The 57,671-nt window shown below is 28.3% G+C and carries 54 protein-coding genes and 3 tRNA genes (1 of these 57 running past the window's edge); 31 read left to right on the forward strand and 26 right to left on the reverse strand.

All coding sequences use genetic code 4. The annotated features are described in order from the left end of the window. Positions 1–173 precede the first annotated feature (173 nt). From ACXYRQ_RS01310 to ACXYRQ_RS01330, 5 genes are read right to left on the reverse strand one after another with little or no spacing between them, the layout of a single operon-like run. Complete coding sequence (locus ACXYRQ_RS01310) at positions 174–3,119, reverse strand: AAA family ATPase (RefSeq protein WP_458614576.1); 2,946 nt, start codon at positions 3,117–3,119, stop codon at positions 174–176. Beyond that, positions 3,106–3,816, reverse strand: a complete 711-nt coding sequence (rnc, locus tag ACXYRQ_RS01315; RefSeq protein WP_458614577.1) for a ribonuclease III — start codon at positions 3,814–3,816, stop codon at positions 3,106–3,108. Before rnc ends, ACXYRQ_RS01310 begins: the two co-directional genes overlap by 14 nt. Continuing rightward, on the reverse strand, positions 3,809–4,777 hold the full coding sequence (plsX, locus tag ACXYRQ_RS01320; protein WP_458614086.1) for a phosphate acyltransferase PlsX: 969 nt from the start codon (positions 4,775–4,777) through the stop codon (positions 3,809–3,811). The genes rnc and plsX overlap by 8 nt, the downstream gene beginning before the upstream one ends. Then, a complete protein-coding gene (locus tag ACXYRQ_RS01325) occupies positions 4,777–6,402 on the reverse strand; it encodes a DAK2 domain-containing protein (protein WP_458614578.1) in 1,626 nt (541 codons plus the stop codon). Before ACXYRQ_RS01325 ends, plsX begins: the two co-directional genes overlap by 1 nt. Beyond that, complete coding sequence (locus ACXYRQ_RS01330) at positions 6,402–6,698, reverse strand: hypothetical protein (RefSeq protein ID WP_458614579.1); 297 nt, start codon at positions 6,696–6,698, stop codon at positions 6,402–6,404. The genes ACXYRQ_RS01325 and ACXYRQ_RS01330 overlap by 1 nt, the downstream gene beginning before the upstream one ends. A 96-nt stretch (positions 6,699–6,794) precedes the next feature. Here ACXYRQ_RS01330 and recO point away from each other — a divergent pair, with 96 nt between their 5' ends. The 9 genes from recO to ACXYRQ_RS01375 all read left to right on the forward strand — a co-directional run bounded on the left by recO (position 6,795) and on the right by ACXYRQ_RS01375 (position 20,206). Beyond that, positions 6,795–7,466: a DNA repair protein RecO gene (recO, locus tag ACXYRQ_RS01335; RefSeq protein ID WP_458614580.1), complete on the forward strand. Its 672-nt coding sequence runs from the start codon at positions 6,795–6,797 to the stop codon at positions 7,464–7,466. A 102-nt stretch (positions 7,467–7,568) separates the two neighbouring features. Next, positions 7,569–9,224 (forward strand): hypothetical protein, encoded by a 1,656-nt coding sequence (locus ACXYRQ_RS01340; protein WP_458614581.1) that lies wholly within the window; start codon positions 7,569–7,571, stop codon positions 9,222–9,224. A 1-nt stretch (position 9,225) separates the two neighbouring features. Continuing rightward, the gene (locus ACXYRQ_RS01345; protein WP_458614582.1) at positions 9,226–11,613 is read left to right on the forward strand and encodes a S8 family serine peptidase; all 2,388 of its coding nucleotides are present in this window, start codon (positions 9,226–9,228) and stop codon (positions 11,611–11,613) included. 18 nt (positions 11,614–11,631) lie between these two features. Continuing rightward, positions 11,632–12,924 carry a hypothetical protein gene (locus ACXYRQ_RS01350; RefSeq protein WP_458607317.1) on the forward strand — a complete coding sequence of 431 codons (1,293 nt, stop codon included), beginning with the start codon at positions 11,632–11,634 and terminating at the stop codon, positions 12,922–12,924. A 241-nt stretch (positions 12,925–13,165) separates the two neighbouring features. Then, the gene (rpsL, locus tag ACXYRQ_RS01355; protein ID WP_435129073.1) at positions 13,166–13,579 is read left to right on the forward strand and encodes a 30S ribosomal protein S12; all 414 of its coding nucleotides are present in this window, start codon (positions 13,166–13,168) and stop codon (positions 13,577–13,579) included. Positions 13,580–13,613: 34 nt separating this feature from the next. After that, on the forward strand, positions 13,614–14,084 hold the full coding sequence (gene rpsG, locus ACXYRQ_RS01360) for a 30S ribosomal protein S7 (RefSeq protein ID WP_435129070.1): 471 nt from the start codon (positions 13,614–13,616) through the stop codon (positions 14,082–14,084). Positions 14,085–14,102: 18 nt separating this feature from the next. Continuing rightward, the gene (gene fusA, locus ACXYRQ_RS01365) at positions 14,103–16,193 is read left to right on the forward strand and encodes an elongation factor G (protein WP_458614583.1); all 2,091 of its coding nucleotides are present in this window, start codon (positions 14,103–14,105) and stop codon (positions 16,191–16,193) included. Between the two features lie 289 nt (positions 16,194–16,482). Continuing rightward, positions 16,483–18,297 carry a translation elongation factor 4 gene (gene lepA, locus ACXYRQ_RS01370; RefSeq protein WP_458614584.1) on the forward strand — a complete coding sequence of 605 codons (1,815 nt, stop codon included), beginning with the start codon at positions 16,483–16,485 and terminating at the stop codon, positions 18,295–18,297. A 7-nt stretch (positions 18,298–18,304) separates the two neighbouring features. Beyond that, positions 18,305–20,206 carry a M13 family metallopeptidase gene (locus ACXYRQ_RS01375; protein ID WP_458614585.1) on the forward strand — a complete coding sequence of 634 codons (1,902 nt, stop codon included), beginning with the start codon at positions 18,305–18,307 and terminating at the stop codon, positions 20,204–20,206. Between the two features lie 93 nt (positions 20,207–20,299). Here the strand turns inward: ACXYRQ_RS01375 and rplQ are convergent, their stop codons facing one another. The 9 genes from rplQ to secY all read right to left on the reverse strand — a co-directional run bounded on the left by rplQ (position 20,300) and on the right by secY (position 25,712). Further along, complete coding sequence (gene rplQ, locus ACXYRQ_RS01380) at positions 20,300–20,662, reverse strand: 50S ribosomal protein L17 (protein WP_458597558.1); 363 nt, start codon at positions 20,660–20,662, stop codon at positions 20,300–20,302. A 1-nt stretch (position 20,663) separates the two neighbouring features. Then, positions 20,664–21,674 (reverse strand): DNA-directed RNA polymerase subunit alpha, encoded by a 1,011-nt coding sequence (locus tag ACXYRQ_RS01385; RefSeq protein ID WP_458607321.1) that lies wholly within the window; start codon positions 21,672–21,674, stop codon positions 20,664–20,666. A gap of 31 nt (positions 21,675–21,705) precedes the next feature. Continuing rightward, the gene (gene rpsK, locus ACXYRQ_RS01390; RefSeq protein ID WP_435129049.1) at positions 21,706–22,095 is read right to left on the reverse strand and encodes a 30S ribosomal protein S11; all 390 of its coding nucleotides are present in this window, start codon (positions 22,093–22,095) and stop codon (positions 21,706–21,708) included. Then, entirely contained in the window at positions 22,095–22,463 is a 369-nt protein-coding gene (gene rpsM / locus ACXYRQ_RS01395) for a 30S ribosomal protein S13 (RefSeq protein WP_435129046.1), read from the reverse strand. The genes rpsK and rpsM overlap by 1 nt, the downstream gene beginning before the upstream one ends. Before the next feature lie 17 nt (positions 22,464–22,480). Next, the gene (gene rpmJ, locus ACXYRQ_RS01400; protein ID WP_435129043.1) at positions 22,481–22,594 is read right to left on the reverse strand and encodes a 50S ribosomal protein L36; all 114 of its coding nucleotides are present in this window, start codon (positions 22,592–22,594) and stop codon (positions 22,481–22,483) included. An 11-nt stretch (positions 22,595–22,605) separates the two neighbouring features. After that, positions 22,606–22,824: a translation initiation factor IF-1 gene (gene infA / locus ACXYRQ_RS01405; RefSeq protein ID WP_435129040.1), complete on the reverse strand. Its 219-nt coding sequence runs from the start codon at positions 22,822–22,824 to the stop codon at positions 22,606–22,608. Between the two features lies 1 nt (position 22,825). Continuing rightward, on the reverse strand, positions 22,826–23,572 hold the full coding sequence (gene map / locus ACXYRQ_RS01410; protein ID WP_458614586.1) for a type I methionyl aminopeptidase: 747 nt from the start codon (positions 23,570–23,572) through the stop codon (positions 22,826–22,828). Between the two features lie 62 nt (positions 23,573–23,634). Then, complete coding sequence (locus tag ACXYRQ_RS01415; RefSeq protein ID WP_458597561.1) at positions 23,635–24,294, reverse strand: adenylate kinase family protein; 660 nt, start codon at positions 24,292–24,294, stop codon at positions 23,635–23,637. Continuing rightward, a complete protein-coding gene (gene secY, locus ACXYRQ_RS01420; protein ID WP_458614587.1) occupies positions 24,288–25,712 on the reverse strand; it encodes a preprotein translocase subunit SecY in 1,425 nt (474 codons plus the stop codon). Before secY ends, ACXYRQ_RS01415 begins: the two co-directional genes overlap by 7 nt. A gap of 268 nt (positions 25,713–25,980) precedes the next feature. Here secY and ACXYRQ_RS01425 point away from each other — a divergent pair, with 268 nt between their 5' ends. Next, positions 25,981–27,921 carry a DNA gyrase/topoisomerase IV subunit B gene (locus ACXYRQ_RS01425; protein ID WP_458614588.1) on the forward strand — a complete coding sequence of 647 codons (1,941 nt, stop codon included), beginning with the start codon at positions 25,981–25,983 and terminating at the stop codon, positions 27,919–27,921. A 427-nt stretch (positions 27,922–28,348) separates the two neighbouring features. Here the strand turns inward: ACXYRQ_RS01425 and rsmG are convergent, their stop codons facing one another. Continuing rightward, positions 28,349–29,041 (reverse strand): 16S rRNA (guanine(527)-N(7))-methyltransferase RsmG, encoded by a 693-nt coding sequence (rsmG, locus tag ACXYRQ_RS01430; protein ID WP_458614589.1) that lies wholly within the window; start codon positions 29,039–29,041, stop codon positions 28,349–28,351. 96 nt (positions 29,042–29,137) lie between these two features. Between rsmG and ACXYRQ_RS01435 the strand changes: the two genes are divergently transcribed. The 14 genes from ACXYRQ_RS01435 to ACXYRQ_RS01500 all read left to right on the forward strand — a co-directional run bounded on the left by ACXYRQ_RS01435 (position 29,138) and on the right by ACXYRQ_RS01500 (position 43,242). Next, the gene (locus ACXYRQ_RS01435; RefSeq protein WP_458614590.1) at positions 29,138–30,853 is read left to right on the forward strand and encodes a Na/Pi cotransporter family protein; all 1,716 of its coding nucleotides are present in this window, start codon (positions 29,138–29,140) and stop codon (positions 30,851–30,853) included. An 86-nt stretch (positions 30,854–30,939) separates the two neighbouring features. Continuing rightward, positions 30,940–32,364: a hypothetical protein gene (locus ACXYRQ_RS01440; RefSeq protein ID WP_458614591.1), complete on the forward strand. Its 1,425-nt coding sequence runs from the start codon at positions 30,940–30,942 to the stop codon at positions 32,362–32,364. Between the two features lie 136 nt (positions 32,365–32,500). Next, a complete protein-coding gene (locus ACXYRQ_RS01445) occupies positions 32,501–33,079 on the forward strand; it encodes a hypothetical protein (protein WP_458614592.1) in 579 nt (192 codons plus the stop codon). Further along, on the forward strand, positions 33,079–33,813 hold the full coding sequence (locus tag ACXYRQ_RS01450; RefSeq protein WP_458614593.1) for a hypothetical protein: 735 nt from the start codon (positions 33,079–33,081) through the stop codon (positions 33,811–33,813). The genes ACXYRQ_RS01445 and ACXYRQ_RS01450 overlap by 1 nt, the downstream gene beginning before the upstream one ends. Before the next feature lie 62 nt (positions 33,814–33,875). After that, a complete protein-coding gene (locus ACXYRQ_RS01455; RefSeq protein ID WP_458614594.1) occupies positions 33,876–34,850 on the forward strand; it encodes a hypothetical protein in 975 nt (324 codons plus the stop codon). Further along, positions 34,801–35,280 (forward strand): hypothetical protein, encoded by a 480-nt coding sequence (locus ACXYRQ_RS01460; RefSeq protein WP_458614595.1) that lies wholly within the window; start codon positions 34,801–34,803, stop codon positions 35,278–35,280. The genes ACXYRQ_RS01455 and ACXYRQ_RS01460 overlap by 50 nt, the downstream gene beginning before the upstream one ends. 290 nt (positions 35,281–35,570) lie before the next feature. Then, positions 35,571–35,987: a hypothetical protein gene (locus tag ACXYRQ_RS01465; RefSeq protein WP_458597571.1), complete on the forward strand. Its 417-nt coding sequence runs from the start codon at positions 35,571–35,573 to the stop codon at positions 35,985–35,987. A gap of 10 nt (positions 35,988–35,997) precedes the next feature. Continuing rightward, positions 35,998–36,798 carry a hypothetical protein gene (locus tag ACXYRQ_RS01470; RefSeq protein ID WP_458614596.1) on the forward strand — a complete coding sequence of 267 codons (801 nt, stop codon included), beginning with the start codon at positions 35,998–36,000 and terminating at the stop codon, positions 36,796–36,798. 43 nt (positions 36,799–36,841) lie between these two features. Further along, positions 36,842–37,840 carry a heat-inducible transcriptional repressor HrcA gene (locus ACXYRQ_RS01475; RefSeq protein WP_435128989.1) on the forward strand — a complete coding sequence of 333 codons (999 nt, stop codon included), beginning with the start codon at positions 36,842–36,844 and terminating at the stop codon, positions 37,838–37,840. Between the two features lies 1 nt (position 37,841). Next, positions 37,842–38,690, forward strand: coding sequence for a nucleotide exchange factor GrpE (locus ACXYRQ_RS01480; RefSeq protein ID WP_458614597.1), 849 nt, complete (start codon positions 37,842–37,844; stop codon positions 38,688–38,690). A gap of 76 nt (positions 38,691–38,766) precedes the next feature. Further along, positions 38,767–40,560 carry a molecular chaperone DnaK gene (gene dnaK, locus ACXYRQ_RS01485; RefSeq protein WP_435128983.1) on the forward strand — a complete coding sequence of 598 codons (1,794 nt, stop codon included), beginning with the start codon at positions 38,767–38,769 and terminating at the stop codon, positions 40,558–40,560. Between the two features lie 140 nt (positions 40,561–40,700). Further along, the gene (gene nadE, locus ACXYRQ_RS01490; protein WP_435128981.1) at positions 40,701–41,489 is read left to right on the forward strand and encodes an NAD(+) synthase; all 789 of its coding nucleotides are present in this window, start codon (positions 40,701–40,703) and stop codon (positions 41,487–41,489) included. An 8-nt stretch (positions 41,490–41,497) separates the two neighbouring features. After that, on the forward strand, positions 41,498–42,223 hold the full coding sequence (locus tag ACXYRQ_RS01495; protein WP_458614598.1) for a YebC/PmpR family DNA-binding transcriptional regulator: 726 nt from the start codon (positions 41,498–41,500) through the stop codon (positions 42,221–42,223). Further along, a complete protein-coding gene (locus ACXYRQ_RS01500) occupies positions 42,223–43,242 on the forward strand; it encodes a ZIP family metal transporter (RefSeq protein ID WP_458614599.1) in 1,020 nt (339 codons plus the stop codon). Before ACXYRQ_RS01495 ends, ACXYRQ_RS01500 begins: the two co-directional genes overlap by 1 nt. Before the next feature lie 31 nt (positions 43,243–43,273). Here ACXYRQ_RS01500 and hpt read toward each other — a convergent pair whose 3' ends face one another. The 9 genes from hpt to ACXYRQ_RS01545 form a co-directional block, all read right to left on the reverse strand. Next, on the reverse strand, positions 43,274–43,816 hold the full coding sequence (hpt, locus tag ACXYRQ_RS01505) for a hypoxanthine phosphoribosyltransferase (RefSeq protein WP_458614069.1): 543 nt from the start codon (positions 43,814–43,816) through the stop codon (positions 43,274–43,276). 51 nt (positions 43,817–43,867) lie between these two features. Beyond that, positions 43,868–44,350, reverse strand: coding sequence for a transcription elongation factor GreA (gene greA, locus ACXYRQ_RS01510; RefSeq protein ID WP_458614068.1), 483 nt, complete (start codon positions 44,348–44,350; stop codon positions 43,868–43,870). Then, the gene (locus tag ACXYRQ_RS01515) at positions 44,340–45,044 is read right to left on the reverse strand and encodes a BC85_0335 family putative methyltransferase (RefSeq protein WP_458614601.1); all 705 of its coding nucleotides are present in this window, start codon (positions 45,042–45,044) and stop codon (positions 44,340–44,342) included. The genes greA and ACXYRQ_RS01515 overlap by 11 nt, the downstream gene beginning before the upstream one ends. Further along, on the reverse strand, positions 45,020–45,475 hold the full coding sequence (ruvX, locus tag ACXYRQ_RS01520) for a Holliday junction resolvase RuvX (RefSeq protein WP_458607335.1): 456 nt from the start codon (positions 45,473–45,475) through the stop codon (positions 45,020–45,022). Before ruvX ends, ACXYRQ_RS01515 begins: the two co-directional genes overlap by 25 nt. Next, positions 45,457–48,084, reverse strand: coding sequence for an alanine--tRNA ligase (gene alaS, locus ACXYRQ_RS01525; protein WP_458614603.1), 2,628 nt, complete (start codon positions 48,082–48,084; stop codon positions 45,457–45,459). The genes ruvX and alaS overlap by 19 nt, the downstream gene beginning before the upstream one ends. Positions 48,085–48,092: 8 nt before the next feature. Next, positions 48,093–49,205, reverse strand: coding sequence for a tRNA 2-thiouridine(34) synthase MnmA (gene mnmA, locus ACXYRQ_RS01530; protein WP_458614604.1), 1,113 nt, complete (start codon positions 49,203–49,205; stop codon positions 48,093–48,095). Between the two features lie 69 nt (positions 49,206–49,274). Beyond that, positions 49,275–50,717, reverse strand: a complete 1,443-nt coding sequence (gene proS, locus ACXYRQ_RS01535) for a proline--tRNA ligase (protein ID WP_458597581.1) — start codon at positions 50,715–50,717, stop codon at positions 49,275–49,277. A 74-nt stretch (positions 50,718–50,791) separates the two neighbouring features. Beyond that, a tRNA-Gln gene (locus ACXYRQ_RS01540) sits at positions 50,792–50,866 on the reverse strand. A gap of 3 nt (positions 50,867–50,869) precedes the next feature. Next, positions 50,870–50,953, reverse strand: a tRNA-Tyr gene (locus ACXYRQ_RS01545). Positions 50,954–51,228: 275 nt separating this feature from the next. Between ACXYRQ_RS01545 and ACXYRQ_RS01550 the strand changes: the two genes are divergently transcribed. From ACXYRQ_RS01550 to ACXYRQ_RS01580, 7 genes are all read left to right on the forward strand, one after another. Next, complete coding sequence (locus ACXYRQ_RS01550) at positions 51,229–52,848, forward strand: ABC-F family ATP-binding cassette domain-containing protein (RefSeq protein WP_458614606.1); 1,620 nt, start codon at positions 51,229–51,231, stop codon at positions 52,846–52,848. Positions 52,849–52,853: 5 nt separating this feature from the next. Next, positions 52,854–53,525, forward strand: coding sequence for a hypothetical protein (locus ACXYRQ_RS01555; RefSeq protein WP_458614608.1), 672 nt, complete (start codon positions 52,854–52,856; stop codon positions 53,523–53,525). Then, positions 53,506–54,864: an HNH endonuclease family protein gene (locus ACXYRQ_RS01560; RefSeq protein WP_458614610.1), complete on the forward strand. Its 1,359-nt coding sequence runs from the start codon at positions 53,506–53,508 to the stop codon at positions 54,862–54,864. The genes ACXYRQ_RS01555 and ACXYRQ_RS01560 overlap by 20 nt, the downstream gene beginning before the upstream one ends. Continuing rightward, positions 54,857–55,537, forward strand: coding sequence for a 16S rRNA (uracil(1498)-N(3))-methyltransferase (locus tag ACXYRQ_RS01565; protein ID WP_458597585.1), 681 nt, complete (start codon positions 54,857–54,859; stop codon positions 55,535–55,537). The genes ACXYRQ_RS01560 and ACXYRQ_RS01565 overlap by 8 nt, the downstream gene beginning before the upstream one ends. 129 nt (positions 55,538–55,666) lie before the next feature. Beyond that, positions 55,667–56,101 (forward strand): 50S ribosomal protein L13, encoded by a 435-nt coding sequence (gene rplM / locus ACXYRQ_RS01570; RefSeq protein ID WP_435128939.1) that lies wholly within the window; start codon positions 55,667–55,669, stop codon positions 56,099–56,101. Then, on the forward strand, positions 56,101–56,496 hold the full coding sequence (gene rpsI / locus ACXYRQ_RS01575) for a 30S ribosomal protein S9 (RefSeq protein WP_435128936.1): 396 nt from the start codon (positions 56,101–56,103) through the stop codon (positions 56,494–56,496). Before rplM ends, rpsI begins: the two co-directional genes overlap by 1 nt. A gap of 53 nt (positions 56,497–56,549) precedes the next feature. Further along, positions 56,550–56,626: transfer RNA gene (locus ACXYRQ_RS01580), tRNA-Ile, on the forward strand. A gap of 62 nt (positions 56,627–56,688) precedes the next feature. Here the strand turns inward: ACXYRQ_RS01580 and ACXYRQ_RS01585 are convergent. Further along, positions 56,689–57,351: a hypothetical protein gene (locus ACXYRQ_RS01585; protein WP_458614611.1), complete on the reverse strand. Its 663-nt coding sequence runs from the start codon at positions 57,349–57,351 to the stop codon at positions 56,689–56,691. Between the two features lie 75 nt (positions 57,352–57,426). Continuing rightward, on the reverse strand, positions 57,427–57,671 hold the 3' portion of the coding sequence (locus ACXYRQ_RS01590) for a hypothetical protein (protein WP_458607341.1). It continues 7 nt past the right edge of the window; 245 of the gene's 252 nt are visible here — the last part of the coding sequence; its start codon lies beyond the right edge, outside the window — the gene reads right to left on this strand; the stop codon is at positions 57,427–57,429.

The following is a 57,671-nucleotide window of genomic DNA, read 5'->3' on the forward strand; positions in this document are numbered from 1 at the left end:
GCCTATGTTTAAGGCTTAAACGATTTTTTAATACATTAAAGTGGGAAATTCAGGATATTTTGATAAGAAAATATGAAATAATTAAAAATTTTGCAATAAAATATGTTGTTTTTGTTATAATTTTTCCTTCTTTTTCTTAAATAAAATCTAAGAAAAAGAAAGATTTTTACATACTATACACTTGGTGTATTTTCTTCTTGGGTTGCTAGTTTCTTAGCATCTTCTAATTTAACACTGAAAAAGCTAGTAACTCCGCGTTTTTGCATTGTTGCACCAAATAAAGCATCTACTCTTGACATTGTTCCTGGGCGGTGTGTGATAACTAAAAACTGGGTTTGTTTTTTAAGTTCTTGTAAGTATTCAGCATATCTAACCACATTTGCTTCATCTAAAGCTGCTTCTACTTCATCCAAGATACAAAGTGGTAATGGACGAGCTTTTAAAATTGCAAATAATAAAGAAATTGCAATTAATGATTTTTCTCCACCTGAAAATAATTTAAGATTTTTAACAGATTTGCCTGGTGGCTGAGCAAAAATACTAATTCCGCTTTCAAGAATGTTTTTCGGATCAATAAATTTAACTTCCGCACTTCCTCCACCAAACATTGATGAAAATACTTTATGCATCTCAATGTTAACATCATCTACTATGTTAGTTAAACGAGCAACAATTTTTTTATTCATTTCTGAAATCGCTTCATCACATAAACGTATTGCTTCGGTTACTTCATCACGGTTTTTGGTATTAAATTCATAACGTGATTCAACTTCTTGTAGTTGTTCAATGGCTTCTAAATTAACATTTCCAAGTTCTTGAATTTCATAACGCAGTTCCTTTACTAATTCTTCAGCAGCAACTGGGGACATATTTAATGGATAATGTTCAATTGCATATTCTAAAGTTAATGCATAATGTGAACTAAGACGTTCTTTATGTTTTTCTAGTAAGTTTTTAGATTTTTCAAATGCAGCAGTTTTTTCACGAAATGATTCGTTAAGGGTTTTTTGTAATTTTGAAATTCTTTTGTATTCTTCTTCTCAACTTAGTATTTTTGCATCGAGTGCTTCTTTGATTTGTGTATTTGAACTAATATCAAATTCAAGTAGTTGCAATTGCTGTTGTAGTTGTGCAATAGTTTGTTCAGAAACATCTAATTCGCTGATTTGCTCGTTATTAGCAGATGAAATTTGTGTTTGTAATTTATAATTTTCAATTTTACCGAAAGTATCTTTAACTTGGTATGATAAATTAAGATATTGTGAGTTATAAGAAGCTTGATAAGTTTTTTGTTGTTGTAAACTTTCGTTATCTTCTAAAATAGTTTTTGTTGTTTGTGCGATAACATTTTTAATTCCTGGAATCAAGTCTTTAAGTTCCTTAATTTTTTGATCAAGACCTAAAATATCTTCACTAGCTTCAACAGTTCCACCAACCATAACTCCACCAACGCGCACGATGTCACCATCTGTGGTAACTACCATATATTTTTTTTCAATAATTGTTGATATTTCATTGGCTGATTTAATATCAGAAACAACTAAAACATTACCTAATAAAAATTCATTTAGCACTTGATATTTGTTATCAATTTCTACCAAATCTTTAGCAACACCCACAAAACCAGGGTGATTTCGAACCACTAATAAATAATCATCTCGGATAAACTTACCTCTAATTGAAGCAAGAGGAATAAATGTTGCACGGCCCCCGTTATTTTTTTTAAGGAAATTAATTGCTTTAACAGCTGTATCAGAATGATCAACTACTATATGCTGTGCAGCATTTTTCAAAATTGCTTCTAGTGCAGGCAGAAATTCATTAGGAATCTTAATTAAATCTGCTACTAGTCCTATAAATCCCTTAAGTAATGTTTTATTTTCTAAAACTGTTTTTGTTCCTTTGTATAAGTTAGTAAAATTATTTTTCTTTTCTTCAAGAATTTCAAGTTTTGAGATTAATTTAGTATATTTGTTCTCTAAATCCTTGACTTTTATATTACCATCGTTAATTTTACTTTCTAATGTAGCAATATTTTCAGTTGCTTGATTTCGTTTAGTTTCCATTTCAGATAACGATTCACTTAAATAGCGATATTTTTCTTGCAAAGTACGTAATTCACTTAAAATCGCTAAAATACGTTCTTTTTCATCGAAATTTCCTTGTCCACTGGCAATCATTTCGCGACGAGCCCGGTCTGCAGAAATGGCTTTTTCGATATTATTAATGCGTTCTGACAAACCTTGTTTTTTACCTGAATCACTTGATAACTTTCGGTTTATTTCAATAACTTCATCGCGTTTATTTTTAATTTTGATATCTAATTCTTCAAGTTGACTGTTATATTGTTTATCAGTTTCATCAACACCTGAAAGATCTTCAGTTAATGTTTTAACTAATTCACTATGTTTTTTTATTTCGTGTGCTAAATAGCCTATTTCAACACTTTTTAACTCTTCGGCCATCTTTTTGTATTTTAGTGCTTTTTCAGCATGAATGCGTAGTGGAGCAAGTTGTTTTTCTAATTCTTTAATTGATACTTCAACCTTTCCTAAGGTTTCTTGGGCTCGTTCGAGTTTTTTTTCTGCTTCTGCTTTACGGAATTTATATTTAGAAACCCCTGCAGCTTCTTCAAAAATTAATCTGCGATCTTCATCAGATGAGTGTGCTATATCCGAAACGGTTCCTTGCGAAATAATCGCTAACGAACTTTTTCCTATTCCTGTTTCCATCGCAATCGCTTTAATATCTTTGTGACGGCATTTTTGGTTATTTATATAGTATTCATTTATCCCTTTACCACGCTCTAAAACACGAGTAATTGAAATAACATCTGAATCAACTGAACTAAGACGATCCTTGTTATCAAAAGTCAATGTTACTTGTGCTTTTTGCATCGGTTGCACAGTTTTTGAACCAGAAAAAATAACGTCTTCCATTGAATCACCACGTAATTCTTTTGAACTTTGTTCCCCTAAAACTCAGCGGATTGCATCGTTAATATTACTTTTACCAGAACCATTGGGTCCTACAATACCTGCAACTCCACCATCAAAGTGTAATACAATTGGATCTGCAAAAGATTTAAATCCTAATGCTTCTATTTTAATTAATTTCATCATTTCCCTTCATTTTCATTTTATTTAAGGCTGCTCTTGCTGCATTTGTCGTAGCTTCTTTTTTAGAAGCACCACTTCCTATTCCGTAAATCATATCTTCATGAACGGCTTTAGCTATAAAAAGCTTATCTTTTTCTTCAAAAATATAATGAATATTATTTTTACTAATGCTTTGAAAATATTCTTGAAGTTGTGTTTTAGGATCCTTGTTACTTTGAAACACATGATGTCCATCTACACTTATATTGCTTGCTAGTAGGTGTTTTTGCACAAATCATCAAGCCTTTGACATCCCTTGATCTAAATAAATTGCTCCTAGAAAAGCCTCAAAAATATCAGCTTGTACTTTTGGTGAATCTAAAACATCTGTATGCATTTGTCCATTTCCAGTTTTTAAAAATTTTAAAAGTCCAATGTTTTTAGAAACTGCTCCTAAGGTTTCGGTTTGCACCGCTGATGCTCTCCAGCGCGAAAGTTCACCTTGAGATTTATTGGGAAACTTTTTGTATGCATAAATTGCTATCATAAACGACAACAGCGAATCCCCTAGATATTCAAGCCTTTCATAATTTTCTAACTTAGTTTTATCATGTGTGTTATATGATTTATGAGTAGTTGCTAGTTCATAAAATTCTATATGGTTTGGTTGTATTCCGATATTAATCAAAAAATCAATGAGATGTTGTTGTTTAAACATTTAATGCTACCTTTAGTTTATTCAATAAATCCTTAGAAATTGCATTATGCATTTGTTTTAGTGCTATATAAATAGATAATTCATCTGCTGCACCATGGATTTTTAATGCAAGGGCATTGATACCTAAAACTCATGCATTAGCAACATTTCGAAAGTCAAGTTTTTGTGCTATTTTTTTAAAACTAGGTTTTAATAATAATGCCCCTAATTTAGCAAAAAAACTTTGTTTAACTCGCTGCTTAATTGCTTGTTTGAAACTTATAACAGCACCTTCATAACTTTTAATGACTAAATTTCCACCGTATCCATCAATTAATCCTACATTTATGTTTCCTGCAAGCAAGTTTCGTGTTTCAGAAAAACCGATATAGTTAAGTTTTTGATCCGATTCTATTAAACTTTGTGCTTCTCTAACAACTTGCAAGCCTTTGTATTCTTCAACCCCGACATTTAGCAGTGAAACAGTTGGATTTTGCTTATTAAACATTGTTGTATGAAATGCTGATGCTAATTTTGCTCACTCATATAAATATTCGGATTTTACTTCAAGGTTAGCTCCTACATCTAATAATAAAAGTTTTTCATCATTCAAACAAGTAATAATCGGCATAAAAGCAGGCCGAGAAACATTATCAATACGTTTTAGTTTAAAAGTCAGTGCTGCAATATAACTTCCTGAATCACCCCCTGAAATCACTCCATCAGCTTTATTTTCATTAATAATATTAATTGCTGCATTCATCGAATTATTTTCTTTTAAACTTGCTCGGATATTTCTTGGATCGCTTGGTTTATTTGGATTATAAATTATTTGGATATTCGGGTGTTTGTTTATAGATTTATCAAAGTTACCAACTAAAATAATTTGTACATCTTGATAATTATTAACAAATTTTGCTGCTGCATTATAAGCAACATTAACACCTAAATCTAATCCATTTGCATCTAAAACTATTTTCATTATTCAACTCCTATTAAGAATTGATAATTAGGTTGATTACCTTCAACTACTTCTATTTGTAAATCATAATTTGCTTCAAGGTAATTACTTAATTCTAAAAGTGTTGCTGTATCAACATCATCTCCGTAATATAATGTTATCATTTGAGATTGTTTTTTTACCATCTTAGAAATTAACTTTTTAAAAGTTATTGTTAAATCGCGTTCTGAAGCAACAATTTTGCCATCATGAATACCTAAATAATCACCTTTTTTTATCACAAGATTATTTATCTTTGTTTTACGAACTGATTTAGTTATTTCACCAGTTTGCACATCAGATAAACTATCTAACATTAATTCTTCATTTTCCTTTGCACTAAATTCTGAATTAAAATTTAAAACTGCTGTTAAACCTTGAATTTGGGACTTTGTCGGAATGACAATAATATTTTTATCTGTGACAACTTGCGCTGCTTGTTGTGCTACTAAAATAACATTAGAATTGTTAGGTAAAATAAAAACATTTTTTGCATTTACCTTAGCAACAGCATTAATTAAATCTTGAGCAGATGGATTTTGGATTTGTCCAGATTCAACTACAAAATCGGTTCCTAATTCCTGCATTCTTTTGATTATTCCGCTACCTAAATTACATGATACAAGTCCACATTCAGCCATTTCATCAGATGTTTTTGCATAAATTGATTTGGAATTGTTTGCTTGCAAAGTCATATTTTCAGATTTTATTTTAATAAATTCACCATATTTTTGTGCTAGAGTTAAAAATTCTCCAGGTTTAACTGTATGACCATGCACCTTTAACAATTTATCATCGTTAACTATTACTAGTGAGTTTGCTATTTCTCCCATTTGTTTTGAAAAAATATTTTTATCAAAAGTATGTGGATTATTTAAATCAACTAAAACCTCAGTGCAGTAACCAAATTCACCTGAATATATTTCACTATCTGAAACCAAAACCGATATATCATCTCCGTTTTCACTTTTTTCAACTGGGTTTCCTTTTAAATATTCAAAAAAACCTTTAAAAATGATATATAAACCTTCTCCACCACTATCAGTAACCCCTACTTCGCGTAAAGTTTTTAATTTATTTGGTGTTTCATCACAACTCTTTCGCGAAAAATCTAAAACCTTAGTTCAAAAATCAAGCAAGCTCACTTCCGTTGCTTTGAAAAATTCTTGATTTAAATTTTCTGATGTTTCTCTGATAACAGTGAGCATTGTCCCTTCAGTGGGATTAAAAACCGATTTATAAGCACGGTTTGTTGCTTCTTGAAAGGCGATTAATAACTGTTTTAAATCTAAGGATGCTAAACCAGCACAAGCAAGCGAAAATCCTTTAAAAACCTGTGATAAAATCACTCCAGAATTACCACGAGCTTCATACATCATATTTAAGGCAAGTTGCTTAGTAACTTCAGAAATAGGTAAATTAAAATAAGATTCATCTAATTTAGCTATTGCTGCAGAAATTGTCGATGACATATTAGTTCCTGTATCTCCATCTGGGACTGGAAAAACATTTAAAGCATCAATGCGATTCTTAGCATTAACTAATGCATTTGAACCCGAGAGCATCCCTTGCAAAAAGGTTTTACTATCCAGCAAAATTTTTGACATTATTTAATCCCTTCAATGAATATTGTTAACTTGTTAAATTTTAATTTATTTTTTTTCATTTCAAACGCTAACCTTTGATGAAATTCTGCTATGATGACTTTTGCAAAAACATCTGCTATTAAAGAAACTGCAATAAAAAAACTATATCCTTTCGGTGTTAGAATAATATTAACACGATCTATTAGTTCTGTTGTATCTGTAACTATATCATCATAAGAAAGTGGATTTATTTCCTTAATTCCAGGTATTGATTCAGCAATCTTTAAAAACATCTCTTTGATTTTTAACAATTCCATTATGCCTACTTTCGATATAATATGCAAATATATCTTAAAAATTATTGATTATATTTTATAATATTATTAATATTTTTTAAGAAATTAAGGAGCAGAATGGCACTTTTAGTTGCAAAGGCAATTGTATTAGAAATTATCGAAAAATCAGAAAATGAATTTTATGTGACCTTTTTTAACGATAAAGGTGTTTTAATTCTTTTTGCACAAGGGTTAAATAAACAGTTATCTAAAAATCGTAGCAACTTACAAATTGGTTCATTGGTTGAAATTGAATATTTTTCCGCAAGATTAAAAGGTAGAATAGGAAGATTAAAAAGAGTAAATTTATTGCATATTTTTAGTATTACTAGTCCTGATACAAACATCTTTCTGCTAAAACTTATCAAACTCTTTAAAAACTTGAAAATACCAAATCATATTTTTAATTTTTACACTTTAAATATGGATAAATTTAAAAAAGACAATTTAAAAAAATATTTATGTGTTTTTTATGCACAAAGTAGTGTATATTTTGGTGTAAAACCTAGTTTTAATAAATGTAGAATATGTCATCAAAGGAAGAACCTTATTGATTTTAGCATCCTTGAAGGCGGTTTTATTTGCTCAAATCATAATCTTAATGATACAAAAAACCAAGAACAATTACTTTTATATTGATACTTATATTATCAACCAGAAAAATATGTCAAATTAGTATCACAAACAGAAAATATATTGTTGCTTAATCAACTCAAACACATAATTTCCGAAGCAGGATACTATTTATAAGAAATAATTTGTTTTATGTAAATAGTTACATATATTTTTATTATTTATTTTCTATTTTAGTAAATAACTAGTCGTTTTGAATAAAATTTATATAATTTAATTATGATAAAATATAGCATTAAAAAAATAAAAAATTTGTTTATTTTACTTTTTTTACCAACTTTGTTAACTTTAATTTCTTGCTCGCATAATCAAAATAATGAAGCAAAACTAAGTCAAAACATACATAATGAAAAATCAAATATTTCATACAATATAAAGAAAGATATTTTAAGGAAACTTTTAATAAATTCTACAAAGAAAGCTATGGAATTAGATAATGATAGCAAATTTTACAACCTTATCGATTTATTATTTTCCAATGAAATTTATAACAATAAATATTCATTTTTACTTATGGATTATATCAATAAAATGAATGAATATCATAAAAATAGTTTTAATCAAAAACAAAATAAATATTATCAATTGAAGCTTTATAAACGTGACCATCTTTATTTTAATTATCTTTCTTTTGTATATTTGTTAATGAAATATGATAATGAAAATAATCAGATGATAGATATAAACAATATGAATTATTTACAAAGTAAAAATATCAAAATTAATATAAAAGGTATCCCAAAACTTGAAATTAACAAAGAAATCTATAATTTTGTTAATAATTCATATCACTTTTTAAATGATGAATCAAATAAAGAATATCAAGATAGCATAAGAAACTTAATAACTAAAAACTTTTTAAGCAATTCATTAAATTCTTATCAACTTTATAGTATTGACTATTTAGAAAAACCAATAACAAACTATATTCACAATGATGATTTATATAATAATGAATATCCACCTTTGTTAGAGATTTCAAGGACATATGGTTTAGATAAATATGACTTTGAAGATACGCCCGATATTGACTGAATCTACTATCAGCGATATCTAAAATATGACAAAAGTAATTTTCCGGCTCTAGATGTTTTTATTAAGAAAAATAATTTGGTTTATCCTGCTAAAAATGATACTGGCACTAATCTTTTTTTAACTGACAGTACAGATTTAACAAACATAAATAATAATTATGCTTTTTCAAGAAACATAATAAATAAAATAAAAAATGTTAATGTATATAAAGTTAACTATAATGAAGTAAAAAACATCATTAAATATAAAACAAATCATACTAAAAAAGAAAGACATATTTTATCATTTGATATTAATGATAATTTAGAAAATAGTGAATTGTTTCTTTCTTTCAAATCTTATCCTATTAACAATGACACTAACATAATAGTCATAAATGTAGATAAAATAGATAAAAAATGATTTTTAAATGATTTTGTTGATTTTTTCTTGCAAAATCACACTAAAAAATCTGAAAATATTAGTTACAACTCAAAATCATCATCTTTTGTTATAGATATTACAGATGAAATAGAAAACAAAACTAATAAAAAAAATATATTTTTTGTTAACTCTTATGATTTATACACACAGAATATGAAGAAAAATGAATATAAATTCTTTATAGAAAATAATTTTTGAAGAAATTACACAATAAATAACAATATAGAGAATTTACTTGCTACATCAGATAGTTTTGATATGAGATTATATGATAAAAAGGATAATTTTAATATTTATTATAAATGATATGCCGATTCAAAAACTTTATGAAAAAAAGAAACAAATAATAACCCAAATAATAAACCATGGACAAGTAATAAAAATATAGAAATTAAAGGATATTCAGAAGAGGATTAATATGAAAAAAAATATAAAGAAATTTCTTTGGTTTTTCGGTTTTGTAAGCACAACAACAATAACTGTTTCTGCTAATACATCAGCTCAAAAATATAACGAATCAATTTACATTAATAATAATTCTTATATTAATTTAAATGTAAATGACTATAATAAATTGATTAATATGTATGTACCATATTACAATAAACTCGGTTTACGCTATGAAAGAGGTAATAGCTATTTTACAAATGAATTTGATAAAGTAGGGATTATCGAGTTAGGAAATGTCGATCAAAATTTACTTTTCTCAAAAAATCCTGATTTCAAAATTAAAAAATTTGATATTGATAATTATCAATATTCAAATCATGCATGAAATGTTGTTTCTACTATTGGTACTGATTTTGGAATCAATAAAAATGCAGATATTTATTTTTCAAATAATTTTGATATACCAGATAGGAAATATTTTGATGTGGGAACAAAAGGAGATGAAGTTTGGAAACAAAAGGCATATGATAACATTCTAAAAAGAATGTATGATAGGTATGGTGTTAAAATTTTTAATATAAGCATTGGTCAATTAGATACACCATTAGATGGTTACTTTTTGAATTTTTCAGATAATATAAAAAAATTATTCATAAATGATGTTCAAAGTTTTGAAGATAATTATACAACAGAAGAAGATGAACAAAATTTTTATGCTTTATCAAGTGCGATAATTAATTTTTATTTTGATACAAATGAGAAATTTAACCACTCTATTACAAAGAACTGAGATAATTTATTAAATGCTATTAATGAACAAGCACTAATATTTGACTGAAAAGTTATCTTCTCTGCAGGAAATTCAAGTGATGAAACAGTTGATGCATGAGAAAATCTGGATTCATATTTCGATAAAAACAATTTCTTTATCAATGATAAAGATAATCATTTAATAGACATTAATTGAAATAATGTCTTTAAAAAATTTAAAATTGTAGCAAAAAATATTTATAAAAAACATTATAGTAGTTTTAAGTTATATCCTAATTCAAAAGACATAAAAGGTATTTATTTATTATATGACTTTTTGAAAAATAAAGTCGAAAAGAATAACTATATTTATCATAGCAATACCTATGATGATTTTAATAATTGAGAGTTCGGAAACCAGTTAATAAGTTCTCGCAATATTTTTAGTGGACTCTTAAAATGAGAGAGCATAAAGAACAAAGAAAATATAATTAATGTAGGATCTGTATCATATGATAATAAACCATCCGATTTTACATCGTTTGGTAATTCTAAATCTCCATATTTGCCTTTAATTTCTGCATATGGATCAAGTTTAGCCGAAGATGAAACAAAGATTAATAAAGATAATAAAAATCATTATTCAAGCGAGGAAATTAACTCTATAAACAAAAGATTACCTGAATATTTAAAAGAGAAAATTAATTATGCAATGAATTTTAATGGGACAAGTAAATCAGCACCAATGATTACTGGTTTAATTTCATTATTACAGCATAAATTACAAAGAGAATTATCATTGAATGAAACAAAATTACTTCTGATAAGTTCATCAAATTATGCATCAACAAATACAGCAAAATTAGGTAACTTAGATGTTGCACTTAATTATAGATCTAAAATTTTCCCAAGTGAAATTTGAAGAATAAATAGACAAAAAAACAAAACTGGGTTTGGAATACCAAAATTTTTCAAAATGTTTAAGATATACAATGAAAATAAAATAGAAAAACTAGATTTCAATCTCCTCAAAAAACAAATAGATGAGTATCCATGAAAAGACCCAGAAGCAAAAAGAGATAGCTTGCCTAATTTTCAAAATCTCAATCATACATTTGTCTCTTCATATAAAAGTTTTTTTTCAGATTATATCGAAAAACAATATTCAAATACAATAAAAAAAGAATATGATAATTACAATCCATGAGTTATTTTAAAAACATATATTTTTGAAAATGATAAGAAAAAAACAATAACATGAGATAATAGAAAATTCGATGATATAAACAAGGTTTATGAACTTACAGGTTATCTTAATTCTGTTTTAAAAAATGATAAAAATGAAATAATATATAAAAAACGTTGAATGAAATGATTAAGAACAGACTATTCAAACATCGATAGAATATATTTTGGTAATTATAAATTTCTTTTTAATCCTGAATATACTTTATATATTTACCTTATCGAACTAAAACACTATATGTTAGAATATACTAATGCTTTTTATGATAAAAAACAGAAAAACGATGCTAATTATCAGCAAAATAAGAAGAATAATATATACGAACAAGAATTAAATAAAAATCTTATGATTTTAATTGACGGATACTTTGAACACATAAAAGAGAATTTAGAAATTTTGTCTTATTATGAACATAATTAAAGGTTAATTTTATTAATTATGAAAAAAAATAAATATCTTTCTCTTTTTTTGTTGTTTTCAGTTTCTTCTATTACATTAACATCTTGTGGAATAAAAAATGAATTAAAATTTGATTTATCAAAAGAACTTATAAATAAGTCAATACATTACTTAAACCAAGATGGACAAAACTTAGTTAGAAAAATTAGTGAACATAAGAATTTAAATAATGAATTTAAAAAACATATAAATTCTTTTTTAAATTCATTATCAAACTATGACAACAATAAAGAATACTATAATCAATATCTAAGTTTTCTTAATCAAATTATAGAAATACAAAATGATACATCGTTAATAAAACTTTCCGATACAGATCACTATATCGGTGATAAAAACATCCAAGCATTTTATAATCGAAGTTATAGTTATAATATACAAAATGAATTAAATCATATAATTTCCGTTGAACACAGCGATAATCCAAATAAGAATAAAATTCCTGATATTTACATCAAAGAACTCTCAAATATTTATTCAACTATCTTTGATTATAACAATCCGTTTCTTCTTTCATATGATACAAAAAATCAAAATAATGTAGATTCTGCATTACAAAAATCTTTTTATGATGACAATTATTTGGATACAAAATGAAATTTTGAAAACAATTTTTCTCCGAGAATACTAAATCCTGAAATTTTTGATCTGAAGACAAATAAATCACAGGAAATAATAAATTATTTGGACCCGATTAATACATATTTTCCTTTTCGTAAAATTTTGCGTTTTCAAATAAATGATGATTTAAAACAAAATGATTACTATATAAAAATTCAAAAAGAGAAATTAACTAGTGGTTCTATTTTTATTAGTTTTAAATTTGTTAAACAAAATAAACCAATCAGTTTTAATAAATATATTCAGCAAAGGTATGCTAAAAAACCTTTATTTGAAGTCAATAAACCACAAAGTACCTTATTTATAGATATTTCTAGATATTTAGAAAAAAACATAAAAAATAAGATGTTATTTTATATTTTCGCTTACGATGCCGATTCAAAAAATACTGAGGAAAAAATTTATGATTCTTTCTTGAAGAATCAAAACATTTGAAAATATCAACAACCTCAAAAAGAATCCATAAGAATTTTCCATCTAGAAAACACAATAATTTCATCTGAAACCTTTGATTTTACATCTGCTTTGGTTTATAATAAAAATGATAAATTGAAACAAGAGTATTATCGATTATTATCATTATTATATAATGGAAAATCTGCGCTTTCTTTGTTTGAAAACTATAAAAAATACAACAAATCAAATCCTTAATTTGATAAATCTTTTAAAATTGGGATATATCAACCTTTTATGCATGATGCTTTATATAATAAAATCTGAATTTGAGTAATTTTGTAGTATAAAAATAATAAAATTTATATTTTGTAAATTTTTATCCCTTGTATATAGTAATAAAAAACTGTAAATATGATACACACGGAGCAGTTGTTAGTGTATAATTAAAAAGCAATTTTTATATCATTATTGTTAATATTAATTTAGAAAGGATAAAATGCCAACAACTAATCAGTTAGTTACAAATGGTCGTAGTTCAAAGGTTAAAAAGCAAAATGCGCCTGCTTTAAACCAAAGCTACAACTCATTAATTAAAAAATCAAAAAAAATGGCTTCTCCATTTAAGCGTGGTGTATGTACTCGTGTCGCAACAATGACACCTAAAAAACCTAATTCAGCATTACGTAAATATGCTCGTGTTAAGTTATCAAATACAATGGAAGTTACAGCGTACATTCCAGGAGAAGGACACAACTTACAAGAGCACTCAGTGGTATTAATACGTGGTGGTCGTGTTAAGGACTTACCTGGAGTAAGATACCATATTGTTCGTGGAACACAAGATGCTGCTGGGGTTTCAAAACGTAATCAAGGTCGTAGTTTATACGGAACTAAAAAAGAAAAGAAATAAGCATAATAATTAATTTTAAACATAAGGAGGACAAATGTCAAGAAAGAAAAGTGCACCTATCCGTGAAGTACTTGCAGATCCAGTTTTTAATTCAGTAGTTGTTACAAAATTAATTAACCAAATTATGCTTGACGGAAAGAAATCTATCGCACAAGATATTTTATATTCAGCTTTTGAATTAATCAAAAGTAAAACTAACAAAGAACCAATGGAAGTATTTTTAGCTGCTGTTGAAAATATTACACCACAACTTGAAATTAGAACAAGAAGAATCGGTGGAACTAACTACCAAGTACCTACCGAAGTTCCTACTCGCAGAAAACAAACATTAGCATTAAGATGACTTGTTCAATATGCTAGATTAAGAAACGAAAAAACTATGGATGTTCGTTTAGCAAACGAAATCATTGATGCATCAAATAAAACTGGTGGAGCAATTAAAAAACGCGAAGACACCCACAAAATGGCAGAAGCTAACAGAGCTTTTGCACACTTTAGATGATAATCAGAGTTATAAAATAATATGGCAAGAGATTATGATTTAAAAGACTACCGTAATATCGGTATTATGGCCCACATTGATGCAGGAAAAACTACAACAACCGAAAGAATTTTATTCCATACAGGTAAAATCCATAAAATCGGGGAAACCCATGATGGTGGTTCTCAAATGGACTGAATGGATCAAGAAAAAGAAAGAGGAATTACCATCACATCTGCTGCTACAACAGCTTTTTGAAAAGGTAAAAGAATCAATATTATTGATACCCCTGGACACGTTGACTTCACCGTTGAAGTTGAACGTTCATTGCGTGTTTTAGATGGTGCAGTCGCTGTCTTAGATGCACAATCTGGTGTTGAACCACAAACTGAAACAGTATGAAGACAAGCAACAAACTACAAAGTTCCTAGAATAGTTTATGTAAACAAAATGGATAAAGCTGGTGCTGATTTTGCTGCTTCAGTTGCTTCTGTTAAACAACGTTTAGGCGGAAACGCTGTTGCTATTCAGTGACCAATTGGTGCTGAATCTGAATTCAAAGGAATTATCGACCTTGTAACCCGTGAAGCATATACATATAATGGCGAACCACAAGAAGAAGAATTTGCAACAGCAATCCCAGAAGATCTTAAAGACATCGTTGAAATTAAACGTCAAGAGTTATTAGAAGCAGTTGCTGCTTTTGATGATGAATTAATGATGAGTGTTTTAGAAGGACATGAAGTTGAAATACCTGCTTTCAAAGAAGCAATTCGTAAAGCAACTTTATCTTCCGAATTCTTCCCGGTAGTGTGTGGAACATCATTTAAAAATAAAGGTGTAAAAAAGATGATTGATGCTGTTGTTGATTATCTACCATCACCTGTTGATATTCCAGCAATCAAAGCACACGATAACGAGTATGAAGTTAGTGTTGAAGCAACCGATGATGGTGAATTTGCCGCATTAGCTTTTAAAGTTATGAACGATCCTTTTGTTGGTTCTTTAACTTTCTTTCGTGTATACCGTGGAGTTTTAACAAAAGGGAGTTATGTATATAACTCTACTAAGGGAGAAAAAGAAAGAATCGGACGTGTATTGCAAATGCATGCCAACAGTCGTGTCGAAATTGATGAATGTCGTGCCGGAGATATTGCTGCAGCTGTAGGTTTAAAATATACTACAACTGGGGACACTTTAGTTAATGAAAAAGGTGCGAAAATCATCTTAGAAAAAATGGTGTTCCCCGAACCTGTTATTTCTCAAGCTCTCGAACCTGAATCAAAAGCAGCTACCGAAAAACTTTCAATCGGATTACAAAAATTAGCTGCTGAAGATCCAACCTTTAGAACATATACCGATGATGAAACAGGTCAAACAATTATCGCTGGTATGGGTGAATTGCACCTTGATATTATTGTAGATCGTTTAAAACGTGAATTCGGAGTTCAAGCAAAGGTTGGTGCTCCACAAGTTTCTTACCGTGAAACAATCACAAAAACAGCAGATGTCGAAGGAAAACATATTAAACAATCAGGTGGTAAAGGGCAATATGGTCATGTTTGATTAAAATTTGAACCAAATCCTGATGGTGGTTTTGAATTTGTTGATAAAATTGTTGGTGGAAAAATCCCTAAAGAATACATTAAATCAATTCAAAAAGGACTTGAAGAAAAAATGGCTGCAGGAATTTTAGCAGGATATCAAATGATTGACATTAGAGCAACATTATTTGATGGTTCATACCATGATGTCGATTCATCTGAATTAGCATACAAAATAGCAGCTTCTAAGGCCTTAACAAAAGCAAAAGATATGATTGGGACTGTTTTATTAGAACCTATTATGGATGTTGCGGTTGTTGTTCCATCAGATCATATGGGAGATGTTATCGGCGATTTATCACGTCGTAGAGGACTGGTGAATGATCAAGAACAAAGAAGCGATGGTGCAGTTGTTGTTAAAGCAATGGTTCCGCTTGCTGAAATGTTTGGTTATTCAACCGAACTTAGATCAATGACTAGTGGACGTGGTACATATCAAATGCAATTTGATCACTATGAAAAAGCACCAAAAAACATTGCTGATGAAATTATTAAACGTAGAAATATTCAATCTAAAGACGAAGATTAATATTAACAATTTCATAAAATAATAACAAAACACAAGAAATTTTCTTGTGTTTTGTTATCTTAGATATGGATTTTATGTTTACTTACAACTTATTTCCATATCATTATATCTACTTTATTTTTAGTAGAAGACTTATAAATACATACTAATAACAAATAAATAAAAATTACTTTTTTGCATTATAATTTAAATATAAAAAAGTAACAAAACAAATTTATAATGCAACGCAAATGATACATTATACAAAATTTAATACGCATAAAGAAAGAATTTAATATAATTTAATAATATGAAAATAGACAAATCAAAAATTAAAAATTTTTCAATCATCGCACATATTGATCATGGTAAAAGTACCCTCGCTGATCGCATTCTTGAAATAACTAACACTGTTGCAACAAGAGAATTAAAAGAGCAATTTCTTGATTCAATGGATTTAGAAAAAGAGCGTGGAATTACTATAAAACTTAATGCAGTGCAAATTAAATATAAAGATTATATTTTTCATCTTATTGATACCCCTGGTCATGTTGATTTTACTTATGAAGTTTCACGTTCCTTGGCAGCTTCTGAAGGTGCTTTGTTACTAGTTGATGCAACACAAGGCATTGAGGCACAAACTCTTGCAAATGTATATCTTGCTCTAGAAAACAACCTTGAAATAATTCCGGTAATTAATAAAATTGATTTGTCATCTGCAGATGTGGAAGGTGTTAAAAAAGAAATTGAAGATGTTATCGGGATACCAACCGAGAATGCTGTATTAGTATCAGCAAAAACAGGATTAGGGGTAGATAAGTTACTTGAAGCAATTATAAAATATATCCCGTCTGCAAAAGATGCTGATGATGATAAACCATTAAAAGCTTTAATTTTCGATAGTTATTTTGATCCATACCGTGGTGTTGTAATGTTAGTTCGGATTTTTGAAGGGATTTTAAAAGTAGGTGATAAATTTAAATTTATGTCTCGAAACGATGAGAACAATCGCTATCATGTAATCGAATTAGGGGTCAGAAATCCTTATGAAACTAAAAAAGAGGTGTTACAAGCAGGTGAAGTAGGTTGAGTTTCTGCAGCCATCAGAGATGCTAAGGAAGTTAATGTCGGTGATACCATTACACATTTAGAAGAACCAACTCAAAATGCTTTACCTGGTTATAAGAAAATGAAACCTGTTGTTTTTACTGGATTTTATCCAGTTGATACACGAGATTATTCACTACTTAAAGAGAGTTTAGAAAAAATTTCTTTAAGTGATTCATCAATAAGTTGAGAACAAGAAACATCCAAAGCATTAGGATTTGGATTTCGTGTTGGTTTTTTAGGACTTTTACATATGGAAATCCTACAAGAACGATTAGATCGTGAATATAAAGTTGGTATCATTGCAACTTCTCCAAGTGTAGAATATAAAGTTACCACCACCAAAGGTGAAATAGAAATGATCGCCAATCCTACCTTACTCCCTGATCGAACATTTATTGAAAAAATCGAAGAACCTTATGTGCAAGCACAAATTTTTATCCCTAACGAATATATAGGTAATGTAATGGAATTATGCCAAAACAAGCGTGGGATATATAAGTCGCTTGAAATGATAGATTCTAAGCGTTCTAATGTAATTTATGAACTACCATTGGCTGAAACTATTTTTGATTTCTTTGACCGTCTTAAATCAACTACCAAGGGCTATGCTTCATTTGAATATGAATGATTAGGATATCGTGAAAGTGATTTAGTAAAAGTAGATATTTTACTTAACGGGGATAAAGTTGATGCTTTTTCAATTATATGTCATCGTGATCGAGCTTATGAACAAGCTCGACAATTATGTGTTAAACTAAAGGATGCTATTCCTAGACAAAACTTTGAAGTCCCTGTGCAAGCAACAATCGGTGGAAAAATTATCGCTCGCGAAACTATTAAGGCTTATCGAAAAGATGTTACTGCTAAGTTATATGGTGGAGATGTAACTCGAAGACAAAAGTTACTCAAAAAGCAAAAGGAAGGTAAAAAACGTATGAAAAAACTTGGTAGCATCGAAGTTCCACAAGAAGCCTTCTTATCAATTTTAAAAACTAATATAGAAACAAAAAAATAGGAGAAATATGAATAAAAAAGATGATTTTTATGAATATGTTAATGCAGAATGATTAAAAACTGCTAAAATACCAGAAGATCGTTCATCAATCGGATCTTTTGTTGAGTTAGAGTTAAATTTAGAAAAATTACTTAAGAACTTAATTTCCCAATGATCATTAGGTAAACAAGAATTGCCAGAAGATCATCCGATGATGTCTGATTTAGTAAAATTTTATCAACTCATTATTAATTCAAAAAAAAGAAATGAATTAGGTTGACAACCTGTTCGTAATTTTTTAGATAGAATATATCAATTTAACTCTTTTAATGATATTTTCAATGCAAATCGTGATGTGTGATTAAATTACAATTTCTTACCATTAGAATTACAAATTTATGAAGATTTTGCAGATAATGATAAAAGAATTTTGTGACTTGATTCAGTTTCAGTAATCTTGCCATCTAAGGAAACTTATGAGCAACCAAAAGAAAAAGAAAAATTACTTAATGCATGAAAAAATATGGTAAATGATTTACTTTTAGATTACGGTTTTGCTCAGCAAAAAGTAAATATAATGATTGAAAATGCGATTGCTTTTGATGATATTTATAAAGACCACATTCTTTCATCAGTCGAACAAGCAGATTATGTTTCCTTATATAATCTGAAAACCAGAGAAGAACTAAGTTTATTTTCTAAAAAATATGACCTTTTAAGACTCTTAGACTTAATTATTGGACAAAAAGTATCAGAAGCATCAATTCCAAACCTAAGACTTTTTGCTAAGTTTGATGAAATTTTTAATGAAGTAAACTTTGAAAAATTCCGTGATTCAATGTTTATTAAAAATATGCTAGCAACTACAACTTATTTATCAGAAGAAATAAGAATTAAAGCAACCGAGTATGCTAATGCAGTAAATTCAGTGGCAAAAGTAAGAGAATTAAATGATTTTGCATATGATTTAACCAGCAAGTTCTTTGGAATGCCACTCGGAATGTTCTATGCTGATAAATATTTTGGATCAAAAGCTAAAGCAGATGTAGAAAATATGATTGCATCTATGATTGATGTATACAAAGATAGTTTATTACATAACAGTTGACTATCAAAAGAAACAATTCAAAAAGCAATCTTGAAACTTGAAAAATTTGAACCAATGGTAGGTTATCCAGAAAAAATTCGTCCATATTATGCTAAATTTAAGGTAAAAACATATCAAGATGGTTCTAATATTTTTGAAAACATTAAGGAATTTAACAAACATATCAGTGAATATCAATTATCCTTATATCATAAATCAGAAGATAAAAAACTTTGGGGTATGACACCCGCTACAATTAATGCTTACTATAATCCAATGCGAAATCAAATTGTTTTTCCTGCTGCGATATTAGCATCTCCTTTTTATGATATAAATCAGTCTAAATCAGCTAATTTCGGTGGAATCGGGGTTGTTATCGCACATGAAATTTCACATGGTTTTGATAACAATGGGGCACAATTTGACGAAAACGGTAAGTTAAACAACTGATGAACTGCAAATGACTTAAATGAATTTAAAAAACGCACACAAGCTGTTATTGATCTTTATGACGGAACAGAGACAGAATATGGTAAAGTGAATGGAAAATTAACAGTTTCTGAAAATATCGCAGATTTAGGTGGATTTGATTGTGCTTTAAAAGCAGCTCAAAAATATCCTGATTTTGATGCACATGCATTCTTTGAAAACTGAGCTACTGTTTGACGAGCAATTTATAAAGAAGGTAGAGCAAAAAGACTACTTGATTCAGATGTACATGCTCCAACCAAAGTACGTGCAAATAAAGTTTTATCTAATAACGAATTATTTTTAAAAACCTATGATATAAAAGATGGTGATCAAATGTATTTATCATCTGAAAAGCGCATTAAAATTTGATAAAAATATCCACTTATGTGGATATTTTTATACAAAAAACAACCCTAGGTGGGCTGTTTGCAATAAATTTTTAAAGCTCTAAAATAAGTAAGGAAATTAAACTAATTCAATTAAGGCCATTCGAGTATTATCACCCAATCGTTTTGGTAATTTAATAATTCTTGTGTATCCACCGTTTCTTTGTGCATATTTAGGTGCTACTGTGTCAAATAAATGTTTAAGAACATTTTTGTTACCTTCAACTTTAATGTCGCGAACATATGAAGCTACTGCACGTCTGTTTGCTAAGGTAGGGGTTTTTGCTTTTTGAATCATACGTTCAGCATGTCTGCGAACTTCTTTTGCACGGGTTAAGGTTGTTGTTAGATGTCCATGAGCTAGCAACTCACTAACTAATGAACGCATTACACCAGTTCTTCATTTTGTATCACGTGAATAGATTTGTTTTGGATTTGCCATATTATTCAACTCCTTCTTTTAAAATAATACCTTGTTCAGCGAGTTTTTTGACGATTTCTTCAATAGATTTTTTACCTAAGTTTTTAATGTTTTCAAGGTCTTCAAGTTTCATTGCAGCAAATTCACTAAGTTTGCGTTTATTAGCTTTTTTAAGTGCATTATATGAACGAACACTTAAACCAAGTTGTGAAATATCAATATCATCATCAGGTTTTTCTTCTTCAACTTGTTTTGGTTCTTCAAAGATTTTTACATCTTCCATACTATCAACATTACCGATAACAGCGAATAAACCGATTAAAATTTCTGATGCAGATTTAATCGCTTGTTTTGCTGAAACCGTTCCGTTTGTCTTAATATTTAATTCAAGTTCTTCTTCAATCTTGGGTGATGATGAGTTTAGTTCTCTTTGTGTATATCATACTTTTTCAATTGGAGAAAAATCAGAATCAACTGCGATATATTCGGCCTTTTTAATATCTGTATCTAACGAAACTTTGATTTGTGGATTTAGTAAAAGAACTTTATTCTCCTCAAATGAAACAAATCCACGTCCTGCACGTAAAAACATTTCTAATTTTAATGCATTTGGATTCACTACTTCTGCAATGTGTACTGATGGATCAATAACACGAACACCAGGGTTTGAAATCTGCATTTTTCCTGCTGTTAATACACCTGATTCATCTGCTACCAATTTAACCTTAACAATTTCATTATCTGAAACAATATTAGGATCATAAGTGAATTTAACCTTACGCAAATTCATAATCAAACTTGGAACATCTTCTACAACTTCTTTAATTGTAGAAAATTCATGCTCTACCCCTTCGATGCGAACACAAAATGGTGCAAGCGAAGTAGTAGATGAAAGCAATACACGTCTTAATGCAACTCCTAATGTGTTTGCATAACCTCTTTCGAGTCCTTGTAAGGTGAATGTGGTTTCATTATCGTCTGTTTCTCTAAATACTGGTTTTTTTCTATAAGATAATTGTTTCATCTTTTCCATATCGAGACTCCTTTAAATACTATGGTATTAATTATTTTTTTGCACGTTCACGTTTTAAAATACGTTTTGGAGGTCTAGTACCATTATGCGGAACAGGTGTAACATCTTTGATTTCAGTAACTGTAATTCCAGCAACTTCAATTTGTTTTCTAGCAGCATCTTTACCTGCTCCTAGTCCTTTTAATTCAACCTTGACTGTCTTCATTCCGTGTTCTTTTGCAGCTTCCGCGGCTGCTTGTGCTGCTAAACCTGCAGCATATGGAGTTTTTTTCTTGGTCCCTTTATAACCAATTGCTCCTGCTGATGATCAAGCAATTACATCACCTTTTTCATCTGTGAAAGTAACAATAGTGTTTTGATTTGTTGAGTGAATATGTGCTATTCCACTAACAATATTTTTCTTTTTTGATTTACGAGCCATTATTTACCTTTCTTTCCTGCTACAGTTTTTCTTGGACCTTTACGGGTACGAGCATTCTTTTGGGTTGATTGACCACGAACTGGTAATCCTTTACGGTGTCTGATCCCACGGTAGCATTTAATTTCCATTAAACGTTTAATGTTTAAAGTTACTTCTCTGCGTAAATCACCTTCGGTGGTATATACTTTTGCAGCTTCACGAATTCTTGATAATTCTTCTTCACTTAGATTTTTAACACGAGCATCTTCACTTACTTTTGCAGTTTTACAAATTTCTTTTGCTAAGGTTCTTCCAATTCCATAAATGTAAGTTAATGAAACAACTACACGCTTATCATTTGGAATTTCAACATTTAAAATTCTAGCCATTTAACTTTCCTTTCTTATTAACCTTGTCTTTGTTTGTGTTTTGGATGAATACAAATCACACGGTTTACACCTTTACGTTTAATGATCTTACAATCTTTGCAAATACTCTTTACACTTGCTCTAACTTTCATAGTTTCTCCTTTTATTTATGACGATAGACAATGCGTCCTTGTGTCAAATCATAAGGACTCATTTCTACATCAACTGTATCACCAGGTAAAATACGAATATGATTTACACGCATTTTACCTGAAATATGAGCTTTAATTAGGGCACCGTTATCGCTTAATTCAACTGTATATAAGTCTGTTGTATGAGCTTCTTTAACGACTGCTTTAAATTTAATTGCGTCTTTTGCCAAATTATATTCCTTTCGTTAGAACGACACCTTGAAAATCCTTTATTAAAACGGTATGTTCATAATGGGCTGTATTTGTTTTATTAGCGCTAATAACAGTTCAACCATCTGATAAAATTTTAATATGTGGAGTTTGAATTATCATTGGTTCAATACAAAGAACCATACCGTTTTTTAATAATGGACCACTTCCTTTATGTCCTGTATTATTAACATTTGGATCTTGATGGAGATGACTTCCAATACCATGACCACAAAACTCAACAGGTGTATATAATCCGTTTTTTTTGATATACCTACCTATTGCAGCACTGATGTCACCAACTCGAGCGCCTCTTTTAATTGCTTTTAATCCTGCTTCAAAGGCTCCTTTTGCAACATCAATAAGTTTTTGGTCAGATGCAGATACATTACCAATAGCTTTGGTAAATGCACTATCACTATTAAACCCCTGTCAGATGCAACCGATATCAACACTAACTAAGTCACCATCTTTTATAATGTAATTATTAGGGATTCCGTGGATCAATTGTTCATTTACAGAGATGCATGTGGTTGCAGGAAAACCATATAAACCTAAAAAAGCTGGTTTAGCACCCCTTTTAGTAATTTCTTTAAAAGCTAATTGATCAATTTCTTTTAAAGAAACCCCTGGTCTTATGAAATCTCACAAAATTTGTTTTACTTCTGCCAAGATTTTACAACTTTTGGTAATTTTTTTGATTTGTTCTTCGTTTAAAATTTGAATCAATACTACCTCCAGATGTACTTTTGAAAACAAAAAAATGATACTTTTTCAAAAGTATCATAATTTTATCATCTTATTTTAAAATGAGAAGCAATTTCATTAGCAACTTCTTCAGGATCGCCTTCACAAGCAAAAGTTAGTAATTCACCTGTTTTTTTATAATATTCTAATAATGGTTTAGTTTGTTCATCGTATATTTTAAGACGGTTTTTAATTTTTTCAGGCTTGTCATCATCGCGTGAATAAAGCCTTCCACCATCAATATCGCAATAATCGGGAACGAAACTTCTTTTGAATTTTATATGATAACCTGTCCCACAAATTTCGCAAGCAAGTCTACCAGATAAACGTTCCATTATTATTTTTTCAGAAGCAGTTAATAATATAACTTTGAATTTTAAATTAGGAATTTGTTTTAGAAATTCTGCTTGTGCAATAGTACGTGGATAACCGTCTAAAATAAAAAACTTATTTTCTGCTCGTAGTTTCAAAATTGCATTTTTAACTATTTCATTTGTAATTTCATCAGGAACATATCCACCTGAGTTTACATAATATTCTACTTTCTGACCAAGTTGTGTTTTATTATGGATTTCTTGACGAAAAATATTTCCGGTAGATAAATGTATTCATTCGGTTTTCTTAGCAAAAACTCCTGCTACAGTTCCCTTACCTGCTCCAGGTTGTCCCATTAAAATTATATTTGTATCTATTTTTCCTATCATAATAATCCTGTTCCCATCTTCTTATCATCGTCTGATTTATCAGAATTTAAATTTTCAAAATTTTCAAGAGTAAGTCGTTTTGCCTTAGATAATTTGTTGCTCATACGACGTGCTTTAAGTTGTCCGAGTGTTTCAAGTGAAGTTGATACCAAAATCATTAAACCTGTTCCACCAAAAGCAATTGCTTGAGGAAGTATATGAGCCATAATTGCAATAAATTGCATACTTCCTAGAATTACTAAGTAAAGTGATGAAAATACACTTAAACGAAAAACTATAGCAACTAAATAATCTTGCGTTTCTTCACCAGGACGCACCCCAGGAATAAATGTAGAGTTTTTAGTAAAATCTTCTGCTATTTTATCAACTTTTGATTGCTGAATTCCCATTAACACTGAAAACACTAACACTATTACAATTAACAAAGTAAATCCAATCGGTTGAGTGAATTGTAAATTTGTGTTTATTCAAAATTTGGCAGCACTATGTTGTGGTAAAACATTAGCGATCATTGTAGGAAATGATAAAACTAACATTGCAAAAATTATAGGCATTATCCCGCCCGGATTCGCTTTAATTGGTAATTTACCCATTTCCTTACGACTCTTTGAGCGTCCTGCTCCGACTTGTTGAATCGGCACATGTCTTTCCGAAACATATACAATTGCAATTATTACAATTGTTAAAATATAAACTAATAAATAACTAATAAAGCTTATTATGCCTTTCATTATTACACTTTCAGCTAAATCACCTATATAATATAAAATTGCTGTATGAAACTGACGAGGTAACCTTGCTGCAATACCAGTAAAAATTAATAAACTAGTTCCGTTACCCACTCCTTTGTTGGTAATTTGTTCTGAAATAAAAAGTGCTAATAACGAAGCAGAAACTAAAATCATCGGAATTATAAAATATACTAATGCATTTTCACTAAAATACTGGGTTCCTGTAATTGAAATAAATACAGATGATGGACTCCCTGATGAAAGAGCTCTTGTTAAAAACACTGCCTGCGGATAAGCAATTGCTAATGTTACAAAACGGGTAATAACATTAATTTTCTTTCTTCCTTGTGGCCCACTTTGTGAAAGTTTGTAAATTGGTGGAACAAACTTTGATTGCAAAATCATCATTATCAAGGATGCATTAATAAAAGGGCTAATCCCTAAGGCAAAAATCGAAAACTGACGCAAACCCCCACCACCAATTAAATTAAGAGTGTTTAAAAAAGCATTATTCGAAAGTTGACTTGGATCAGCAATCCGAATAAATGGTGCTGTAATAGTGGTTCCAAAAACAAAAACAGTAAGCATTATAATCGTAAAAATAATTTTTTTACTTAAATTTTTATTCTCTCAAAACTTTCTTCAGCCTTTAGATAGTTTATATCAAAGATTACTAAAAGTCAACAAATTTACTCCTTTATAAAAAACATTTTAATTATACCTTTTTTTATTAAATATGTGTGCTTAAAATAGTAAAGATATTTTACATTTTTGTCTATGTATCATACTTTTAAATATTATATTGTTTTAATTAATATAATTTCAAAAAACTAAATTGCTTTTAAATTTCTTATTATTTTAACGAAATTTGAAAGCAATTTTAAAAATTTATAAAACAAACATTATTTTGCTTTTCAATTTTAAATGTAGCGAAAATAATTATATAATTAAAATTATGAATGAGCAATATAATGCAAGTAGTATCCAACAATTAAAAGGTTTACAAGCGGTTCGTAAGCGTCCTGGAATGTATATTGGTGGAACTGATGCAAATGGTTTACACCATCTTGTCTGAGAAATTGTAGATAATGCAATTGATGAAGCTTTGGCTGGTTATGCAAACAAAATAGCAGTATTTTTAAGAACAGATGGTTCGGTAAAAGTTACAGATAATGGTCGAGGAATCCCAGTAGATAAGATAAAAGATGACGATCGCAGTGCTGTAGAAGTTGTTTTTACTGAATTACATGCTGGTGGAAAATTCGATTCAAGTGCTTATAAAACATCAGGCGGTTTACACGGTGTTGGTTCAAGTGTTACCAATGCTTTGTCAACTCAATTAATAGCAACTGTAGCAAGAAATGGTAAATTATATCGCACTGTTTTCGAAGGTGATAATATTAAAGAGCGAACCCATGAAGTAGGAAAGAGCAAGGAGACAGGGACATCGGTTGAATTTTGACCCGATTATCATTTCTTTAAACGTGCTAAATTAAATATAGATACAATTTCTGAACGTTTAAAGGAAAGTGCTTTTTTAATCTCTAATTTAGAAATTAGAGTTGTTGATGAAAACATCGGTTTTGATGAAACTTATCAGTATAATAATGGTATTCAAGCATTTATTGATTTTCTAAATGATTCCAAAACACCTTTAACTAAGGCGATTTCATTTAAAGACACCAAAAAAGACATTGAAGTTGAATTTGGTTTTCAATGAACTGATTCGTATTCGAATTTGTTATTAAGTTTCGTTAATAATGTTAAAACTCGCGATGGTGGTAGTCACGAAATTGGATTACGTAATGCTTTTAACAAAATAGTTAATGAATACGCCTTGAAAGAAGGTTTTTTAAAAGGCAAAAACATCTTTGATTCTGAAGAAATCAAGGAGGGCCTTACTTGTGTTATTTCGCTCAAAATTCCTGAACATCTTTTAGAATTTGTTGGACAAACAAAAGACAAATTAGGAACACCTGAAGCAAAGAATATTAGTGAAGAAATTGTTTCAAAATACTTGCAAAAATGAATTGAAGATAATAAAAATCAATTTAAGAAAGTTTTGGAAAAAATTAAACGTGCATATGAAATCCGACTTGAAGAACGTAAGCGTCGCGATGAAGCAAGACAATCTAAGAAGTCACTAAAAGAAAAAAGTATTATAAGTGACAAATTAACTCCAGCGACATCAAAAAAGGCTTCTGAAAGAGAGTTATTTATTGTCGAAGGCGATTCAGCAGGGGGATCTGCTAAAAGTGGTCGTGATCGTCGTTATCAAGCGATTTTGCCTCTGCGCGGAAAGGTTATAAATTCTGAAAAGAAAAGTATTATTGATTTACTTAAAAATAATGAAATAGCAACTATTATCAATGCAATTGGTGCTGGTTTTGCCAAGGATTTTGATTTAAATAAATGCAATTACAATAAAATAGTTATTATGACGGATGCTGACACCGATGGGGCACATATTCAAATTTTATTACTTACTTTTTTTTACCGTTTTATGAAACCTTTAATTGAAGCAGGTAAAGTTTATATCGCAATTCCTCCGTTATATAAAATTACTAATAAAAGCAAAAAAAACATTTTATATGCTTGAGATGAAAATGATTTAAGGGATATATTAACAAAACAAAAAGGTGCTATCGAACTACAAAGATATAAAGGGCTCGGTGAGATGAATGCTGATCAATTATGAGAAACTACAATGAATCCACAAACACGTACATTAATTAAAATTAGTATCGAAGATGCTTCACTTGCTGAAAGAAGGGTTTCAATTTTAATGGGTGAAGATTCATCGAAACGCAAGCAGTGAATTGATAGTAACATTGATTTTTCAGAAGAAGATTTGGATTTTATAGAAAAAATGGAAAAAATAACAAAAAAACACTAAAAATTTACTTATTTTGTTATTTATTATGATATATAAATGTTTTTTGTTGTATAATAAAATTCCTAAGTGTATTGTCAAATGTGCTTAGGATTCATTATTGATATCAAAATACTTAATACTTAGTAAAATCAAAATATTCATTTAAATATCAAATCTATATTCTATTATTTTATTCGTAAATTTTCATTTAAATTTTTACTCAATAATTCATAAAAATATTTAGTTTATTTATGTTCTCTCTTTTCATTCAGTTTTCGTTAACAAAATTTCTCATTCATTATTCTTTGTTATCTCGTTATAATTTTTCACATAATTTAATTTCTTTCTTATATTTTGTTTAAACTCTATATAATATAAATTGAAAAATGTAAATTAAAAATTTTAAAAGTAGTCAAATTTTTGACTGCTTTTTTATACATATAAAGAACTACCTTCTAAGTTTTATAACATCTTTTCAAACATACGGAATAGAATTTGGTGTACTTCTAAGTTTTGTAATATATACAATATGATTTTCTTTGTTTATTTGTGTCATAGAAAACTTTTCAATATCCAACTTGTATTTAACTTGTTTAAAGGCATGTTCAGCGTCTGCTACTTCTTTTAAAACATTTTTACCCTTTATCAATATCATTTTTCCACCAACTCTGATAAGGTGAAAGGCAACTAAAATTAATGTTTGGATATCTGCAACAGCACGGGCTGTTACAATATCGTATATATTTTTTTGTTTTTGTTCCTCAACTCGTTTTTTATAAACTTTAATATTAGTGATATTTAATTCTTTAATAACAAGATTTAAAAAATCACAACGTTTTGTTAGTGGTTCATAGATATCAAGTTGAAAATTAGAATTTAAGTTAGCAATAAAATAAGGAACCGATGGAAAACCTACACCTGCACCGATATCTAATACATTGCATTTATCAAACACTTTCATTATTTTGTCCATAAATGCTAGGGATTCCAGGATCCCTTCACTTCATAAACGATCATCGGAAAAACCCGTTAAGTTCATTACTTTATTTTTTTCTTCTATTAAATTGACATAATTATCAAGTTTTTCAAAGTCTCAACCTTTTTGATAACACAACTTTTGCACATATTCTTTTGAATCCATAATAATATTTTAACTTATTCAAAGTTTCTTTGTATTAAATTTTCAAATTATAAAATTTTATTATAATATCAAAAAAAGATATCTGAAAGGACAGTTATGAAATTTGATACAATTTCGCTTGCAATCGTCTTTGCTTTAGCATCCTTGGCTTTATTTATTTATGCAACTAAAAAGTTATCTACATCATTAAAAAGTATCGGTGATTCAAAATTTCGTAAGGTGATAAAATTTATAACTAAAAATAACTATATTGCTTTGCTGGTAGGGATTCTATTCACAACTTTTATCCAATCTTCGGATGGTGCAATCGCATTAATAATGGGACTTTTAGCAGCACGATTTATAAGTTTAAGAGCAGCTATTGCCTTTTTACTCGGTGCAAATATCGGAACTGCAACAACATCCTTAATCGTTTCATTTCAATCAAGTTTTAAATTTACTGAATACTTTATTTTATTTATGGTTATCGGAGTGTTTGGTTCATTACTCACTAAAAAAGATAGATGACAAAACATTTTTTTGCTAGCAATTGCAATAGGAATGGTATTTTTATCACTAAAAATAATGTCATCTGCTGCAAAAGAAATTGTAAAACAAGATTTCTTTAAGAAAACCCTATCTGTTGCTGGAGCAAATCCATGATCTGCCTTCTTGTTTTCATTTGTTCTTACTGGGATTTTACAATCTTCTAGTGCAACTGTTACTTTATATCAAATTGTCTTTAAAGAGCAAGATACATTACAAATTTATTCAGCTATCGCCTTAGTTCTTGGTGCTAATTTAGGAACAACTATAACCGGTTTAATAGTTTCTTTCACATCTAAAAATAATAATTCTAAGAAAATTGCTATTTTATGAGGATTTACTAATTTATCAATTGCCTTACTTATCTTGCCTTTCTTATATCCTTTAACTTATTATGCAGACTTTATATTATTAATGGCACCCACACAAAAAACCTTGCAATTATCCTTGGCTCACTTGTTCTTTAACTTCATCTTAGTCGGTATTTTCTTTTGGTTAATTAAATATCTTGAATTATTTGTAAATAAGATTATAAAAGATAAAAATATAAACAAAGAATTTGAAATTATTCTGCCTGCTCAACTGATTAATGAAAACCCATCATTGGCACTAAAGGCTGCTAAAAATGCCTTGTATACCCAAGGTAAAATTTCTCAAAAAGGAATGAAATTACTTTGAGAATATATAAAAAGTGGAGATCAAAAAATCTTGAGAGAATACCATCACTTGGAAGAAGTTATTGATAATACACGGACATTAATATATAACTATTTAGTTCAGCTTAACAGTCGCAATTTAAATACCGACGATGCTAAATTGCATTTATCATTAATTCTTTCAAGTCGTTCAGTTGATAAAATAATGGGATTGGGAAATGATGTTATCTTAGAATTAAATAAAACTTATATATCAAAATCAACACAAAAATTCGACTTAGATAGCGAAATAATAACTGAAATAAGTGAATTAGTAGAATCTTTGCAGACTTTGTTAAAAAATTCAATCAGACAATTAGAAAACCAAACTGATGAAAGAAGTAATTTTATTGATAAACTATACACAAATATTAATAGTTTATCGGATGAATTCACTAAAGTAAATGTAGAACGTTTGAAAACACAAAATGGACAAAAGCAACTTGATAAAGATTTTGATTATGGTATTTTATTAAGAACCATCGAAAGAATTGCACATCACTGTCAAAGAATAAATCATTATATTAAAAACACTAGACTTAATATTCATGATATTTCACTTGATGAACAAAAAAACTTTGTTGATGTTTAGGGAATTTGCATATTTTATATGCTTTTGTATTTTTCGTTTTATCAGAATAATTGTGTAAAATTATATCAAGTCAAAAAGGAGATGAAATGAGTAGAACATTGATAAAATTAGGTGATCCTATAACAGGTTTATCAGGTGTTATAGGTATTCCGGTTCAAAGTTATAATATCCCTCCTAATTATCACAAAATAATAGATGCAAGGTTAGAAAGCACGGGATATGATAATGAATTAAAAAAAGAAAAAAATAATCATATTCTTGAAATGGCTGGTGAATTATATTTATTTGAAAAATCACTTCCTGACTTTCTTAATTCAAGCATGTCATTAAATGAACTAATGAGTAAGGTAAGTAAAAAAAATTTCAGCAAACTATTAAACAAATATGTAAGAAGATTAGTAGATGATAAAGTTATTTCAAGTAGTGATGCAAATTTAATTACAAACCAAAGTCCAAAAAAATTTAATGAAATGTATGATAAATTTCTTGGTGAATTAAGACTTTCTGTCGATAAATTGAAGCTACAGATACAAGAAAATATTAAGAAAGAAAAAAGAATAAGAAAAATTAATAGGGTATCTCTAGATGATGAAAAAGGATATAAAATAAATATTGAAGATGATATAGAAAATTCAAAAAAAATAACTATTAGGTTCTTTGAGGTTGAGAAAAAAATAGAGCAAATAAAACCTATTTTGAAACTCTTGAATGAAGGGGTTAAAAGTACTAATGATATATTATTAAAATTAAATTCTGCTTATCTTTCTCTTGCTGTTACTTCTACATTATCAGGAATTGTAGCATTTTTTATTCCAGTTGTTGGTGCTGTTTTAGGTGCTGGTTCTGCTTTTTCATTAATTGTTCTAACAGGGGTTATAATTTATTTTAAGACAAGAAAACAGAATTTTTTAGATAAAAATGCAGCATTAAAAAAAATAATTTCACTTGATGATGGATCTAATGTTGAAGAATCAAAAATATCTTATTTCTATGATGCATACGACTTTGCATCTAATGGATGAAAAATAACAGACAATATTTTTAAATTAGTAATGTATTTTAAAAGTAAAATTTCAAATGCTATTAAGGATATGCTAGAATTTTCATTACCTTCTTTAGAATCATTAGGGATTGATGGCTTATCAATAATACTTGCATTAGGTGATAGAACACAAATACAAAGAGAAAATGATATTATAAATAATTATACAAGTGATTTAAAGAAGACATTAGATTCGCTATATAATGAATTAAATAACATAAAAAAAGTAGAATGAGTTGTAATAAAAGAGACACCTAAAAACGATTCATATAATCATGGCGGAAAAGGTGGAAGAAATTTAGTCTTCAAAAACCTTGAAACTGGTCAAATCCTTACAATTAATGAAATGTTACAACAAACAGACTTGCAACTATATAAATGGGGACTAAAAAAAGTATATAACCCTGCTCGAAAAGTAACATATATAAGAAAATTACCAAATAAAACAAAGTTAGATAATTTAGGTTAATATGTTTTTATTATTTCTTTCTCTCCTAATACTTCCTGCAATATTACCACTTAGTATGGTATTAATTCTTATTATTTATAAATATTGTTTTCAAATTTTCTTTTATATCCTTAATGATACATACAAAAGACATCAAATGTTACACACAAATAAATACCATATTCATTTTGTGCATGGTTGATATTTAATGAATAAGAAAATAAATAAGTTAGTGATACTTCATATTATTTTGTTTTTATTTACATTTTTACTTCACTCAGGAGCAATCATTGCAACTTTTATGTTAGTTCCTTATTTGCAAGAAGATTTCATAAATTTATTTTACTCACTTATTCCACCAGCACTTTTAATAACTATTGCATCTGTTTCAATTTTTTATATTATATTCATTAGAAATATGTATATATCTATAAAATCAAAGTCATATTTCAATACAATAATAAAATCAACAAAGATAACTTATGACAATATGTTAAATGATGAATTTAAAAATAATGGATTATTACCCCTTAATTACATTGTTATATATGATATTATAGCAATGTGAAATATAATTAATATTAAAAAGCTTAAAAAGATTTTTAAAGAAGATACATATTACATTCTAGCTTTTTATATTTATAATATGGATAAATCAGAAAAAAGTGAGTACATAGATAACTATCAAGGGTTTTTCTATAACTATGTAAATTATTTTAATAAGGATGATGTCTAATGTTTGTATGAGCAATTATTAATATTTTTCTTGCTTTAGCTACCATCTATATTTCATTATATTCTTATTTTGTTCTTAGATTCTTTACTATAAACTTTAAATTTTTAATCAAGAAAACTAATATTTTAATAAAGATAAAGCAAACAAAAACACATTACACATTCAAATATGGTGCATTAGCTTTTTTGAAATGACAAAGAATCACACATCTTTTCTTTGTTTTTTTAAGTTTTTTCTTAATTATTTTGATTACTATAAATGCGCTTCTTGTAATTAAATTTAACAGTAGTAAGCTATCAGTAAGTGCAGAAGCACTTTTATATATTAATATAACCTATATACCTCACTTTTTACTTTGTTTTATTTGTAGCATTCTATTTATTAAACTTAGAATCAATCGCACAAATATTATTTATAAACTTATTGATAAATTTGAATTCACCTTTGATGATTATTTTCTTCCTAAAAAAACACCAAAGTTAAACAAAAGAAACGAAACTTTTTTTGATTTTTATCATTTAAAAGGTAGAATGGTTGTTTTAAACATATATCCATTAAGAATATTTATAAAATCAAAATTAGATATTATAAATATTCATTATTTTATGATTTGAGGCTATCACTTTGATGAAATTAATAAAGGAAACTATATTTGAGAAGGGTTATATGCACAATTTTGAAATTATAAGAAGGTTTCTATATTTGACAACAACAATTCATTAAAAAACTTTTAAATATATACATAGATTGATAGGTTGTCTTAAATATTTTCATAAAATTTATATAAGGAGTTAAAATGAAGAAAATATTATTAAATTTAGGTGATCCGTTTGCAAGTTTAAGCAGTATTACAAATATGCCAGTATACGAATATAAAATAAATCATAATCATGAAAATATGAATCAATCAAATACAGGAATTAATACATTTATTGATTATGAATATTTAATGAAAACAATTGATGAAAAGTTGTTTACAAACAAATTAAATGGTGACAATTTCTTTCGTTTCTTAAATTCTGAAAAAAAGAACAAAAGTTTAAAAAATTTAATTTCTTTTCAAGATTTTAAGAAAATGTTTGACTATTATATTGTAAATCTGAAAAAGAGTGGAAAAATTGCTCCATACCAAGAAAAAGAAATCATAGATTATAATATTCATCAAATATATTCAAAATTTATAGATGAATTCGAAATTTCTGTTAATTCTGTTGTTAATGATATTACAAAGAAAATAAAAAAAGTTAAAGTAAAATCTAACATAAAAAGAGTTCTAATAAATAATGATTTGAGATATACTATAAATATAGACCAAAATGAAGTTAATTCAAAAAAACTAAACATTAAATTTCATGAATTAGAAGCCGAAGCAGAAAATATTAAGGAAGTTTATTCTATAATAGAAAATAACATTAATTCAATACAATCTAAAATAAAAAATGCAACAATAGCATCAATAGCAACGACAGCTGCTTCTGTGTTATCATCAGTATTATCTTTTTTCTTTCCGTTTATTTTTGCTTTTGTTAGTGTAGGCACTTCTGTGGTATCGCTAGGAATAACATTTTATATAGACTCACTTAAAAATCAAAAAGAAGCTTTATTATCAAAAAAAGAATTTATAAATAAATTGCTTAACATAAAATCTAACACAACCTCACTTGATGACTGATACACAGCTTTTAATTATATATGGGGCGTAACTAACGGTATAACTGGTAATGTATTTAGAATTGCAATGAATTATAAAAAAATTAAAATCTGTTGGTAGTTTTGCATCAAAACTTGTTAAAGCAATACCATCCATTACTTTTACAGGAATTGATCTTGCTTCATTAGGTGTTAGTATAGATGAATTAAACAAACTTAATAAAGAAACAGAAGAAATTCTAAAGTTTTTGTTAAATCTTACAAGTAAATTAAATGAAATCGACAAATACTTAGATGATATTAGAAAAATTGAATGAGTTGTAATGAAAGAAACTGTTCAAACAGATTCTTATGAAAATGGTGGAACAGGGGGTAGAAATCTATTATTTAAGAATTTAAAAACAGGTGAATTTAAAACTATTGATCAGATGCTTAGTGTTTCAGAATGACAACTGTATGAATGAGGACTTCAAAAAGTATATAATCCTGCTAAAAACATATGGTATATAAGAAAATTACCAAATAAGACTAAACTAGATAATCTAGGATAAATATGTGATTTTTAGCAATTTTACTTATTTCTGTTTTTATGTATTTCCTTATAAATCCAATTATTTTTTCTGTTGTATATTACTTTAGATTAAATATTTTTTATTATATTTTAATAGATACATATAAAAGAGACATTGAATCCAATAAAAATTATCATATTCACTTTATAAACGGGTGAAATATTATAAAAATTCAAACAAAGCAATACAACTTTATTTCTTTTATTATATTATTTGTAATAATATTCTTATTCATATCTGAAATTTCTTTTTTATTATCAATGAATTATATGACTTTTTTATCAGGTTATGATAATCAAATAGTTTATTATATTCTTCCTGCTGTTATAATGAGTCTTATAGCATATACACCATATTTTCTAACTGTATATAAACATATTAAATTTTCATTGAAAGCAATAAAACATTTTGATTCAAAATTGAAGAATATAACAATAAACTATGAAAAATGGTTACCAATTGAGTTTAAAAACAACGGATTATTACCGATAAATTATATGCATATTTATTCTTTTTTGATGATATATAACAAAATAGATATTAAAAAAATAAGAAAAGTTTTTAAGGAAAATACATATTATATTCTTGCTTTCTTTATCTACAATATGCATCTGTCAAAACAAACAGAACATCAAAGTTATTATATAGGTATGTATTATAACTATATTAATTATTTCAATAAATAAGGTATAAAATATGATTTTTGTATTTTTTGCAATTAACTCTGTTGTAGATATACTGTTAGTAATTTTTAATATTTATATTATTTTTTATTTTATCTTTTTAAAAAGATTATCTACTTTTTCAATTTATAAGATGCATAAATTAATTAAAATTAATCAAACCATAACTAATGTCATCTTTAAAAAAGGTGCTAATTCTTTTATTAAGTTAATGAAAAAGTTTTATTTTATTTTATTGTTGAATATAATCTTTTGTCTACTTGCTATTATTTTAAATTTTATTTTTTATAATATTATTTATGATAAAAACAGAATAATTTCTAATGCAGTTAATTTTATAGAAAATTATTCAAATTATAAATTCTCTATTAATTATCTTACATATGCTTACATTCCAGGGGCAGTTGATATTATAATTCCTTTATTATTACTTATTTTTTACACTTTATTATTTAAAAAACAAACAAACCAAATAAAAAATTTGATAAATAGCTTTACTTTTTCCTATTGTAATTATTTTATACCAAAGCCTTTTTTTGAGAATTTAATACAAGTAAAGAAATTTTATTTCGATTATCATAGTATAAATAAAAAAGTTAATTTAGATATACATAATCATAAAGAACAAATACATAATGAAAAAGAAAGATTATATATTTTTTATTTTATCATCTGAGGATATCATTTTGATCAAATAAATAAAGGAAATATGATTTATGATGACTTATATTCTAATTTCATAACAACCTATCAAAAGGTATTTAATGAAGATATAATTTACCAAACATCAGAAAATAAAAATTTAGCAATTTAATTATTTATTTGCTAAATTTTTATTTTTGTGCTAGAATATTATTATGATTAAAGAGGAAATAAACAAAGGTCATGAGTTAATTCTAAAGTACACTGTGCTTTTATATATTGAATCAGGCGAGGCAGTAAGTAGTGCAAAACTTATTAAAAGATTTAATGAAATAACTTTTTCACCTGCTAAAATTCGGTATTTAATGAATGATTTAGAAAACAAGGAATTTTTGATAAAACCGCATTTATCTAGTGGTCGCATCCCAACATCAAAAGGACTGAGCTATTATGCAAACTTTTTATCAGAAACATATGAAGAAAAGTTGTTAAGAAAACTTGAAAAGATTTTAGACAAAAAAAGAAATGAAATAGACACAACTATTGAGCAAGCAGCAAAAATTATTTCAGAAATTACTAATTTAACATTAGTTACAACTGATTTATCACAAAAGCATCTGCTCAAAAGCATCGAAATGGTTCCATTAGATCAACATCGAGCCACGATTGTAATGGTAATTTCAAATGGAGAAGTTTTTTCAAAAATAATTACTTTTGATAAAGATGTAAGCATTAATGACTTACGAATTGCGATAAAGATATTTAAAGATCGCCTTATTGATATCCCATTAGATAAGTTAGCAGACCATGTTTTATCACTTGCTGAACCGCTTGCATCACAAATTAAGAATTATCAAAAGGTAATCGATTCATTTATTACTCAGGTTTTTACAGAAAAAATTAATCACATTACTCAAAATAAAGTTTTTGGTAAATCGAATATTATCTTAAGAGATGATATAAATAGAGAGACATTAAATAAGATGTTAGAATTAATCGAAAACTATTCTGTTTGAGATCGCATTGAAGAAAGTGTTGAAAATGATCAAAAACTTAAAATATCAATTAACGATGAACGAACATATATGTCTAAGCGAATCGAAAACAATAGCAATGTCACTGAGGTTTCAGTAATTGGTGCTCAAGCATCTGATTACGATGCAATGCGAACAGCATTAAATGTTTTAGAAATTTTACTAAAGAAAAGAGGTTAATATGTTTAATAAAAAATATAAACATGGAGATAAAATAACAGGTGATTTTCGTCTTTATTTAGATGGTCACCATCAAAAAGAATATGATAAAAATACTACAATTACCTTAGGAAATAATGAATATTTACCAGATTTAGATAAATATATCATTGGTCGTAAATATAAGAAAGTTTTAGAGGTTGAATTTACTTATTCTAAAAAGTTCGATGATCCAAAATTTGCCGGAAAAACAGTTAGGTTAGTAATATCACATGTAAATTCAAACCATATTGTTTCAGATGATAGCATAGTTGAAGAAGGTGGGGTCAAAGAAGAACTTGCAAAACTAAGAGCAGAAGTTTTCCTTTTAAGACAACAAATTGCTCAAAAAGATTTAGATATACTTAAATTACAAACAGAGTTTAAAGAAAAAGCATCGCAGTTATCAAAAAAGGCAGATCAGATGTTACAACAAGAAATTCAAAACCAAAAGCAAAAACTTGAAAACGAACGAAATGATATTAAAAATTATGCTTTGCAATCTTTCTTTGAAGATTTTGTTATTCCATATAACAACCTTGTAATGGCAGTTAACTTTGGAAGTAATTCAACATCTGAGGAAACTCGTAATTACACAATTGGATTTAATATTGTTTTAAAACAATTTGAAGATGTTTTTTCAAGTAATGGTGTTGAAATAATTAATCCACAACTTGAAACTGAATTTGATCCAAGTTCACAAGCAGTAGTTGATTTTATCGACTCCGATATTGATAATATAGTAAAAAAAGTTACAGCATATGGTTTAAAATTAAACTCGCGTTTAATTAAACCTGCATCAGTTATACTGACAAAAAAAATTAGCAATTAAATTCTTTGTTTGCTAAATTATGTTATAATTAATCTATATAACAAACAAAAACAAAAAAACTATTAAGGAGAAAATCATGGCAAAAGAAATTATTTTAGGAATAGATTTAGGAACTACAAATTCAGTAGTTACAATTATGGATGGAAAAAAATCAGTAGTTTTAGAAAACCCTAACGGTAAAAGAACTACTCCATCTGTAGTATCGTTTAAAAACGGAGAGCAAATTGTAGGGGATAATGCTAAACGTCAAGTTGAAACTAACCCAAATACAGTTATCTCTATTAAAAGACTTATGGGAACTGATAAAACAGTTCATGTAAATGGAAGAGACTATAAACCAGAAGAAATTTCAGCAATGATTCTTTCATATATGAAAGAATATGCTGAAGCAAAATTAGGAACAAAAGTTAAAAAAGCAGTTATTACTGTTCCTGCATACTTTGACAATGCACAACGTGAAGCAACTAAAATTGCTGGTAAAATAGCAGGATTAGATGTATTAAGAATTATTAATGAACCTACAGCGGCTGCATTAGCATTCGGTCTTGATAAAGATCATAAAGGAATGAAAGTATTAGTATATGATCTTGGTGGAGGAACATTTGATGTTTCAGTTCTCGAAGTAGAAGATGGAACATTTGATGTATTATCTACCTCAGGTGATAACCACCTAGGTGGAGATGATTGAGATCATGAAATTGTAAACTGATTAACTAAGAAAATTAAAGATGTTTATAAATTTGAAGTTGGAACTGATAAAACTCGTTTAAATCGTCTTAAGGAAGCTGCTGAAAAAGCAAAAATTGATCTTTCTGAGCAAGGACAAGTTACTATTGCAATTCCTTTCTTTGGAATGACAGAAAATGGACCTGTTAATGTTGAATTAAACCTAAAGCGTAGCGAATTCGAAGAAATGACATCACATTTATTAGATCGCACTAGAAAACCAATTGAAGATGCTTTAAAAGAAGCTGGAATTACTGCTAAGGATTTGCATGAAGTATTATTAGTTGGTGGATCAACTCGTATGCCTGCAGTGCAAGATATGGTAAAACGTACCTTAAATAAAGAACCTAACCGTTCAATTAACCCTGATGAAGTCGTTTCAATTGGTGCCGCTATTCAAGGGGCTGTATTGGCAGGTGATATTGATGATATCTTATTATTAGATGTTACACCATTAACCTTAGGAATTGAAACTATGGGAGGTATTGCAACTCCATTAATCAACAGAAATACCACAATTCCTGTAACTAAATCACAAGTATTCTCAACAGCAGCTGATAATCAAACCGAAGTAACAATCCGTGTTGTGCAAGGTGAAAGACAAATGGCATCAGATAATAAGACTTTAGGTCAATTCAATCTTGGTGGAATCGAACCTGCACCTCGTGGAGTACCACAAATTGAAGTAAGTTTTACAATTGATGTTAATGGTATTACAACTGTTACAGCTAAAGATTTAAAAACAAATAAAGATGCAAAAATTACAATCACAAATTCAACAAAACTTTCTGAAGAAGAAATTCAAAGAATGGTTAAAGAAGCAGAAGCAAACAAAGAAGCAGATGCAAAGCGCAAAGAAGAAGTTGAAACCATTGTTCGTGCTGAATCATTAATCGACCAAATTAAAAAGGCAACTGCCGAACAAGGTGATAAAATGGATGAAAAAGCAAAAGCAGAGAGTGAAAAACTTATTAACGAATTACAAGAATTAATTGATAAAAAAGATATTCCTGCATTAAAAACAAAATTAGAATCAGTAGAAAATGTAATGCGTGATTTTGCAAACTATGCAGCACAACAAAATGCTACAAAATCTGAAACAAAAAATTCCGACGAAGACACAGCAACAGTTGTAGAAGACTAAAAATAACCCTATTATGGGTTATTTTTTTTACTTTTAAGTCTAGATAATAGGCTTAAAAGTAATTTTATATTACTATATAGTAATTTTTATATAGAAAAACAAATTTTATAATATAATATAACTTATGTAGAAAGGTAAGTATGAGTAAAATTACCAATTATAATGGTTTTGAACATTCTTTTAATGAGCAAAAAGCTTATGAATATATAGATGTTCTAAAAACTTTTTTAAATGATATGTTACAAAAAGCAAATGCAAAAGGATTTGTTGTCGGAATTAGCGGAGGAATTGACTCATCGTTAACATATGCTTTAGCGAAATCTGTAACAGATAATACGATTGGGGTTGTAATACCGGTGCAATCAATGCTACAAGCCGATTTAGCAGATATACAAGCACTTGAACAAAGGTTTAACACAAAGTTTAAAACTATTAAATTAGGTGCTGCATTTAAGGCAATAAGCAAGGAATTAAACCTAGCAAACCCTCTTTCAATCGCTAATATTAAGCCACGTTTAAGAATGACAACTTTATATGCAATAGCACAAGAAAATAATTATTTAGTTTTAGGAACTGATAATGCTGATGAAGTATATATAGGTTACTTTACTAAATACGGTGATGGTGGAGCAGATTTATTACCTATTTGTCAACTAACAAAGGGTGAAGTTGCTTATCTAGCTCAACTTTTAGGTGTACCGGATAGTATTATAAATAAAAAGCCATCAGCTGGTTTATGAGATGGACAAACAGATGAAGGTGAACTCGGTTTTTCATATCGTCAATTAGATTTTTATATAAATCACCTTGATAAACCACAAATTATTAAACAACACTTAACAAAAGATATAATCAATAAAATAGAATATAGACATAAAAATACAGAACATAAAAGACAACCTGTTTTTAAACCAAAACCAGTAGAATAGGAGACATTATGGCAGGACATTCACACTCAGCTAATATTGCACACCGTAAGGGTGCCCAAGATGCAGCAAGAGGAAAAATTTTTCAAAAACTTTCAAAAGAAATTTTTGTTGCTGCTCAATTAGGACCAGATCCAGATAAAAATCCTACTTTAAAACTTGCTATTTCAAAAGCAAAAGCAAAAAATATGCCAAAAGACAATATCGAAAGAGCAATCGCTAAGGCAGCAGGGAACAAAGATGGTTCATCATATACAGAATTAATTTTTAATGCTACTATTAGTGGTGGTGCTACCTTTATTGTTGTAACTTTATCTGATAATATAAATCGTGTTAAATCGAATATCCAAGCATATTTTAATAAGCAAAATGCAACCTTAGGAAAAACCGGACAGATACCTTTTTCATTTGATAAAAAAGGTATTATCGAATTTAGCAAACAAAATATTTCAGAAGATGATTTAATGCTTATCGCATTAGAAAATGGTGCAGATGATGTACAAAGTAATAATGAAACATTTGTCATCTTAGCACAACCTGAAAACTTTAGTGAGCTTAAATCTGCACTTGAAACAGAGTTTAAAATCGATAACTTTATCCAATGTGAAGTTACATATATTCCAAATATGTATGTAAATTATGATGCAGAAAAACAAGCAAAATTATTGGATTTTGTTGAAAAATTAAAAGATGACGATGATGTACAAGATGTATTTCATAATGTAGAAATTAACTAATGCAGTGATTAAATAATCTTTATTTAGGTATTAACGACAGGATAAATAACCCTTATTTATCGAAATTTTTATTAAGTTTAATCTTTTTAATTGTTCTTTTAATGGTTCCTATTATCTTATCATTTGTGCTACCTATATTTAAAAAACAAATTCAAAAAACTAAAGTATACTTATATGCTTTTTCAACTGGTTTTTTTATAATACTTGCTTCCTTTGGTTTCTTACGTGAATCATTAGAAGTTGCTTCGCATCATTCTGAAATATTTGGCGAAGGTACATCAGTATATTATTTATCTAATATTGGTATGGTAGGTGGAGGAATTTTAGTCGGATTAACATTTGCTTTTGTTTTAAAATTTGTTATTTCTTCAAAATTAAACAAACAACTGATGAAGTCAAAAAAACTTAGTGTTTTTGTCCACGAACATAAACATAGCAACAGCGAACATGACCACACCCACAGTCATGAAGAATTTTTAAGCAACCGAGAAGATAAGTTACAACTTGTAGAAAATACTCTACTAGCAAAAACTGAAGGAAAGTTAAAACTTATCGCTCTGCTATTATTACTTACACATCGCATCCCGGAAGGATTATTAATTGGTTATAACCTTTCACAAGTAGCAGCCGATGCATCAAAAGCAAGCGATATTACTGTAGCATACTTTATTTCCTTAATCTTACATCTTATACCCGAAGAAACCATCTTCTACCTTAGATTACGGGATGCAGGATTTTCCCCTTGAAAAGCATTATTTACATCGTTTGCTGGGTTAGGTTTATTTTTACCCTTTATCCTAATTGGTATTTATGGTGGTGATTTTGTAAGTGATCCTCTTAAAAGTCTAATTTATTCAGGTATAGGTGGTATCTTTATTTTTACATCATTAGTTGAATTCTTCCCTGAATTCTATCATGAAATATTTAATAAGAAAAAATGATTTATTACTTTATTAATGTTATTTTTAGGAGTTGTTTTTTCAGTTATTATTCTTTCAATCCATTCACATGGTCATTAAAAATACGGAAATTTTCCGTTTTTTTTAATTACTATAAATATTTTTTATCAAATATCCCAATATATGGTAAGTTTCTGAGTTTTTCTTTATAATCCAAACCAAAACCAACCAAGAATTCATCCGGAACTTTTATTGCTGAAAAATCTGCTTGCAAATCATTCTTTCGATGAAACGGTTTATCTAACAAAGTTAAAATTCTTAGTGATTTTGGTTTACGTGATAATAAAAGGTTTTGAATTTTTTCTAATGTAATTCCACTGTCAATGATATCTTCAACAATTAAAACATCTTTATCAAAAATATCTTCTGCTAAGTCCATAATTATTTTTACACTACCTTTGGATTGGCTGCCACCTGCATAACTGCTTGCTGTAATAAAATCAAGCGAATGATCAACTTCAACATCTTTAATCAATTGTGCTAAAAACGGTATAGAACCTTTTAGTAGACCTACAATAACTAAGTTATTGCTTGCTTGGTAAGTTTGATTAATTCAATCTGCACACTTTTTAATTTCTGCTTCCAAAAATTCTTGTGTGTATAATATTTCTTTAATGTGTGGGTGTTTGTTCATTTGTTCTCCTTGTGTTATATTAAAAAAGCCGTAGCAAAATACGGCTTAATTCTATAAATGTTCTACATTTATAATTTTTACAGAATATTTATTTGGAGCTTCAATTTCAATAATATCTCCTGGTTTTCTACCAATCATAGCAACTGCTAAAGGACTTGACATTGATACCTTATTTTCAAACGGATTGGTATCGTGTGATCCAGTAATAGTAACTGACTTTTCTACTTTCTTTTCCAGCACTAAAAACGTTACCAACGAGTTTATTCCAACGGTGGTATCAGATTTATCATGTTTTGATTCGATAATTTGTGCATTATCAAGAATATTCTCAAGTTCGCTTATACGTCCTTCGACAATTCCCTGACGTTCCCTTGCTGCATCGTATTCGGCATTTTCAGATAAGTCACCTTGAGCACGTGCTTCTTTAAGGGCTTCCTGCACCGCCTTACGTTCAATGTTGACTAAATTTTCATATTCAGTTTTATACTCATCATATTTTTCTTGTGAAAGGTAAATAATGTTTTTATTGTCCATTTGATACTCCTAAATTATCTGTTATTATATCGCTTTTTACAATAAACAAGAATCGATTTGTAATATATGATACTTCATGCTTAATATTTTTATTTTTAAGTTTTTTATCTAACTCTAAAATTTCTGAATTTTTATATTTCTTTAGGTTTATAGCAAGCATACCTTTTGCATTAAGATTTGGATAATAATTTTCATACAAAGTATTAAGGTTCTTATCGCTGTTAAAAACTGCTACAAAATCAATATTTTCATTATTATAAGGTAATACTGGTTGCATAAATTGATCCGGAAGTTTTCTACGAACTTCATTATATTTTATAAAATCAAATTCATCTAAGTCGTAATAACCTGCTAATTTGACTTTTTCAACCAAGCAAGCAAAAGGGAATAAATCATTTTTCGATATTACTAACAATGAAGTATATTTATTTATATAAAATGTATTAATTAACCCTTCGATATCTAAATCATCTGCTTTAGATTTAAATTCATCTTTGAGAATATACGGTAGCGTACCTATATCATTCCGTAAGGTTTGTATCTGAATTTGTGTTTGTTTTTGTGATTTTTGTACATATTTTTTTCTAATATATCTTGCATAAATTTGTAATCCGATATATATACCGATACCAACCACAAAAACTACAACAGCAGATACTCATAAGCCAGTTATTGTTGCTTGTGATAATTCCATTTAATTTCCTTTCTATGCTTATAATAATCTAAATACTCTTGCAAAATTAAAACTGCTGCTATTTTATCTTTATATAATTTTCTTTTTGCTCTTGTATATCCTGCTGAAATTAAAGTTTCATGAGCTTTTTTAGTTGTGTATTGCTCGTTTACAAATAAATAAGGAATATTAAAATTTTCATCTAATAATTTTGCAAATTGTTCTACCATTAAGGTTCTTTCGCTTTTTTGGCCACTTATTTTAAGTGGGTAACCTAAAATCAAGCCATCAATTTGGTATTGATTTATATACATTTTTATTTTATTTATAACTGCTTGAAAATCATTTTCATCCATTTCAAAATTTTCTAAACCAATTGCTATAATTTCATTTTCATCAGTTATTGCAAAACCACAGGATTTTGTTCCTAAATCTAAACTGAGTTTTCTCATTTAATACTATATAGCAGTTGCAAAATGTTTTTGTTATCAGAAATTTTTCCCATAGCTAAGATGTTGTTTCCACCACCTCTACCATTTAATAGCTGCATAAGTTGCTGTGCAATAAGGTTTGAATTATATTTTTTTGATGCAACAACTAACATTGGATCTATATCAGGAGAAGTTAAAACAACTAAAGCATCTGGATATTTTTCTCGCAATGTTGAGGCAACTATTTTTATTTGTGATTTATCAACTGATGTATTCAAATAAACTTTATGATTGTTAATTTCAACAAACTCCACTGCATCATAGTCAAAAACAAATGATTCAGTCTGTTTTTTACTTTCTTTTATATAATCATTGCGAACTTGCTGTATCTGATTATTTAAATATTCAATTGCTTGTTGCAAATTATTTGGTATCTCAATATCTTTTTTATAATTTGGATTGATTTTTTCAACTTTTTCAATACTTTTATTTAATTCTATAATTAACATATCTTTTTGTTCATTTAAATATTCATTTACTGTTTCAAATGATGAAATAGCGCGAATCCGGTATACACCAGCCGCTTTCTTTTCAACATTAGTAATTTTAAAATCTTCTAAATTAGCAGTATGTGATAAGTGAGTTCCACCACATAAATCGGCTGTAATACCTTCAAATTTTACTATACGGACTGCTTTAGGGTCCATATATTCAGCTTCTTCTAAAGTCATTATTGCACCGATTTCTTTGGCTTGTTCAGTTGACATTATTAAATAATCACGTTTTGCATCTTGTTTAATATATAAATGAATTAAGTCTTCGATTTCTTTAATTTGAGCTTCTGTAGGTTTTTTATCTGCTGGTAAATCAAATGTTAAGCGCTCTTCATTGTTATCGCTACCAAGTTGTTTAATTTGTGGTCCTAAAACTTTTCTTAGAGCACAAAATAACAAGTGAGTTCCGGAGTGGTTTCTCTCTAAACCACGACGAATTTTTTCATCAACATAGCATTCTATTTCATCGAAACGATTAATTTTACCTTCAACCTTATGAATATGGTTTCCGAACTTATCTTTAAAGACATCTATGATAATTATTTTATTATCATTTTGCAGCATATATCCTCGATCGTGTTTTTGCCCACCACCTGTAGCATAAAATGGAGTTTGCTTTAAAATAACATAACTTATTTTATCAGATGTATCAATTTCTTTTTCTGTATCTAGCAGATGTAAAATAGTGGTTTTAGATTTTGTATCAGTATATCCTATAAATTCATCTTCTTTATTTTTAATTAAGGTTAATGAGTTAATAACTTTATCCATTCCTGAAAGTTTTTTACCACGGCTTATTTGACTATGTTTTTCTTTTGCTTGATGATACGAATCCATTTCAATACTTATTCCATCTTGTGCAAGTATTTCAGTTGTTAATTCGATTGGAAATCCATATGTTTCAAATAATTTAAATGCTATTTCACCTGAAAAAATTTTTTGATTTGGCTTTATCTCAGATTTTAATAATAATCTTCCGTTCTCGACTGTTTTTAAGAAATTCTCTTCTTCTTCATAGATAATTTGTGCTACTTTTTTGGCATCATATTCATATGGTAAAGTGCTTTTTATAACATCAACTAATTTATATAAAAAAGGTTTATAAATACCTAATTGCATTGCTATATATGCGCTACGACGCACTAAACGACGTAAAATATAACCACGACCTACATTTGATATCTTAGCACCATCGGCAACAGCATTAACAACTGCACGCATATGATCAGCAATTATTTTAAAATAACTATTTATTTTATTTTGCTCAGGTTCTTTGGTAAAATAGTTATTTATATTATATCTAAAACTAGTATATTTTTCTATTTCATAAATTATTGGTAAAAACAAGTCAGTATCATAGTTTGTAGGGGCATCTTGTAAAATTGAAACAATTCTTTCAAAACCTGCACCTGTATCAATATTTTTTTGCTTAAGTTCTATATAGTTTCCTTCACCATCTGAATTATAAGTAGAAAACACAATATTTCATATTTCAATGTAGCGGTCATTTTCAATATCTTGTTTTAAAAGTTCGATGCCACGACTATCGTATTTTTGTCCACGATCATAAAATATTTCAGTATTAGGTCCACAAGGTCCAGATCCTACTTCTCAGAAATTTGTATCTTTTGTCCCTGCTATCAAGTGTTTTTCCGAAATTCCATGACTTAATCACAGATTCTTGGTTTCTAAATCTTCATAATAATATGTAAAATATAACTTTTCTTTTGGTAGTTTTAAATCATTTAATAAAAACTCTATCGCAAATTCAATAGCTTCTTTTTTAAAATAATCCCCTATCGAAAAATTTCCAAGCATTTCAAAAAAAGTATGGTGTCGAGCTGTTACCCCGACATTTTCTATGTCATTAGTTCGAATCGATTTTTGTGAGTTAGTTAAACGTCGAGATTGTGGAATTTTTTTTCCTGAAAAATAATCTTTTAAGGTTGCTACACCCGAATTAATTCAAAGTAATGATGGATCATTTTGTGGAATCAAACTTTTTGATTCAACAATATAGTGATTTTTAGATGCAAAAAAATCTAACCATCTTTGTCTTATTTCTTTTGATTTCATTATGCTCCTTATAAATAATCTAACCTTTTATCTTTATAAAATATTTCATCAATTGTTGCTCCACCAATGCACTTGTCTCCATCATAAATTACAACATATTGCCCCGGAGTAACTGCAGAAGATGTTTGAGAATAAGATACTTTTATATGTGTATCACTTAATATTTCAAGTTTTATTGGTATATCTTCTTGACGATATCGAAATTTAGCAGTCAAATTATTTTTATCAAACTCTGTATGATTAAAGGTGTAGTTCGAAGCAATCAAAGCATCCGAAAGCAGTCACTGCATTTGAGTGCTTGGTGCTACATAAATAATGTTTTTTGTTACATCTCTTCCGCAAACATAATAAGGTTGCTCCATCCCACCTAAATTAAGTCCTTTGCGTTGTCCGATTGTATAATAAAAACTTCCTATATGTCTTCCTATTATTTTATTAGTTGTAATATCAACAATATCCCCATCAGCAGCAGGAATATAATTTTGTAAAAACTCACCAAAATTACGTTCACCGATAAAACATATTCCTGTTGAATCTTTTTTATCTGCAGTTGCTAAATCAAGTTTATGAGCAAGCTCACGAATCTGTGATTTGGTTAGTTCTGCAAGTGGCATTATAACATTGGTAAGTTGCTCGCTGGTTAATTGTGCTAAAAAATATGTTTGATCTTTATTGGTATCTTTTGCACGATATAAATGCCCGTTTTCAACCTTTGCATAATGTCCCATTGCAATATAATCTGCTTTCAGTTCATTAAAAGCATATTTGGCAAACTTGTCAAATTTAATATATTTATTACATAAAATATCAGGATTCGGTGTACGCCCTTTTTGATATTCTGATATAAAGTTTTCAAAAACATTTTGTCAATACTCTTGCACAAAATCAACTCTATATAGTGGTATTTGTAATTTTAATGCAACTTTTTGAGCATCTAAATAATCTTTTTCTTGTGGACAAATATCACTATTCACATCTTTGTTTCCTAGATAATCGTTATTTACTACACTATCTCAATTGCGCATAAATAAACCTACCACTTCATAACCTTGTTGTTTTAATAAATATGCACAAACTGACGAATCAACACCACCACTCATTCCTAAAACAACTCTTGCCATAAACTCCTTTCATCAAATTATAAAACATTTATAAATATGTAAAAATACTAGACAATTTAACCTAGTATGCTAATATGCTTTAGCGAAAATTACATAGCGATTGGTGATATTATTACAATCTTCAAAAATGCAGTGATTTCTATTCCCTGGTTTTTTAAACAACTTAATCGGTATACATCTAGTGGTAGCACCTGTTTCTTGTTTAATCAGTCTTTCTGCTTCATCTAAGCAACAAAAAGGAGCATAAACAAATTTTCCTGCTTCAATTTGTTGTTTTAATTCTTGATACGAATCTACATAAACCACATTTTCTTTCAATCGTTTTAATGCAGTTTGATATAAGTTATTATGGATATCGGTTAAAGTTTGTTTTACTGTTGCTTTTATATCAGTTATTTTAACTTGAAATTTTTGCAAAGTATCACGACGAACAAAAGTTACCTCATCGTTTTCTAAATCACGTGGTCCTATTTCAATTCTTAATGGAACACCTTGGATTTCGCTATTAGATGCTTTAAATCCAGGATTTCGATCAGAATTATCTAAATTTACACGGAATTTTTTAGATAACTCATTAAATATGAATTTACCTATAACAGATACTTTTTCAGATTTTTTATTAAATAACTCCAAGATATCAACTTGAATTGGTGCAACAAATGGAGGAATAATAATTCCACGATTATCTCCATGTGTCATAATAAGGGCACCTAACAAACGAGTAGAAACACCTCAGGATGTTTGATAAACATAATCAAGTGTATTTTCTTTATTTTTGAATGTTATTTCATATGGTTTTGAAAAATTTTGTGCTAGATAATGGCTTGTTCCCGCTTGCAAAGCCTTTCCATCTTTCATCATCGCTTCTAGCGTATATGTCGAGCAAGCTCCTGCAAATTTTTCACTTGGTGTTTTCTTACCTACTATTGTAGGGATTGCAAGAAAATTTTTCAAAAATTTTGCATATGTATTTATCATTTCACGAGTAAATTTTCGGGCTTCTAAGGGATCAGAGTGGCAGGTATGTCCTTCTTGTCATAAAAACTCACGTGAACGTAAAAATGGGTTAGTGGTTTTTTCCCAACGCACAACATTAGCTCATTGATTATAAATTATTGGTAAATCATTATAGGAATTTATGCTCTTTTTGAATAAATCTGCAAATAAAACTTCAGATGTTGGACGAATAACAAGTGGTTCATCTAATTCACGATCCCCAACACATGTCACAGTTGCTAATTCAGGATTAAATCCTTCAACATGGTCCTTTTCTCTATCAAACAATGATTTAGGTATTAATAATGGTAAATAAACATTTTTAATTCCTTTAAATCTAAAAATTTTATTTAACTCTTTTTGAATAATTTCCCAAATACCATATGAATTTGGTTTGAAAATAATAGAACCTTTTGAGGGTCCGTATGCGATTAAATTCCCGTTTTTAACTACATCTGTATATCACTTAGCGAAATTTTCTTCTAATGGTGTAATTTTTTCTAATTCACGATTCATATTTTGCTATTATACCACTTTCTCTATGTTTAAATTGTGTGTTTAGTCATAAAAAAACACCCCTAAAGGTGATATGGCTGCCCCAGTTAGATTCGAACTAACGCATGTCGGAACCAAAACCCGATGCCTTACCGCTTGGCTATGGGGCAACATGGTGGGGGGAGAGGGATTCGAACCCCCGAATCGTAAGAAAGTGGGTTACAGCCACCCGCATTTGGCCGCTTTGCTATCCCCCCGAGTTGCTAAGATATTATAACAGTTAATAATTTTTTTCATAATTTATTTTCACTTTTTTATTATCAGATGTAAATTATTAACTGTAAAACCAATATTTTGATAATTTTTTAAATTTCTCATTATCAAAATATAATGTAAAACATTATTTTAGTTTTTTTATATTAAAAAGAAAAATTTAAGATAAAATTAATAAGAGCCGACATCGAGCAATATGCTTAATTGTCACAGCCTTCTTTTGAAGGTTTTTTTAAATTTAGCAAACTAAGGGGTAAAAATGTTAGAGATTCAAAATTTAAGTATGGTTTTTAGTGATAAAAAACTTTTTGAAAATGTTAATTTAAAATTTACTGAAGGAAATACATATGGGGTAATTGGAGCAAATGGTGCTGGTAAATCAACATTTTTAAAAATTATGTCAGGTGAACTAGAAGCTTCTGCAGGACAAATTATAAAAGAAAAAAATAAACGCATTTCTGTTTTATCTCAAGACCACAATGCATATAATAATTATAATGTAACCGATGTTGTAATAATGGGAAATACTGATTTATATGCAGTTTTAGAAGAAAAAAATGCCATTTATGCAAATCCCGATGCAACAATGGATGACTACACAAGAGCCGGTGAACTAGAAGATAAATATGGTGAATTAGGGGGTTGAACAGCCGAAAATGATGCACAAGAATTGTTATCAAATCTTTCAATTCCAAAAGAAAAATGACATGTACCGATGTCACAATTAACAGCTAATCAAAAAATTAAAGTGTTATTGGCAAAAGCATTGTTTGGAAATCCGGATATTTTGATAATGGATGAACCAACTAACCACCTTGATTTACGTTCGATTAAGTGATTAGAAAACTTTTTGACTGATTATCAAAATGTTGTTATCGTTGTTAGTCATGATAGTGATTTTCTTGATGCAATTTGCACTCATATTGTTGATATAGATTATAATGAAGCGAAGATTTATACAGGTAATTATTCATTTTGAAAGCAATCATCTGAATTAGCTCGTGAAATAATGAAACAAAGTAATATTAAAAAAGAAGTACAAATCGAAAAACTTAAAGAATTTATTGCTCGTTTTAGTGCAAATGCTTCAAAATCAAGACAAGCAACAAGTAGAAAAAAAGCACTGGAAAAAATTTCTTTAGATGAAATCAAACCTTCTAGTCGCAAATACCCTTATGTTCGTTGAGAAATGAATCGTGATCACGGGAAGCAAATCTTATATGTTGAAAATCTGACTTATAAAAATGAAAATGGTGATGTTTTGTTTGAAAATGTATCATTCACTTTACGTCCTGGTGAAAAAATGGTTATTGTCGGTGATGATGATATTGCTAAAACCAGACTTTTAGAATGTATTATTGGTGAAAGAAAACCATCGAGCGGAACTATAGAATGAGGTCAAACTATAACACCAAGTTATTTCCCTAACGATAACAGTAAATATTTTGATACCAACGAAACCGTTTTAGAATGAATTTCAAAATGACCTTTATTAAATAAAGAAAAAGAGAATAAAGAAAATGACGATGCTCGTATGCGTGGTTTTTTAGGGCGCATGTTATTTAGTAATGATTCAGTATTTAAAAAAGTTTCCGTTACAAGTGGTGGAGAAAAAGCACGTTTAATGTTTTCAAGAATGATGCTTTTAGAATCAAACTTTATTGTTTTAGATCAACCACTTGATCACCTCGATGCAGAAAGCATTGATTCAGTAATAGAAGGAGTTAAAAGTTATAAAGGTGGTGCAATATTCACTACATATAATCGCGCTTTTGTAAATCAATGTGCCGATGTGATTTTAGAGCTTCAATCACCAACAAAAAGTTTTTTATTCCGTGGTAGCCTTGAAGAATACGAAGAAATTATGATGGGTAATTAAAATTTATGAAGATAATAGAAAAAGTGTTAGATAACTTGAAAAACGGTGAAAATCTTTCGCAAAACGTAAATTTTGTGAAAGAATATTTACTTTCTGCAAAAGATAAAAGCAAAAATGATATCACTAAAGCATTTCGTTATGCAAACGATGATGAATGATATACAACAAAAGAAGATATTAAATTTTTTATTGATAATGCTAAAATACCCCAAAATAAGGTTATTTGATGTCCATTTGACTTACCTGATTCAAACTTTGTAACTGTATTTAAAAATAATGGCTATAAAGTTCTTTCATCACACATATATAATAGACAAGATTTTTATAAATATCAACCAGATGAAAATTGAGATATTATCATTAGCAATCCGCCATTTAGAAATAAACATAATTTATTAAAAAGACTTCTTGAATTTAACAAACCATGAGCACTGATCTTTGGAATTCAAGCATTAAATAGTGAAAAATTTTGTGATTTTTTACAAAAATTCAAGAGGGTGCAATATGTACATTTAAAACGTAGAATGTGTTTTACAAAGAATTATTTTAACTATGATCATATGAATTTGCAAAGGCCATCATTTGCAAGTATGTGAATTGCTAACGACTTATTCGATAAAGATATCCAGGTATGGAAAGGTGTAGATTACAAAAAAGATGGAAAAGAATATACATAAAAATATAATACAAATTTGTATTTCTGATAAATATTTTGATTCTTTATTTATTCAACTAAAAAATATAGATAACAAAAAAACACAAAAAGATTTAAAAAGAACCATTTTAGATGAACTTATATATAATAAATTCATTAATAATATTTCTCCAAATAATATCAACTGAATTTTTGAGAAGAAACAATATCAAGGTTTGTTTATTACGAATACCAACACACTTGTTTATTTTAGTCAAAAACTAAACAAAAAATTTAAATTAAAAAGCAGAAACGCTTTTATTAAGCAAAACTCTCTACCTATTATTAAATTATACGAAAACAATCCACAATTCAAGAATATTTACCTTTGTTTAAATCCTTTAGATTGATATTTCTTAAAGTTAAAAAATCAAAAACTTTACATTTCAAATTCTGTAATTCTCGATCTTGAACAACTAATATATATAGATTTTAAAATTAGTGATTCATTTTTAGATTTTATAGATCAGAATATAAAAAATAAAACAGAAAACTTATCTAGAAATCTCTCATTAATTCAGTCTATAAAACAGAAACAATTATCTAGTTTAAAAAATAAACTTAATAAGCCGTTAATTATTGAGTATCAAATGATAAAAAATCACATTTTTATTGATGTTTATGGTAAATTTGATGGTGTCAACAGACAAGACACATTATTGTCATGTAAAATTATTTCAAAATTATCACACCAATTTGAACAAAAAACCTTAAATCTTTGATTGCTAAATGGTGATTCTGTTTCTATGAACATAAAAAAGTATGTGACTTCATTAGGTTTTTCCTTCCAGTATAACACAACCGTAAATGAGCAAACTAACAAATATAATTACGATATAGATAAAACAAAACAATTTTTATTAAGAAATCAAAAATTCCTTAGAGCCAATATATATAAAAAATACAATAATTATATTAATATAGGTGAATGTTTTGCTTGTGATTATAATATTAATGAAAATCTTATAACAGCACATATTTATCGTCATACAGATATTCAAGCAGAGCATCAAAAAAATAATATAAGTATCGATGATGCATTTAATTTAACCACATCAGGTGATAACAGATTTCTTTTGTGTCCAAACCATGATAAAGAATATGAAAAAGGTGTTATTTTTTTCGATCCATTTAGTTTTGCTTTCAAGGTAAATAAACACTTTTTTCTAAAGCATGAAACAAAAAAAATAAATTATGTAGATTCAAAACTAATTAATAAATTTAATAATTTACCAAAAAATGCTTTATCATCTATCTTCAATACAAATTTTATAAATAACATTAACAAACATATAGCCAGATTAAAAATTATCAATGAATAGATTTTTTGTTAATTGTAAAGAAGATAATTATTTCATTTTGGATGCAGATGTTTTAAAACATCTTAGTGTGATAAGAATACAAGATAGACACTTCATCTGTGTTTATCAAGAAAAATTTTATGAGTGTGTTTTAGAACATAACAAAGCGAAAATAATAAGGGAACTAAATCTTTTTAATGAACATAAATATAAAGTTGTTTTAGCTTTATCGGTTATTAAATATGAAAGATTTGAATGAGCTTTACAAAAAGCTACTGAATTAGGTGTGGATATTATAATACCGATGCAAACAGAATTTACTAATAGGGAGTTAATTAACCATTCTAAATTTCAAAAGAGAATTCCTAGATTTAAAAGCATCATCAAAAATGCTGCAGAACAATCTTTTAGAAATAAAATTCCCGAATTATTACAGTTACAAACTTTTGACCAAGTGATTACATACCAAGTTGATAATAAAATTTTAGCGCATGAAAAGGTTGATTTTCAAATTAAAATAAACCAACCTATATCAGAAAATACTTTATTTTTTGTTGGTCCTGAAGGTGGTTTTAGTGACAAAGAAGTAACAAAAGCCATGGATAATAACATCAAAATAGTTTCACTTGGAAAAAGAATTTTAAGAGCAGAAACTGCTGCAATTTTCATGTTATCACAGCTTGAAATTGACTAATTCATATATATACAAGTCGAATTTAGCATAAAAATTTAAACTTCTTAAATTCGTGTTATATTAATTTTCTGGTATAATAAATTAGCATTTTTAAAAAATATGTCAATTTTAATTAACGTAGGAGGATGTATGAGACAAACAACTATTGTAAATACACAACAAGCAAATAAAAAATGATATGTAATCGATGCTGAAGGACAAGTTTTAGGTCGTCTTGCTGCATTTGTTGCTTCTGTTTTAAGAGGAAAAAATAAACCTACATTTACACCAAATGCTGATATGGGTGATAATGTTGTTATTGTAAATGCCGCTAAAGTTATTTTGACTGCTAAAAAAGATGAACAAAAAATTTACTACTCACACTCAGGTTATCCTGGTGGTTTAAAAAGTATTACAGCAGCAAAGTTAAGAGTAAAAAGACCTACTGCATTAGTAGAAAAAGCAGTTAGTGGAATGATTCCTCATACAAAACTTGGTAATAAACAGCGTCGTAATTTATTTGTTTATGCAGGTCCAGAACATAATCAAAAAGCACAAAATCCAGAAAGATTAGAGGTTAAATAATGAACCAAAAATTAGAATACCGTGGTTTAGGAAGAAGAAAATCATCTGTTGCTCGTGTTAAATTAACACCAGGAAAAGGAAAATTTTTAATCAATAAACGTGATGCTCGTGAATATTTAACATCTGATATATACTTAAAAGATGCTAATCAACCTTTTGTATTAACTGAAACATTCGGAACATTTGATGTTAATGTTAATGTATGTGGTGGTGGATTAAGTGGTCAAGCCGGAGCAATAAGATTGGGTATTGCTCGTGCTTTATTAGAAGCAAGCGCTGATTACCGTGCTATCTTAAAAAAAGCAGGAATGCTTACTAGAGATGCTCGTGCTAAAGAGCGTAAAAAACCTGGATTACGTGCTGCACGTCGTGCAAGACAATTCTCTAAACGTTAATTTTCAAATAATGCTAGATTATTATATAAATATGATATAATAGTCTTGCTTATGCGAGCGTAGCTCAGCTGGTTAGAGCACACGACTGATAATCGTGAGGTCGATGGTTCAAGTCCATTCGTTCGCACCATATCAAATTTGACTAAACAAAAGAAGGTTTTACCTTCTTTTGTTTTTGTCTTTATTGTTTTCTTAAATATTTTCTCGATCTTTGTAAAATAAAAATGCTTGATATAAGTCTTTATAAATTACATTACCATTGCTTAACTCTTTAAAATGATAACCAAAAATTAAAAAATAGAATATCGGTAGTGCAGATTTTGAGTTTATTATAAAGGCCTTTACAGATAACATATTCATCAAAAACTTCTTATTATTATCAAAAAGATGATACAATGGTTTGTTTTCATCTGATTTAGACTCTGTTTCACCACTTAAATATAATTCGCTTTCATCATATTCAAAGTATATTAGTCATTCATTGAAGTTATTTTTCATCTTTTTGTTTTTAATGTACATCTGTATTATAAAATAAAATAAAAGAATAATTATCAAAAGATATACAGCATCAAAAATATGAAAATAACTTAAGGTGCTAATCAAGTCGTTATCAAAGTTGATTATTTTATAAACAGATAAATTTATTAATAATTCATTTAAAAATAAGGAAAAAGTTATAAATAATAAGAAGATACCATATGAATATAGCTTATTTTTACTTTCTTTTATATATAACAATGCACCTTTTTTAAATAATATATTTGTTTTCTTTGCTTCAGAAATATGTATTAGTTTTTCTGTTTTATATAAAAGAAAATTAGTAAATGAATTATCTTGAACAAACAACTTAATCAATAAGGCAAATGAAAATAAAGATATTATGAAAAATAAATTTATAGTCGTTAGTATAATAATGGATACAATCATTATTTAAACTTCCTGATTAAAAAAATTCACATAATCCATATATAAACCATAAAAATAATCACTATGTTCTTCTTTAAAAGATTTGTGCATATCAAAGATAAAAAATGCAAAAATATCATATGCATCGGCTTTGAATAACTTTTTAAATTCTTTAGTTGTCATTATCCTATCCTTAAAATCAAAAATATTTGTTGGTAAATGTATATAGTTATTTATCGGCAACCCACTATTAAAATAAATATTTACAT

It is taken from the genome of Mycoplasma sp. 394, assembly GCF_054353895.1.